Origin of the sequence: Rhodopirellula sp. UBA1907 (assembly GCF_002337565.1) — a bacterium.
Classification (GTDB): domain Bacteria; phylum Planctomycetota; class Planctomycetia; order Pirellulales; family Pirellulaceae; genus Rhodopirellula; species Rhodopirellula europaea.
The window spans coordinates 161,813-219,483 of the sequence record NZ_DDGH01000048.1; the positions used below are offsets into that span (position 1 = coordinate 161,813).

Annotated in this window: 44 protein-coding genes and 1 tRNA gene (1 of these 45 cut by a window edge); 26 read left to right on the top strand and 19 right to left on the bottom strand. The window is 55.4% G+C overall.

Annotated elements, in window-relative coordinates:
* Both sthA and B2R17_RS10525 read left to right on the top strand, forming a co-directional pair.
* On the top strand, positions 1 to 1,098 hold a 1,098-nt coding region (gene sthA / locus B2R17_RS10520), incomplete at its 5' end, for a Si-specific NAD(P)(+) transhydrogenase (protein WP_286763942.1).
* A 2-nt stretch (positions 1,099 to 1,100) separates the two neighbouring features.
* A complete protein-coding gene (locus tag B2R17_RS10525; protein WP_286763943.1) occupies positions 1,101 to 1,397 on the top strand; it encodes a DUF202 domain-containing protein in 297 nt (98 codons plus the stop codon).
* Positions 1,398 to 1,403: 6 nt separating this feature from the next.
* Here the strand turns inward: B2R17_RS10525 and B2R17_RS10530 are convergent, their stop codons facing one another.
* Entirely contained in the window at positions 1,404 to 2,036 is a 633-nt protein-coding gene (locus B2R17_RS10530; RefSeq protein ID WP_286763944.1) for a zinc ribbon domain-containing protein, read from the bottom strand.
* A gap of 170 nt (positions 2,037 to 2,206) precedes the next feature.
* Between B2R17_RS10530 and B2R17_RS10535 the strand changes: the two genes are divergently transcribed.
* The 3 genes from B2R17_RS10535 (at position 2,207) to csrA (ending at position 5,528) form a co-directional block, all read left to right on the top strand.
* Positions 2,207 to 4,162: a flagellin hook IN motif-containing protein gene (locus tag B2R17_RS10535; RefSeq protein WP_286763945.1), complete on the top strand. Its 1,956-nt coding sequence runs from the start codon at positions 2,207 to 2,209 to the stop codon at positions 4,160 to 4,162.
* A gap of 207 nt (positions 4,163 to 4,369) precedes the next feature.
* Entirely contained in the window at positions 4,370 to 4,834 is a 465-nt protein-coding gene (gene fliW / locus B2R17_RS10540; RefSeq protein ID WP_037250468.1) for a flagellar assembly protein FliW, read from the top strand.
* A 469-nt stretch (positions 4,835 to 5,303) separates the two neighbouring features.
* Positions 5,304 to 5,528 carry a carbon storage regulator CsrA gene (gene csrA, locus B2R17_RS10545; protein ID WP_007325270.1) on the top strand — a complete coding sequence of 75 codons (225 nt, stop codon included), beginning with the start codon at positions 5,304 to 5,306 and terminating at the stop codon, positions 5,526 to 5,528.
* Between the two features lie 55 nt (positions 5,529 to 5,583).
* Here the strand turns inward: csrA and B2R17_RS10550 are convergent, their stop codons facing one another.
* The 5 genes from B2R17_RS10550 to B2R17_RS10570 are packed head-to-tail and all read right to left on the bottom strand — an operon-like array spanning position 5,584 to position 11,635.
* The gene (locus tag B2R17_RS10550; protein WP_286763946.1) at positions 5,584 to 6,090 is read right to left on the bottom strand and encodes a molybdopterin synthase catalytic subunit; all 507 of its coding nucleotides are present in this window, start codon (positions 6,088 to 6,090) and stop codon (positions 5,584 to 5,586) included.
* 2 nt (positions 6,091 to 6,092) lie between these two features.
* Complete coding sequence (locus B2R17_RS10555) at positions 6,093 to 6,353, bottom strand: MoaD/ThiS family protein (protein ID WP_286763947.1); 261 nt, start codon at positions 6,351 to 6,353, stop codon at positions 6,093 to 6,095.
* Positions 6,350 to 9,583 (bottom strand): FAD-binding and (Fe-S)-binding domain-containing protein, encoded by a 3,234-nt coding sequence (locus B2R17_RS10560; RefSeq protein WP_286763948.1) that lies wholly within the window; start codon positions 9,581 to 9,583, stop codon positions 6,350 to 6,352. The genes B2R17_RS10555 and B2R17_RS10560 overlap by 4 nt, the downstream gene beginning before the upstream one ends.
* Positions 9,584 to 9,629: 46 nt before the next feature.
* Positions 9,630 to 10,268: a DUF2238 domain-containing protein gene (locus B2R17_RS10565; RefSeq protein ID WP_286763949.1), complete on the bottom strand. Its 639-nt coding sequence runs from the start codon at positions 10,266 to 10,268 to the stop codon at positions 9,630 to 9,632.
* Between the two features lie 8 nt (positions 10,269 to 10,276).
* Positions 10,277 to 11,635, bottom strand: coding sequence for a redoxin domain-containing protein (locus B2R17_RS10570; protein ID WP_286763950.1), 1,359 nt, complete (start codon positions 11,633 to 11,635; stop codon positions 10,277 to 10,279).
* Between the two features lie 100 nt (positions 11,636 to 11,735).
* On the opposite strand from B2R17_RS10570, the gene B2R17_RS10575 reads away from it, so the two are divergent.
* Positions 11,736 to 12,563, top strand: a complete 828-nt coding sequence (locus B2R17_RS10575; RefSeq protein WP_286763951.1) for an inositol monophosphatase family protein — start codon at positions 11,736 to 11,738, stop codon at positions 12,561 to 12,563.
* A gap of 47 nt (positions 12,564 to 12,610) precedes the next feature.
* On the opposite strand, the gene B2R17_RS10580 is transcribed toward B2R17_RS10575, so the two are convergent.
* Positions 12,611 to 13,477, bottom strand: coding sequence for a carbon-nitrogen hydrolase (locus B2R17_RS10580; RefSeq protein ID WP_286763952.1), 867 nt, complete (start codon positions 13,475 to 13,477; stop codon positions 12,611 to 12,613).
* On the opposite strand from B2R17_RS10580, the gene bioD reads away from it, so the two are divergent.
* Positions 13,476 to 14,246, top strand: coding sequence for a dethiobiotin synthase (gene bioD / locus B2R17_RS10585; RefSeq protein WP_286763953.1), 771 nt, complete (start codon positions 13,476 to 13,478; stop codon positions 14,244 to 14,246). The genes B2R17_RS10580 and bioD overlap by 2 nt on opposite strands.
* A gap of 288 nt (positions 14,247 to 14,534) precedes the next feature.
* Positions 14,535 to 15,647: an adenylate cyclase gene (locus B2R17_RS10590; RefSeq protein ID WP_286763954.1), complete on the top strand. Its 1,113-nt coding sequence runs from the start codon at positions 14,535 to 14,537 to the stop codon at positions 15,645 to 15,647.
* A gap of 40 nt (positions 15,648 to 15,687) precedes the next feature.
* Here B2R17_RS10590 and B2R17_RS10595 read toward each other — a convergent pair whose 3' ends face one another.
* Positions 15,688 to 16,902, bottom strand: a complete 1,215-nt coding sequence (locus B2R17_RS10595) for a ribonuclease D (RefSeq protein WP_008661199.1) — start codon at positions 16,900 to 16,902, stop codon at positions 15,688 to 15,690.
* Between the two features lie 251 nt (positions 16,903 to 17,153).
* Here B2R17_RS10595 and B2R17_RS10600 point away from each other — a divergent pair, with 251 nt between their 5' ends.
* Positions 17,154 to 17,951, top strand: coding sequence for a (5-formylfuran-3-yl)methyl phosphate synthase (locus tag B2R17_RS10600; protein WP_286763955.1), 798 nt, complete (start codon positions 17,154 to 17,156; stop codon positions 17,949 to 17,951).
* 89 nt (positions 17,952 to 18,040) lie between these two features.
* On the opposite strand, the gene tig is transcribed toward B2R17_RS10600, so the two are convergent.
* Positions 18,041 to 19,561, bottom strand: coding sequence for a trigger factor (gene tig / locus B2R17_RS10605; RefSeq protein ID WP_286763956.1), 1,521 nt, complete (start codon positions 19,559 to 19,561; stop codon positions 18,041 to 18,043).
* A gap of 254 nt (positions 19,562 to 19,815) precedes the next feature.
* On the opposite strand from tig, the gene B2R17_RS10610 reads away from it, so the two are divergent.
* From B2R17_RS10610 to B2R17_RS10645, 8 genes are all read left to right on the top strand, one after another.
* Positions 19,816 to 19,888: transfer RNA gene (locus B2R17_RS10610), tRNA-Gly, on the top strand.
* Between the two features lie 159 nt (positions 19,889 to 20,047).
* Positions 20,048 to 21,058: a ketoacyl-ACP synthase III gene (locus B2R17_RS10615; RefSeq protein ID WP_286763957.1), complete on the top strand. Its 1,011-nt coding sequence runs from the start codon at positions 20,048 to 20,050 to the stop codon at positions 21,056 to 21,058.
* A gap of 143 nt (positions 21,059 to 21,201) precedes the next feature.
* Positions 21,202 to 21,981 (top strand): YqgE/AlgH family protein, encoded by a 780-nt coding sequence (locus tag B2R17_RS10620; RefSeq protein WP_286763958.1) that lies wholly within the window; start codon positions 21,202 to 21,204, stop codon positions 21,979 to 21,981.
* A complete protein-coding gene (locus tag B2R17_RS10625; protein WP_286763959.1) occupies positions 21,982 to 22,695 on the top strand; it encodes a metallophosphoesterase family protein in 714 nt (237 codons plus the stop codon).
* A 202-nt stretch (positions 22,696 to 22,897) separates the two neighbouring features.
* Entirely contained in the window at positions 22,898 to 24,994 is a 2,097-nt protein-coding gene (locus B2R17_RS10630) for an NAD(+) synthase (RefSeq protein WP_286763960.1), read from the top strand.
* Between the two features lie 113 nt (positions 24,995 to 25,107).
* Positions 25,108 to 25,452, top strand: a complete 345-nt coding sequence (locus tag B2R17_RS10635; RefSeq protein ID WP_286763961.1) for a rhodanese-like domain-containing protein — start codon at positions 25,108 to 25,110, stop codon at positions 25,450 to 25,452.
* A 153-nt stretch (positions 25,453 to 25,605) separates the two neighbouring features.
* Entirely contained in the window at positions 25,606 to 26,724 is a 1,119-nt protein-coding gene (locus B2R17_RS10640) for a crotonobetainyl-CoA--carnitine CoA-transferase (protein WP_286763962.1), read from the top strand.
* A gap of 167 nt (positions 26,725 to 26,891) precedes the next feature.
* On the top strand, positions 26,892 to 28,040 hold the full coding sequence (locus B2R17_RS10645) for a DUF1570 domain-containing protein (RefSeq protein ID WP_414707292.1): 1,149 nt from the start codon (positions 26,892 to 26,894) through the stop codon (positions 28,038 to 28,040).
* A 93-nt stretch (positions 28,041 to 28,133) separates the two neighbouring features.
* Here B2R17_RS10645 and B2R17_RS10650 read toward each other — a convergent pair whose 3' ends face one another.
* Positions 28,134 to 29,375: a DUF1559 domain-containing protein gene (locus B2R17_RS10650; RefSeq protein ID WP_286763964.1), complete on the bottom strand. Its 1,242-nt coding sequence runs from the start codon at positions 29,373 to 29,375 to the stop codon at positions 28,134 to 28,136.
* 219 nt (positions 29,376 to 29,594) lie between these two features.
* Between B2R17_RS10650 and B2R17_RS10655 the strand changes: the two genes are divergently transcribed.
* The 4 genes from B2R17_RS10655 (at position 29,595) to B2R17_RS10670 (ending at position 37,520) form a co-directional block, all read left to right on the top strand.
* Positions 29,595 to 29,990, top strand: a complete 396-nt coding sequence (locus B2R17_RS10655; protein ID WP_008665221.1) for a Dabb family protein — start codon at positions 29,595 to 29,597, stop codon at positions 29,988 to 29,990.
* Between the two features lie 278 nt (positions 29,991 to 30,268).
* A complete protein-coding gene (locus tag B2R17_RS10660; RefSeq protein ID WP_037198259.1) occupies positions 30,269 to 31,240 on the top strand; it encodes a LysR family transcriptional regulator in 972 nt (323 codons plus the stop codon).
* Positions 31,241 to 31,307: 67 nt separating this feature from the next.
* Positions 31,308 to 35,873 (top strand): glutamate synthase large subunit, encoded by a 4,566-nt coding sequence (gene gltB / locus B2R17_RS10665; RefSeq protein WP_286763965.1) that lies wholly within the window; start codon positions 31,308 to 31,310, stop codon positions 35,871 to 35,873.
* Between the two features lie 144 nt (positions 35,874 to 36,017).
* The gene (locus B2R17_RS10670; RefSeq protein WP_008661229.1) at positions 36,018 to 37,520 is read left to right on the top strand and encodes a glutamate synthase subunit beta; all 1,503 of its coding nucleotides are present in this window, start codon (positions 36,018 to 36,020) and stop codon (positions 37,518 to 37,520) included.
* 170 nt (positions 37,521 to 37,690) lie between these two features.
* Here the strand turns inward: B2R17_RS10670 and B2R17_RS10675 are convergent, their stop codons facing one another.
* From B2R17_RS10675 to B2R17_RS10685, 3 genes are all read right to left on the bottom strand, one after another.
* The gene (locus B2R17_RS10675) at positions 37,691 to 38,854 is read right to left on the bottom strand and encodes a DUF1559 domain-containing protein (protein WP_286763966.1); all 1,164 of its coding nucleotides are present in this window, start codon (positions 38,852 to 38,854) and stop codon (positions 37,691 to 37,693) included.
* On the bottom strand, positions 38,851 to 42,777 hold the full coding sequence (locus tag B2R17_RS10680) for a S1C family serine protease (protein ID WP_286763967.1): 3,927 nt from the start codon (positions 42,775 to 42,777) through the stop codon (positions 38,851 to 38,853). Before B2R17_RS10680 ends, B2R17_RS10675 begins: the two co-directional genes overlap by 4 nt.
* An 893-nt stretch (positions 42,778 to 43,670) precedes the next feature.
* Positions 43,671 to 44,060, bottom strand: a complete 390-nt coding sequence (locus B2R17_RS10685) for a hypothetical protein (protein ID WP_286763968.1) — start codon at positions 44,058 to 44,060, stop codon at positions 43,671 to 43,673.
* 193 nt (positions 44,061 to 44,253) lie between these two features.
* Here B2R17_RS10685 and B2R17_RS10690 point away from each other — a divergent pair, with 193 nt between their 5' ends.
* The 3 genes from B2R17_RS10690 (at position 44,254) to B2R17_RS10700 (ending at position 48,422) form a co-directional block, all read left to right on the top strand.
* Positions 44,254 to 45,957 carry a B12-binding domain-containing radical SAM protein gene (locus B2R17_RS10690; protein ID WP_286763969.1) on the top strand — a complete coding sequence of 568 codons (1,704 nt, stop codon included), beginning with the start codon at positions 44,254 to 44,256 and terminating at the stop codon, positions 45,955 to 45,957.
* Positions 45,958 to 46,106: 149 nt separating this feature from the next.
* Positions 46,107 to 47,636: a PA14 domain-containing protein gene (locus B2R17_RS10695; RefSeq protein ID WP_286763970.1), complete on the top strand. Its 1,530-nt coding sequence runs from the start codon at positions 46,107 to 46,109 to the stop codon at positions 47,634 to 47,636.
* 87 nt (positions 47,637 to 47,723) lie between these two features.
* Positions 47,724 to 48,422, top strand: a complete 699-nt coding sequence (locus B2R17_RS10700) for a 3-keto-disaccharide hydrolase (RefSeq protein WP_286763971.1) — start codon at positions 47,724 to 47,726, stop codon at positions 48,420 to 48,422.
* A 348-nt stretch (positions 48,423 to 48,770) separates the two neighbouring features.
* Here B2R17_RS10700 and fliG read toward each other — a convergent pair whose 3' ends face one another.
* From fliG to B2R17_RS10720, 4 genes are all read right to left on the bottom strand, one after another.
* Positions 48,771 to 49,778: a flagellar motor switch protein FliG gene (gene fliG, locus B2R17_RS10705; protein WP_008665207.1), complete on the bottom strand. Its 1,008-nt coding sequence runs from the start codon at positions 49,776 to 49,778 to the stop codon at positions 48,771 to 48,773.
* A gap of 180 nt (positions 49,779 to 49,958) precedes the next feature.
* Complete coding sequence (locus B2R17_RS10710; protein WP_286763972.1) at positions 49,959 to 51,587, bottom strand: Na+/H+ antiporter NhaC family protein; 1,629 nt, start codon at positions 51,585 to 51,587, stop codon at positions 49,959 to 49,961.
* A 38-nt stretch (positions 51,588 to 51,625) separates the two neighbouring features.
* Positions 51,626 to 53,917 (bottom strand): hypothetical protein, encoded by a 2,292-nt coding sequence (locus B2R17_RS10715; RefSeq protein WP_286763973.1) that lies wholly within the window; start codon positions 53,915 to 53,917, stop codon positions 51,626 to 51,628.
* A 56-nt stretch (positions 53,918 to 53,973) separates the two neighbouring features.
* The gene (locus B2R17_RS10720) at positions 53,974 to 54,858 is read right to left on the bottom strand and encodes a TIM barrel protein (protein ID WP_286763974.1); all 885 of its coding nucleotides are present in this window, start codon (positions 54,856 to 54,858) and stop codon (positions 53,974 to 53,976) included.
* A gap of 352 nt (positions 54,859 to 55,210) precedes the next feature.
* Between B2R17_RS10720 and B2R17_RS10725 the strand changes: the two genes are divergently transcribed.
* Both B2R17_RS10725 and B2R17_RS10730 read left to right on the top strand, forming a co-directional pair.
* Positions 55,211 to 55,486, top strand: coding sequence for a hypothetical protein (locus B2R17_RS10725; protein ID WP_007330042.1), 276 nt, complete (start codon positions 55,211 to 55,213; stop codon positions 55,484 to 55,486).
* 74 nt (positions 55,487 to 55,560) lie between these two features.
* On the top strand, positions 55,561 to 56,409 hold the full coding sequence (locus tag B2R17_RS10730) for a ParA family protein (RefSeq protein ID WP_286763975.1): 849 nt from the start codon (positions 55,561 to 55,563) through the stop codon (positions 56,407 to 56,409).
* Positions 56,410 to 56,462: 53 nt separating this feature from the next.
* Here the strand turns inward: B2R17_RS10730 and B2R17_RS10735 are convergent, their stop codons facing one another.
* Positions 56,463 to 57,056 carry a DUF6702 family protein gene (locus B2R17_RS10735; RefSeq protein WP_286763976.1) on the bottom strand — a complete coding sequence of 198 codons (594 nt, stop codon included), beginning with the start codon at positions 57,054 to 57,056 and terminating at the stop codon, positions 56,463 to 56,465.
* On the bottom strand, positions 57,053 to 57,671 hold the 3' end of the coding sequence (locus B2R17_RS10740; RefSeq protein ID WP_286763977.1) for a M1 family metallopeptidase. The gene runs 2,024 nt beyond the window's last position; the window shows 619 of its 2,643 coding nt (coding positions 2,025–2,643); its start codon lies beyond the right edge, outside the window — the gene reads right to left on this strand; it ends in the stop codon at positions 57,053 to 57,055. The genes B2R17_RS10735 and B2R17_RS10740 overlap by 4 nt, the downstream gene beginning before the upstream one ends.

Below are 57,671 nucleotides of genomic sequence, written 5' to 3' on the forward strand. Positions count from 1 at the left end.
GTCACGATGCGACAATCGTTCTACGATCGCAATGCGGTTCCGATTTCTCGCGGACAAGCCCGCTTTGTCGACGAGCACACAATCACGATCGACAACGGCGAATTGATCACGGCGGGCGCGTTTGTGATCTCGACCGGATCACGTCCTTACCGTCCCAAAGGCGTCGACTTTTCACATCCGAGAATCTTCGACAGCGACACGATTCTGGAAATGAAAGACAAGCCATCGTCAATCACGGTGTATGGCGCTGGGGTGATCGGAACCGAATACGCTTCGATGTTTCGTAACCTCGGCATCAAAGTTAATTTGATCAACACGCGAGACAAGCTGTTGGAGTTCTTGGATGACGAGATCATTGACGCGTTGTCGTATCACCTGCGCGATCAAGGCGTCATCATTCGTCACAACGAGACGATGGAGAGCATCGAAGGACTGGATGACGGCGTGATCTTGCGTCTCAAAAGCGGCAAGGTGCTCAAGACCGATGTGTTCTTGTGGGCCAACGGTCGACAAGGCAACACAGATGACTTGGGCCTGAACAACCTTCCAATCGAAGCCAACAGTCGCGGTCAAATCGTCGTTGACGAGCATTTCCAAACCTGTTTGCCTCACATCTATGCCGTCGGCGATGTGATTGGAATTCCTTCGCTGGCCAGCGCTGCTTACACACAGGGGCGTGCTGCGGGGATGCATTTGCTGGGACGAGTTGATGGCAATTTGCGACTCAACGACATTCCAACGGGGATCTACACCAGTCCCGAAATCAGCTCGGTCGGTTCGACTGAACGTGAATTGACTGAACGATGCGTTCCGTATGAAGTCGGCCAAGCTCAATTCCGATCGCTGGCTCGTGCTCAGATCACCGGTGAAACCACCGGCATGTTGAAACTGTTGTTTCATCGTGAAACCAAGGAGATCCTCGGCGTGCACTGTTTCGGTGCCAATGCGTCGGAGATCATTCACATTGGCCAAGCGATCATGAATCAACCGGGAAGGCAGAACACGATCGATTACTTCATCGAAACGACGTTCAACTACCCAACGATGGCCGAAGCGTATCGAGTCGCGGCATTGAATGGGCTCAACCGGCTTTTTTGATCATGAGCGAACCTGGCACGGAATCCATACCCGAATCGACTGGCGATCAGCTCGCCCGCAAACGAAATGACTTGGCGGTGATCCGGACGGATCTTGCTAACGAGCGAACGTTGCTGGCGTATCTGCGAACGTCATTGATGATGGTGGGAACCGGGGGAACTCTGATCAAATTCTTCGGCGAGTCTCGCGAATTATTGATTGCCGGTTACGGCGCGATCGGTATCGGCGCGGTCGTGCTGTTGGCAGGGTTCGTTCGTTTTTTCCAAACAATGCGTCGTGTGCGATCGGATTGCCAGTGATCGCGGTCAAACGCCCGCGAACATCAGCGAGTCTTCGATGACCGCTTCGAACTCGGTTTCGGTCAGCTCAAGTAAATCCTTGAGCCGACCGAGCTGTCGGATCTTGGCATCTGAGACATCTTCTTCGCACGACGAGGCCGCCAGGAACATCGCTTGTAGAGCAAGCAAACGCTGTTGCATGTTCCAACGTTTGGAAACGGTCATGACATAGTTGTGCGTTTCGATGCCCGAATGCATGGCGACTGAGCACAGCCGTCCCAATTCTTCTCGAGAGATTGGATTTTCCAGGATCACTCCGCTGATTCGAAGCAGTGACTGGATCTCGGCCTCGGAGATTTCTTCGTCTTCCAGCGTCATCAAAACGCAGGACCGGATCGCTTCGTTGCGAAACTGGTTTTCGCGAACTTGTTCGTGCGTGCGTTGGTCGATGTGCAGAACGCTGAGATCCCAAGGCGATTTGCAGTTGTCGCACTGAATGAACGGTTCGGGGGCACTGATTGGAATGACCGGGATGAAATACAGCGTCAAAAACGTGCGTTTGGAACGCTGGCGGTAACCCTGGATGGATTCGCAGGTGGGACAGTAGAACTCCCCCCGTTCCAGGGTCCGAGTCAACTGCATGGTGCTGATGAAAATCATGTTCTTTCTCGGTCCGTTGTCATCGATGCCGGCTCTTTGGCACTCCTGGCGACAATCGCGAATGGATTGATCTACAGTCGAGATGTCGATCGTGCCGATTACAACGATACCGAAAATACTTTCCTCGTGCTTTCGGACGGTGTCTTCGAACCATATCGCATCGTTGAAACATGTCACTACTTCCCGTCGCAACCAATCGTACGAGCACGCCGCTGCAGAACCAGCGGTTGATGTTCCAGCTCAACAGCGACCAATTGGCGATCCAACGTCAGTACGATCAGCTTAGCACTGGTCGTCGTGTGTTGAGCATTAGCGATGATCCGGCAGCGGCATCGCGAGCGATTGGTCTGCAGCGAGGAGTTTCACGCACCGATCAGTTGGTTCGCAACGCGAGTGCCGCCGAGGCATTTTACCAATCCGCGGACGTGACGCTCAGCAAAGTCGACACCGCGATTATCGAAGCACGTGGTGCTGCGGTGGAGGCCGCGCAAAGCGTTTTGTCCGAGGACCAGCGTGAAGCGTTGGCGATGACGATTCGCCAGCAAATGGAACAAATCGTGAGTGCCGGAAACGGCATGTTCACCGACCACCAACTGCTCGGGGGCGTTCTACAAACCGAGTCGGCGTTGGAACACATCAGCGGCACGGTTCGTTTCAACGGCAACCAAGCCATTGGACAAACCAAGCTCGGCGATGGAACTCGTACAGAGTTCACGGTCACCGCCGCGTCCGCGATCGGGCTTGGTGAACCGTTTATCGAAGGAAGTTCGTTGGGGGCGGCTCTCAACGCGGACACTCGTTTGATCGACATGAAACAGGGCGAAGGCGTGCAAGCCGGCGTGTTGACTGTTTCGGACGGCGACAACTTCGTGGAACTCGATCTGCGACAGGCGGCAACGATTGGTGACGTCGCCGACATCTTGCGTTCCGCGGATCTGGACGGGCGATCGTTGTCAGTGACGTTGGGTGCGGATTCGATCACGGTTCAGTACGCGGACGGTTTGCCGGGAACTCTGGCAATCAAAGACGCCCCCGGCAGTCGTCTGGCATCGGATTTGTTGATTTCCAACCCCGACGGTTTTCGACCTCCTCCGTTGATTGGCGATCGTTTGTCGCCTCAAGTGACCGCGGGGACTCCATTGGCTGACCTCAACAACGGCGCGGGCCTGGATTTGTCCGACGGATTGGTCATCGATCGTGGAACAGAACGTTTCAACATCGATTTTTCGGATGCTGAAACGATTGGCGACGTCGTCATCGCAATCAACCGAAGCGATGCCGAAGTCAGAGCGGTGCTGAACGAAACGCAAGGCAGGATCGAGCTGCACGCGCTGCGTTCGGGAGTTGATTACAGCATTGGCGAGAACGGTGGGACGGCGGCGTCGGAGTTGGGCATTCGGACCGCAACCGAAGACACTTTGATCAGCGATTTGGCTCGCGGACGAGGATTGAACTTCAATCCAGCCGGTCCGGATTTGGTGATTACTCGACCGGATGGTGTCGAGTTGGAGCTGGAGCTGGAAGATGTTGCGACGGTGGGCGACGTCATCAATTTGGTTCGCAATCATCCAGACAATCAAGATACACTTCGCGTTCAAATCACGTTGAATGACGTTGGGAACGGTTTGCGACTGACGGCGCCTCCGGGGGCCGATCCGATTCGAGTCACCCAACCGGGGTTGAGTGATGCGGGTACCTATTTGGGATGGATCCCCGAGGCTGCCACGGCCGCCGAAGGCGAATTGGACGGGAGTTTTGCTGTCCTAAACGGTCGTGATTATCAGCCTCGTGATGCCGGCGGCGCGATCGACACGCTATTGCGGCTCGAGCAAGCGGTTCGTGACGGGGATATCTCGGAGATCGGCCGACTTCAGGCTCGCTTGGATTTAGATCTCGACGACAGCACGCGAACACGCGGACGGGTTGGGGTTTGGCATTCCGCTCTGCAGGACTCACGCACCGCGGTGGAGAACGAAAACGTTTTACTGCAATCGCAATTGTCTGACGCAATGGATGCTGATTTGGCGGTCGTGATCAGTGAACTGCAGGCGCGTCAGGTCGCGTTGGAAGCTTCCATGCGATTCGTTGGGCAAACGTCGGGCATCACTGTTCTGAACTACCTGTAGTCAACTGGCTCCGTTGGAGAGCGGTCGGGGGGTTGATGTCAGGAAATTCCGGTTGTGACGGCTGGAGCGAATTTCCGCTTTTTTTCGATTGTTCAGTGAACTGGCATCGTCAGGTGGTCGATGAAACTATCGACGGAGAACCCGATGGAACCGTTTGGGACAGGACCGGTCCCGAATACCAAAAAATTCGACGAGTGGAATCAAGTCATGCGGATCGACAGTCATCGCTTCGGCACGTTGGAACTCAACGCCGATCAGTTGTTTTTGTTCCCGCAGGGTTTGATCGGAATGGAATCGCTTCATCAGTGGGCGCTCATTCCCGATCCTGACAATGCATCAGTTGCGTGGCTGCAAAGTGCCGCCCGTGGTGATCGGGCATTGGCCGTGATCAGCCCACGGGCGTTCTTCCCTGATTACCGCGTTCACATTGGTCGCCGTGATTTGTCGAGCTTGCACCTGACGTCCGGCTCGGAAGTCTATGTGATGACCACCGTCGCCGGACATGTCGGGAAACTGACGACCAACCTGCGTGCTCCTTTGATGTTGAACTTGGATCGCCGCTTGGGTTGCCAGGTCATCACAAACGACGATCGTCCTATGCGACAGGCATTGCCAACCGTGGCGGCTGAATCGGCCAAGCCACTGCCGACGTCGCAGGTTCGAGCCGCCTGAGCCGACTCGACGCATCACAATATAAAAGCAAATGGCGAGCACTCACTGTGCTCGCCATTTTTCGTTGTCATGCAGTACAGCGATGACCAGGCGGCAAAAGAGTCCGCTCGGGTCGCCCGGGCCGTCTGGAGAGCTCGGAGAACGCGTGGAGTGAACCTGCACCAGTGAATCGGTGTCCGGATCCGGTGTTGGGGATCGGTGGGCGTTGCAAACGGGGTACCAAGTCGAATCGGCACGACCGGCACGTGCCGACCTTCTGACCGATGCGTGAACTATTCCATGCGGTGGGTCGATGAGTGGTGTACGCGAGGCGAAACAACGGGTGTTGTTTCATCAGGTGAACCTCGTCCGAAACTTTGCGATGGAATGCAACAACTCTCGGCAATGGACTGCCGCCGTGAACACATTGAAATTCCTGACGAATTGATTCGAAAGCTCTCCCACTCCGACAACTTAAGCCGAGGACACCATGCTCGTCCTTTCCCGACACCGCGACGAAAGCATCATGATTGGTGACGATGTGGTCGTAACCATCGTTGATATCCGAGGCGACAAAGTGCGTCTGGGGATTGAAGCTCCACAAGCGATTCCAGTGCACCGCCAGGAAGTCTACGACGCGATTCAGCGAGAAAATCGCCGCGCGTCGCAAACAGGTGCAGGAGCCACGAAAGACGTTCGTCCACCTCGCGACTGAACGCCATCAGAAGCGATGTTTCGCGAAAATGCCCGGTGGGTGTTTTCGTCGAACATCAACGAGTCGTTGGATCGTCCGTCGTGGGTGACGGATGAATCCATTGGCGGTCGCCTGATTCAAATCGTTCCTGTTTCCAAATCGGAACGTCTTTTTTCAAGCGATCCATGATGGTGGCAACCGCATCGAGTGAGGCGACTCGGTGAGAACTGCTGCATCCGACGATCACGCTGGCTTGTCCAATCGGGACAACGCCCAGGCGGTGCAAAATCACGACCCGGTGCAAGGTGAAATCCTGCACGGCGTTGTGAGCAAGCTCTTTGAGTTGCTTGACCGCCATTTCGCGATGGGCCGTGTACGAAAGTTCTTTCGTGACGGTCACGCGATCGCCCTGAACCGTTTTGCGGCGAGTCACTCCATGGAACCAAAGCATCGCACCCGCGTCGGGGTGTGCTAGCCATGGTTCTTCGGAGGACGTCGCGGCAACCATGGGTTCCAACGGTTCGTCCGTCAAACAGACGTGAACGGAATCGAATTCTTCGTCGGTGGTGGATTGGGCAGGCACGATCAACCGCCACTGACCGGTGGAATCAAAGCGACTTCCGCACCTGACGGAATCACGTGGTCGGACGACACATATCGCTGGTCGATGGCCAAGCGTGATCTTCGAGCCAATGGTGCCAAAGCCGCATGCTGGTCGGCCAGCTGTTTCATCAACTCGCTGGCAGTGATGTGATCGTGCGATTGGACGATCACGCGATCTGCGCCGTCGGCAGCCTCGCTGGCACCGGCGAACAGCAACACTTCGATCATTCGCGGCTCATTCATGCTTGGACGCTTCCTGGGGTTGAAGTTTTGCCCCGCAAGTTCAACGCTGGCAATCGACCATAGGAATGCGCCAACAGCTTCAGCGGGTGAATGGCTTCGTAATCACCGCCGTGCTCCATCTGCAATTTGCACGCACTGCATTCGGTCGTCGGAGCGCTGGTGGTGGCTTTGCGAACGGTAGAGACCATCGGCCATCCAATCCGCAAACTGTTGCGATAGTTCTTCCGCTGCAGCCCCCAAGTCCCCGCCATTCCGCTGCAACCTTTCGCGACAACGTCCACTTCCAGTTCCGGAATCAAACGCATCAAGTTGGCTGCCGCGGTGTCACTGTGCAGAACCCGACTGTGGCACGGTTGGTGATACAACATTCGATGTCGAACGGGTTCGAACTCCAACGTCAGACGCTTTTCTTGGTGCAATGACCATAGGTAGTGGCAAGCTTCGAAACTGTGTTCGGCGACCAGGTGAGCGTCTTCTGTGTCGAGCAGGTTTGGGTATTCGTGTTTCAAACACAAGGCAGCAGCCGGTTCGGTTGCCAGGACCGTGTAACCTTGCCTGACCGCATCGGCCAACAAGCGAACGTTACGCTTGGCCACTCTGCGTGCGCCCTTCAGGTCGCCCGCGGTGATGCGTCCCATTCCGCTCAAACTTTGTCCAGTCGGAACATAGAACCCAATGCGATTGTGCTGAAGGATTTCGGCCAAAGCACGACCAATTTCCGGATCGTGATAATTCGCGAAATGGTCGACGAAGTAGACGACTTTCAATCCGCCGGCCGGGGAGGCTCGGTCCCATCGTCGCCGTACCGCGTATCGGACGAATGATTCACTGGCCAGCAACGGGATTTCGCGAGAAGCGGACAAGCCGAGGGCTCGTTCGGCAAACCATCGAAGCGATCGTCGTCGAAGCATCCAATTCGAAAGCCAAGCAACACGTGATCCGAGTGCGGCCAACATGTCGATTCGGCCGATCAACCAATCCGACAAAGTCAATCCGTTGGTGGCGACGTACTGAGCTTTGATTTCGCCGACGACTTTTGGAATGTTGACCGAGGCAGGACACTCCACGCGACACGAGTGACAATTGAAGCACAGGTCGGCGACAGCTTTGGCTCTTTCTCCAGTGAGCTCTGAAACGGGCAGTTGTCCGCTCAGGACTCCTCTCAACAAGTTGGCCTTCGCTCGCGGAGAGGCTTCTTCGACGGAAGTGATACGGAACATCGGACACTGCCGTTCATCCGACGCGTCGGCGCGGCAGCGAGCACATCCGTTGCAGGCACGCGTGGTCGTCGTGATTGGGGCTCCGCCCGGCCAATGTTGCAACACTTCCAACTGAGGCGCCGGTTGGTGCGGCATCATGGAAGCGACCCATTTGGTCGGCTGTTGATCGTCCGGCGATTGGTCTTCCGACGAAGCCGCATCCTGAGCTGGCTCCGTTTTGGGCTCATCTGGTGCGATCCCTTTTGCCGCCTTGGCGGGCTGAGAAGCGTTGGGTTCACTGCTTGTGTTTTCCGTTGTCATCGGCAGCGACGACGGGATCACGCTGCGTCCGGAGGCGACGATTTCGATCGTTTGATCCAGCGGTCTCAGATTCTCATCCGGCTTTTGCAGCACGGCACCAAATAGCTTGCCGGGATTGAAACGGTGATAGGGGTCAAACAATCGTTTGACTTGCCCCATCGCTTGCCAAAGTTCGCCCGATTGTTTTGGCATCAAGTAAGAACGGCTGAGCCCGGCGGCGTGTTCCACCCCGATTTGGCCGCCGCGGTCCCACACGACGCTGGCAATTTCTTCGCTGAGTGGACGGATCTTTCGACGGTCGTCTTCCTTCTGCAAATCCAGCATTGGACGAACATGCAATTGACCGTGACCGGCGTGGGCAAAAATGGTCGCGGTGGTTTGATGTCGCTTGAGAACGTTCTGAACGGCGACCACCATTTCGGGCAATTGGTCAGGCGGCGAATGAATGTCTTCGACAAACGGCAAAGGCATCTGTGTGCCACGCACTCGATATTGCCGCGGAATCACTCGTCGAAACAACGTCCAATAAAGATCGCGAATTTCATCCCGAATGGTGTCTTCGGATTGGAACGCGGCATCGTGACCACTGGAAATCGATTGTCGCAAAATCGCAAGTCGATCATAAAGGTCCCCAAGTGATTCCCCTTGGATCTCAACGAGCATTGCTGCTTCAGCTTCGCGAGGCACCAAATCCGCAAAACGCTTTTCGCCTTCGCGTGCGATTTGAAGGAGGCGGCGGTCCATCACATCACATGCGATTGGGCCGTGCTCGAGCGCCGACACGGCGGCACGCGTGGCCGAATCGAGTCGGTGGAAGAAGAACAACACCACGCCGCGGTGCGCCGGGGTCGCTTCGGTGCGAACCGTGGCATCCACCATCAGGCCCAAGGTGCCTTGAGAGCCACTGAAGAATTTCGCCAGGTCGACTCTGTTGTTGGAATCGTAAAGATCGTCGAGTCGATATCCACCGCTGGCGGGCGATGCAAATGCCGTTGAGTCGATGTGGTAGTTGAATCGGTTGCGGATCTCGACCAGACCACGGGAGACTCGATTGACGAATCCCGCTTCACCGGATCGATCCAGCAGTGACGCGTTTGGGTCTCGAATCGGATCGTGATTTCCACCCTCGGTAAGCGTTTCATCATCGCTCGCCGGAACCGGGGCGTGCTGCGAAAGTTCGACCAACCGTCCATCCGCGGCGATCATCCGCAATGACAAAACGGTGTCGCGAGCCGAGCCGCTGCGCAGGTAGTGACTGCCCGAGGCATTGGTTGCGATGACGCCGCCCATCGTGGTGATCGATCGCGTGGCGGGATCAGGACCGAACCATCGCCGATGCCCTTTGAGGAATCGATTGACGCTCGACAGCGTCGCACCACTTTGAACGGTCACCTGCATCCCATCGTCCGACGGAGAGATCCGCTTCATGTGAGCGGACATGTCGACAACGATTCCGGGACCGACCGATTCTCCGGAGACGCCGCTACCGCTGCCGCGTGGATGAATCGGCAAGTCGTTTTCGCAAGCGTACTGAACCGTTGCGGAGACGTCGGCGACCGAGCGGGGACGCACGACAGCAAGCGGCCGAATTTGGTAGATGCTGGCGTCGGATGCGTACAGTTGCGTCGACACTGCGTCGCACAATACGTCGCCGGATACCAATCCGCGGAGGTCGTCGTGAAGTCGCTGGCTGTCAATGTCTCGTTGCATTGTCCCATTACGACGCCCCGTGACCGGTTCCGTCAAGATGACAGATTCAGTCGCGGCGCATTTCCGACCAGATCCAGTGGATTCCGATGGCCGCCAGTCCACCGATTCCGGCTAGGCATAGATCCTTTTGAGCGTCCCAAAGGTCGCCCTGTTGGCCGTTGTAGGCCTCCGCTTGATCAGGCGAGAACAGCATCGCGATCTGCCATTCCAAGACTTCGTAGGCGGCTCCCACGGCCATCACAACGCACAGTGACAAAAACCAACCCCAGCGTTTGGGCAGTGAAACTTTGGGATGCGATGCATCCCAGGTTTGCTTCAGCCAATCAAATGCAACCGGGACGCCAAAGCATCCCGACGCAAAATGGACCAGCCGATCGTAGTGGTTGCGTTGCCAATCGAATTGCTTCGACAAAGAGGACCCGGTCAGGGATTCCCACCAAGCGTCATAGGGCACGTTGGAGTAGATCCAACGGGCACCGATGATGTGCAGGGCGATGAACGAGATCGCACAACTGAACGCGATTGGCGACAATCGGGCGTTGCCGGTCGACCACAGCAAACCCAAAAGCATCAACACCGTCGGAGTGTGCTGTAGCCACTGCTCTGCTGGATAGAGCGCATTGCGAAGCGACAAAACCATCAGCAGGAAGGTTGTAAGCAGAACGATCTTCTGGCGGTCAACCAATGGAGCGATCAGTCTTCATTGGTTTCTTCATCCGCTGCTTTCAATTCCTCGTCAGCGTCGGAAGCTTCGCCGGTCAGTTCTCGCAAGTACGCTTTGAGGTTGTCCTTCTCGCCATCTGGCGCTGTTTCGATTGCGCGACGTTGCCACTCGATTGCGGCGTCTTTGTCATTCGCTAATGCTTTCAAATGAGCAACCGTGTCATAAGCCGGCCACAACGCTTCGTTTGACTCGTTTTCTTCCGAAGCCAATGCGGACTCCAGAGCATTCGTCGTGGTCACCAGGATCTCGTCGCTGTTGTCCCATCCCGACTCGATGGCTTCGTAGACTTCCCAAGCCCAGCGATTGATGGCAACAACATCATCTGGATTGGATTCGATCTTCTCTTCGATCAATTCCAATGCGATCTCGTTTTGTTGGGTTGCAAGTGCCGTTGGGAACCAAATCGACTTGAGTGCCGTTTCGTACCGGGTGCCTTGAAACAGGTCAGAGTGTTCTTGCAGCAGTCGCAACGTGGTTTCGTGATGTTTCGTGCGATACGCCAGGAGGATTTCACGCAGCGCCAGATCAACTTTTTGCTTGCGTTCGAATTCCTCTTTGGCCGGGCCTCGATCCCATTCGTCGTTGACCACCGCTTCCAAAGGTTCGTCCATCGACATTGGGTGTCCAATCCACTCCACGTATCCGTCCTTGCCGACGATGAACGCGGTGGGGATGCCGTTCTGAGCGGCGGCCCTCATGTAGTCTTCGTAGACCGATTCGTCCGGATCGGTGGTCAGGCTGTAAGCCGAGGTCAATTCGCCGAAGGTGATCGGCTTGGCTTCTTCTTGCACTTCTTCGTCAGTCGACGCTTCTTCATCAGATTCACCCACCTCTTCGTCAGCTTCTTCTTTGGGTTCTGGATGGCCGAGAATTTTTGGGCTGACGGGGCGTTCAAGAAAACTGGTGACGGTTTCTAAATCTTCATTGCTGATGCTCACCACACGAACACCTTCGTCTTCGTATTTGCTTTGCAGTTCGGCCAGGTGAGGCATGCTGTAGAGGCACGGTCCGCACCATGTTGCCCAAAATTCAACCACATAGACCTTGCCTGGTTCGAATTTTGACATTGGCGAAGGCGAGTCACCAACCCAGTGTTCAATATCGAGGGAAGGAGCCAACGAACCAATGGAAAGCACTTTTGCTTTCTCATCTTCAGCGGGTTCGGCGTCGGGGGCCGCCGTTTCGTCCGCTTCCGGACTGGTCTTTGCGGCAGTGATTTTCTTGGCCTCGACGGACGGCGAAGTTGTCCGATCGTCCCCCTTGGCAATCCCACCGGTACCAATCACAAAACAGCAAACAAACACACGAGCGGTCGAAAAGATTTTCACGACGAACTTCCTCGTTGGGCAAATCGAATGGAGAGTCACGGGATGACTCCTTCACGATAACAAACTGCCGCCTTCCTCATTCGCTCAAAGATTCGAAAAAATGTCCGATAACAATCTGAGGCGGTCTGATCTACTAGAGACCGCGGTCAAAGCTGCTAAGACCGGCGGCGAAATTTTGCGTCGCTATTTCGAGAATGGCGTGACTATGCGGGACAAATCCACCGATGGTGGGAAAACCTACGACCTGGTCAGCGACGCTGATTTGGAAAGTGAACAGGCGGTCGCTGCGATCATCCGAGAGTCCTACCCCGAGCACGAACTATTGGGCGAAGAGGATCTCAAAGGCGGCGATGCCAAAGCCAAACACTTGTGGGTGATCGACCCGCTCGATGGCACCAACAACTTTGCACATCACCTGCCGCACTTCGCGGTTTCGATCGCGTATTACGAATCAGGCGTTCCAATCGTCGGTGCGGTCTACAACCCAATTCGCGAAGATTTGTTTACCGCGGTTCAAGGGCAAGGTGCCTTTGAAAATGGAAACCAAGTTCGCGTGAGCGAATCAAGTTCGCTCAATCAGTCCATGATCGGCTGCGGTTTCTATTACGACCGTGGCGACATGATGCGAGCCACATTGGGGGCGATCGCGGAATGCTTCGAGAATGATATTCACGGTATCCGCCGGTTCGGCACCGCGTCACTGGATCTATGCCAGGTTGGCTGCGGCGGTTTCGATGCATTCTTCGAATACAAACTGTCGCCGTGGGACTTTGCCGCTGGTGCACTCTTCATCACCGAAGCCGGTGGAAAGATCACCACCGCAACCGGCGACACGCTGCCGTTGGAAACAACCAGCGTGTTGGCCAGCAACGGAAAAATTCACGCAGCGGTGCAAGATATCACCACCCGACATGCGTTGCCAAAGTGACTTGGTCTGGTCGGCTGCAACGTCGACATTCTTGATGTCTTGGTCGCTCAGTCGATCCAGCGTTTCATGAGATCGCCGTACGCATCGATGCGGCGGTCTCGCAGGAATGGCCAGTGCGTGCGAACGACATCGATGTCCGCAAACTGGCAATCGGCGGAAACGATTTGATCGCTTGAGCAATCGCCTTGCGAGAGAATTTCTCCCCGCGGGGAAGCGATGAAGGATGATCCCCAAAACTCGACGCGGCCTTCGATTCCGACTCGGTTGGGGGCTCCCAAATAAATTCCGTTGGCAATCGCATGGGCCCGCATTGCTGTCATCCACGCATCACGCTGGCCTTCGCCGAACTCCTCTTTCTCTTCATCGATCCAGCCAATCGCGGTTGGGTAGAGCAAGATTTCGGCGCCCGCGAGGGCAAACAGGCGAGCCGCTTCTGGAAACCACTGATCCCAGCAGATTCCCACGCCCAATTTGGCGAAGCGGGTCGGAATGACTTTGAATCCCAAGTCGCCGGGTATGAAATAGAACTTCTCGTAGTACAACGGGTCGTCAGGAATGTGCATCTTTCGATACACGCCCGCGATGCTTCCATCCGCGTCGATGACCACGGCACTGTTGTGATACACGCCTGGTGCTCTGCGTTCGAACAATGGGGCAACGATCACCACGCCCAATCGTTCCGCCACCGGTTGCAGGGCTTCGGTTGTCGGTCCCGGAATTGATTCAGCCAAATCAAAGTTGTCGTGGTCTTCGCTTTGGCACGGGTAACATGTGGCAAACAGTTCTTGCAAGCAGATGACCTGGGCACCTTCGGCGGCAGCCTTTTCAATCCATCCAATTGATGCATCGATCGACTTGTCTTTCGACCCCGCATCACGCATTTGAATCAACGACAATTTGACCGAAGAACTCATGGCAAGTCTCTATTTCGTTACGGGAACCGATACCGAGGTTGGCAAAACGTACTGCACCGCGAAAACGGTTGAGCGGTTGCGGGAATGCGGGCAACGCGTCGGGGTTTACAAACCGGTGGCCAGCGGTTGCGAGTTGCGCGCCGATGGCCAGCGGTATAGTGTCGATGCGACAACGCTATGGCAAGCGGCAGGACGCCCCAAAAACATTGATGCGGTTTGCCCGCAGCGTTTCATCGCTGCCGTGTCGCCGCCGCGTTCGGCCGCGAAAGAAGGAGCTCAGGTTGATACGCGGCGATTGCGAGATGGTTTGGCGGTTTGGTGCGACGGCGAATTCGACGTTGTCATGATTGAGGGCGCCGGCGGCTTGTTCAGTCCCATCAGCGACGATTGGTTGAACGTTGATTTGGCAACCGAGATGAAGCGGTGGAGCGATCAGAACGGTCATTCGTTTGAGCTGCTATTAGTGGCACCGGACCGACTGGGAGTCTTGCATCACGTGATCTCGACCTCGCGAGCGGCAGAAGCCGCTGGGATACCGATCACCGGATTGATTCTGAATCGAATGGATGACTCCGCGGACGATTCCACGCAAACAAATGCGGATGATTTGCGCCGATGGTGCGGGATACCGATGATCGCATCGGTGCAGCAAGCGGATGGCCCGTTGGTCGTTATTTCCGGGGCGAACGATGGAAAATCGCCCGAGGAAACGTCTCGTGAAACAGCGGGTGGTGTGAATTTTTTGAATCAAACGACAATTCGGCGTTGACACTCATTTGTCGTCGGTGGTACCCCACTTCCAACGGCAAAGACATTCCCACCGCCGTCCCACCTTCGCCCATCCAAAAGATGAGCTTTACCATCCAGACATAAGTTTCGTTGACAAGGAATCGTTTGCGGGAATGATTTCTTCGTCCGATCACTCGGGCGGAAGCATTTTTACTCGCTGCGACGGTTACTGGGTCAATCGTCTCAGCGTTTTGCTTCTCGACGAAACTTAGCTGCGCACCGGAGCGTCGTTCATCGACGCTCCGGTGCCAGGATACAAATCTTCCTCATGTCATCGAACGAACTGCCAGACGACGACCGAGAGGAAGAAAAAGATTCGCCGGAAGAAGAATCCGCCTCCGCCTCTGCCGCGGACCCGGACGAATCCAACGCTGAATCGCAGCCTGATAGCGATGAAGATGAATTGGGCGATGTCGTCGAGACGGACGACGAAGAACAACCGCCCGTGCGAGTCAGCCTGAAGGAAAGGCTGATCGCACTCTGCACGCCCACAAAACTCGGGGTGAGTATCGCGGTCGTTGCAATCATTGGGCTAGCGTGGTGGGCCACTCGGCCAATCGAACCGGTCAAACCTCCGGAAAAGCCACCCGAGCCGGAAGAACTCTACGCCCAGCAAATCGAGCAGGTTCTTAGCGGTGCGTCGACTCAGTTGCACACGACCACCTATGAAATCGACAATGAAAAGCTGCTGTTGATTCCGTTGGAAGAACTGGAAAAAGCAGCTGAACAGCGGCGGCTGAACTTGCTCGCCGATGAACAAGCCTCGGATGACGATTCGGCGACGGATGAGTCTTCCTCCGACTCGGCTCCATTGCCGCCCGGCAGTTCGCTTTCTTCCTCGGAAGAGGAGTCTGACGAACCTCAGGTGTCGGAACTTCCCAAGCTGGACACGGTGTTGATTGATGAAGGCGTGATCACAGACGAAGGCATGGCCACGATTGCGAAAATTCCGGAGCTCCGGCACTTGCGATTGCGACTTTCGCCGATCACCGACGAAGGTTTGAAACCATTGCTCGAGCGAAAATCAATTTGGTTCTTGAACCTGCCGCACAGCAGATTGACCGAAAAAGGAATTCGTTCGCTCTCGGCACTGCCAAAGCTGCGCCAGCTTCGAGTCGGATCGACCTTGTTGGGAAACGATATTGGTCGCGCGTTGCTGGAAGTGAAATCGTTGCGAGGGTTGCACCTGATTGGTGTGCCGCTTTCAGATGAAGGTCTGAAGGTGATCGTCCAGCTTCCGCACTTGGAATCTTTGTATTTGGACGACGCCGCGATTACAGAGTCGGGTTGGGATTGGTTGTTTCAAAACCATCCTCAACTACACGTGCACATCAACCAACGTCACCACGACCGCGACCCGCAGCATCACAAGCACGAGTAGGGACCAAAGTCCACCATTTCGGTACGCGTCGTACCGAAGTTCACTCGTCAGGCTGGTTGGAGCCTTCGCACTCAACAAATTCGAGTGGTTGTTGCTCGGTGGTGTCCGCGACGCGAATCGCTAGTTCACCGCGAAGGATCTTTCTAAATGCGGTGCCTACGATGTCACCACGCCATCCCTTTAGCAGCGATGGTGTGGGTGTCCCGCGACGAGGATCCAATTCGTAGGACAACAGTTCTTTGACGTCATCGGAGTTGCCAACAATCGCGGGTGCGAGTTTTTGCTGGCGGCTGATGCAAGCGATCGAGGTCGAGAGGAATTGGCTCAGCATTGGCGAAGCACTTCGTGAGCGTCCACGCGTTCGTCGCGGCAGGTGTTCGTCGGGGACATCCAAAGCAGCCGCGATGGCGGCCCCGATTTCGTCGTACTGATCGTTGTACCCACGACGTTCCATGCCACGAATGTTGCGGATCTTCTTGGTGTCGGGGGAACCCTTTTTCGCGAGTTCCACCATCAAGTCATCTCGCATCACCCGGCGAGGCAAGCGGTTCTTCGTGCGAGCGATTTCTTCGCGCCAACGCCAAAGGTGTCGGATGATCTCAAGTTGACGTGGTTTCAAACCGGAGCTGCCGCTGACACGCTGCCAGTTCTCACTTTCTTCAGCGTCGATGACTTTCTTTTGCAGCCGATCGGTTTCTTCGTTCAACCACGAAACGCGATCGAGACCTTTGACATCCGCAATTAGCTTGGAGTGCATTTCCGCAAGCGTTGTCACGTCGTGCAATGCGTAAGTCAGCTGGTCCTTTGTCAGCGGCCGATGTCGCCAATTGGTTCGCGTTTCGCCTTTGGGAAGGGTTTGCCCCACCAATTTTTGAACCAGTGTCGCCAGCGAGGCGGGGTATTCGATCCCGACAAATCCGGCGGCCAACTGAGTGTCGAACAGTCCGGCGATCGGTCGGCCCGAATAACGGTACGCGAATCGAATTTCTTCGCGAGCCGCATGAGCGATCACGACTCGGCTGCCGGGTTCGATCTGGTCGTCCGTCAGGATGTCCCAGAATGGCTTTGTGTCGCCAACGGTGTAAGGATCGATCACCGCCAAATGTTTGCCCGCAGCGACCTGGACCAAGCACAATTCGGGGCGGTAGCAGTCCTCAGAAACGAATTCTGTGTCAAAACCGATCACGGGTTCGTCCGCAATGGCATCGCAAAATTCAGCGAACTGCGAAGGCGTCTCGATGGAGTCGTAATTCACCGCGGCAAATCCGGTGTCTTGTTGGGCGACATTGATTTCACGTAAGTTGCGTTCCTGAAACGGTGTTTAGGAACATTTGAGAAACAAGTGTCGGGCATCTTTTTCCGGAGCGGCCTGCTGCGTGCTTCGCACAAAAGGTACCTGACACTTGTTTCTTGCTCATTGCTTAGACGAAGACTGTAGCTTGCCAGCCGCTTCGGGTCGATCGGATGTAGTGGTAGCTCGGATCAGAATGCCCCGAAGGAACCGAAGTGGAATCGACTTCCCCCCGCCAACGATTGGTGCTCGCAACAAGCGAAACTCGTCCTTCTTCTTTGCGGGAGGCAAGCGGGGACGCCGCTGAATTGCTAGTCAGTGTTCGGGATCTGGGGGAGGCCCGGGTGGCCGTCTCCGGGGGCGTCAATATTCTCGACTTCAAAGAGCCTTCGCGTGGAGCTTTGGCCGCATGCGATCCAAGTGTATGGAAGTCAGCCGTCAGTGAATTTGTCGGTGAAGCACCAGCGGATCGCACTGTCCGTTTGTCAGCGGCGCTGGGTGAGTCCGACACGGGAGCCAAATTGTCCGCACACGTTCCATCCGAGTTCTCTTTTGCAAAGGTCGGTCCGAGCGGTTGCTCAACCGCACCGAAACTGACTGGGCTTTGGGAGTCGATCCGACTGCCACAACCAGTCGAATTGGTGCCGGTCGCGTACGCGGATCACATTGCCGCTGGGGCGATGTCCGCCGAAGGAGTGCTCAACGCCGTGATCCAAACAGGGCGTCATCGATTGTTGATCGATACGTTCGGAAAAGACGGGCGAACGCTAACGGATCATATGTCGATTGATCGGCTGAGATCACTTCTTTGCGTAGCGATTGAGCACAGCGTTTGGATCGCTCTGGCGGGATCATTGCGGTTGCGAGAGATGCGTTCGCTCGGGACTGCCGGCGTGCGTCCGAATTGCTGGGGCGTTCGTGGGGATGTCTGCGACCAGCGCGATCGGACCGGGCAGATGGACTTGCGCAAGGTCACCGCATGGAGAAGGGCGATCGGATCTCCGGCGAACTGAGGTCGTTTGTATTTGCCAGTGGCGCATGAAAAAACGCCCAGTCGCGAATGACGACCAGGCGTTGATGCGATTGGAAAAGGGATTTGGAATCAGTCCTTGTCTTTTTCCTGCTTTTCTTCCGTTTCAGCGCCCTTCGGCGTGTTGTCATCGTACTTGGCCGCTGGGATCGCGTCGTGATCCTTGGTTGGCAGCACTTCGTGATCGATGGCGAACTCTTCGTTCTTTTCTTCGGCTTCTTTTTCGACAGGTTCTTCGGTAACCGTTGCCGCTTCGGAGATCAGTTCAATGACCTTGCGTTCGACGATTTGGTTGCGAAGAGCGTCCATTTGACCGGTCTTTTCCAGACGAGCACGCACGCGACGTGGTGACGAATCGCTTTGCTCAGCGATCAACTGGATTTCAGTTTCGTATTCTTGAGGTTCCGCGTCGATTTTCTCTTCGTCGGCGATTTGCTCAAGGATGAAGTGTTCACGCAGCGAAGACTCGGTGCCTTGTTGCATGTTCTGCTTGCTGGCGTTGACGAAGCGACGAATCATGTCGTCGTCGAAGCCACTGCGACGGAACTCGAGAACCTTGCGGTCGAGTTCTCGTTTCATTTGGCGGCGAACCAAGGTTGGTGGCAATTCGAAATCTGCTGAAGCCAGCAGTTTTTCGATGATGCTGCCACGCATCGCTTGCTCGGTGCGGAAGTTGGCTTGTCGTTCCAATGAACCACGAACGAATTCGCGGAGTTCATCTTCGGTTTCGAACTCACCCAATTCGTCGAGGAATTCGGAGGTCAGTTCAGGAAGTTGCTCTTTCAAGACTTCGACGACCGTGAAGGTGGCGTCGATTTCTTTGCCTTGCATTTCTTCGTTGGCGTGACCTTCACCAAGTTTGACCTTGCCGGTCACAACGTCGCCTTCTTTGCAATCCTTCATCAGTTCGCCGAAGTTTTCGCAAACTGCATCGGAGAGGCTGAGGCGATTGGCCAACGTGACGCGTTCTTCATCCATCTCGGAGATGGTTTTGTCGCCGTCGACGAATTTCGCGGTGATCAACAAGCGATCGCCGAGTTCGGCTGGGGCGTCGCTGGCTTCCAAGGAAGCGTAACGCGAGAGGACTCGTTGAAGAGCTGCGTCGACGTCTTCTTCGGAAGTCGTTTCGACGGGCTTCTTCAGTTCCAGCTTCTTCCAGTCTGGAGTTTCGAATTCAGGTCGCACTTCGATGCTGAACTGATATTTGAATTCACCTTTTTCAGGCAATTCGATCGACTCGTAATCGAAGTCGGGTTCACCGATCGCTGAGAACTCAGCGTCTTCGGTGACTTTGGCCAAGCTGTCCATCAACAGCGAGCCTTTGACTCGATCTTCGATGCGATCTTTGAATTGTTTTTCAACCAACTTGCGTGGCGCGCGGCCGGCACGGAACCCGGGAACCTGAGCTTCCGGAACGAGTTCGTCGTACGCGTCCTTCATGTAGCGATCCACTTCGCCACGAGGGATGGTGACAACAACCTCCCGCAAACAGGCATGAGGTTTTGAAACCTCCATGTTCAACTGCAGCGGGTCTTTGACGGGAGCAGCCGCGTCTTCGGCGGGCGTTGAATCGGTGTCGAAAGACGTGGACATCCTGATTTTGAACCTTGTGTTAGAAAAACGAATCGATCGAACCGGAACTGGCTCTCGATTACTTCGGGAAGCGAAATCGAATAGGCCGGGGTGATCGGACGCTTCGACCGGGGGGCCACCTGCTTCAGGGGCCATTTCATGCAGCGGCAAAGTGTAGTGTTTTCCGGCGATGATCGACAAGCGGTTAAAAAACCTTTCAAGTCGACTTGCGACAAATCCGATGGTTCCTATACTGTGCCCCACACAACTGAAACGCGGCTGTAGCTCAGTTGGCAGAGCATCACGTTGCCAACGTGATTGTCGTCGGTTCGAATCCGATCAGCCGCTCTTCAAGACCACGCCCGGACATCACGGGCGTGGTTTTTTTATGCCCATTGGGGCGGATCCTCGTTTGCGAGTTGCCGTTGATGCGGAATGGCTGGTACGCTTCCGCGTTCATTCGAATGACCCACGTCAGTTTTCTTTAGCCTCTTCGCCGAGACGAACGTGCCCCACGCCCAGATTGGTCCCATCTCGGTGCATCTTCCGGAACATGTGGAAGACAATGCGACGCTGAAGGAACAGTTCCCCTCGTGGGATCTCGACTTGATCTCGGAGAAAACGGGGATCCACCAGCGGCACATTGCAAAGCCCGACGAGACGGCGGCGGATCTGGCCGTCCAGGCGTGCGAGCAATTGTTCGAACGCGAAAATTTGGATCGGTCGTCGATTGATTTCGTGTTGCTGTGCACCCAGACGCCGGATTATCCGCTGCCGACGACTGCGTGCCTGCTGCAGGATCGGCTGGGCCTGCGAACCCAGTGTGGCGCGATCGATTTCAATCTCGGCTGCAGCGGGTTTGTGTACGGCACCGCCATGGCCGACGGATTGATCCGAACCGGCGTTGCCAAAAAAGTGCTGCTGGTGACGGCGGAAACGTACAGCAAATACATCGATGAGAATGATCGCAGCCTGCGGACCATTTTTGGGGACGCCGCCGCGGCGACTTTGATTACCTCCGCCGACCAGCCCTCTTTGTGGGGATATCAGTTCGGCAGCGACGGCAGTGGCGCGGACATGTTGATCGTGGGCAACGGCGGAAGCCGACCAGCCGAAGACGCGATTCCGCCCCGTCACCGAAAGCGTTGGAAGAGTCGTCTGTATATGGATGGCCCCAGCCTGATCAACTTCACGGTCGAAGCGATCCCAAGGTTGGTGGACGAGATTCTGACGGAAAACGGATTGTCGGACGACGAAATCGGCCACTACTTGTTCCATCAGGCCACCTGGAAAATGTTGGACCAACTTCGCAAGCGAATGGACATCTCGCCAGAGAGACTGCCGGTCGATTTGGCGGATGTTGGGAATACGGTATCTTGCACGTTGCCAATTCTGATCGACCGAATGCGACAACGTGACGAGCTGGTTCGAGATGCAACCAATGTCCTGGTTGGTTTTGGCGTCGGGCTGTCTTGGGGCGGATGTCTTTGGCGGGATCAGTACCGAGACCAGTCCTGAAATTAGCAATCAGCGGGAGTAGAAGAATCAGGTACCTTTTGTGCGAAGCACCCAGTGGGCCGTTCCGGCCGAAGGCACATGCATCTTCTTTTATTCAACCGTTCCTTATCCACGCAGTTGCCGGTCCTTGATCCGGGCTTGAGATGAAAACGTCCCAGAATTGCACCGGTTGTTTCCTGATCGCTTCGCCGTATTTGCATGACGGCAATTTTTTCCGGTCCGTCGTGCTGATCATTCGGCACACCGACGAAGGTGCTTTTGGCGTGGTGATCAACCGCGCCGGACCTCAGCGTTTTGGTGATGTCATCGCGATGAGCGATCCGTCGTGGCAGGCGTCCAGCGGTCCGGACATGAGTGCATTGCTGGCTTCCCAGGCTGATTCGGCATCCGGGAGTGACCCCAGCGATCCGGACAAAACAAACGAGTCTCTGCAGATTCACCCCGACCAAATTTATCTCGGCGGTCCGGTCAACGGACCCGTTTTGGCTCTTCACAACATCGCGGGTATCGGCGATCCCTGTGGGACGGACGTCGGCGAGGGGGCCGAAAATGATCCCGCAGGATCCAAGACCCAACTGCACGATCATCCAGCCGAACCGTGGGGTTCGATGTCGATCCAATGGGCCGACGTTCCCGCTTGGGTGACCTCGGATGAAGACCACCTGCGATTGCTGGCTCGACGAGACGACGCCAAATTGCGTTACGTCGTTGGCTATTCCGGATGGGGGCCAATGCAATTGGAGAGCGAATTGGAAGACGGTGGTTGGCTGGTCACTCCCGCCGACACGGAATCGATCTTTGGTCCTTGCGAAGAAGTGTGGGAAAAATTGGTGCGTCGTTGTGGTCAAGCGATCATGAAAGATTTGACGCCGGACGTTCCTTTCCCTTCTGAGCAACAGGGTTTCGACCCGGGTGTGAATTGAATGGCTCGGCATGTGATCGGCGACGTCCACGGTTGCGCCAAAGCACTCCGGTCCATGATCCAGGAGCTCGCGCCGACCGCCGATGATGAGCTGATTTTTCTGGGCGACTACATCGACCGAGGCCCCGATTCTCGCGATGTCATCGATCAATTGATCCAGTTGCAGTCGAAGTGCAAAGTGATTCCCCTGCGCGGTAACCATGAATGGATGCTGCAAAGCGTGGTTTCCCGAGGGTTGGACGATGCGATGTGGCTTCGCAGCGGCGGCAAGGCAACGGTGACCAGCTACGGTGGTTCTGCCCAAAAGATTCCCAAGGATCACCTAGCGTTTTTCGAGTCGCTGCTTCCCAGTTATGAGACGGAACAAGAGATTTTCGTGCACGCGATGTACGACCCGAGTTGCGACGTCGAGTCACAGAGCGATGAGTTGACCTACTGGACGCATTTGCCAGCGAGTCTGCCCGCACCGCATCACAGCGGGAAACGCGTTTTCGTCGGGCATACGCCCCAGCCGACCGGTGAAGTTTTGCGGCACACGCACCTGGTTTGCATGGACACGTATTGTTTCGGCGGCGGGTTTCTTTCCGCGATGGACCTGGAATCTGAGACTGTCCTGCAAGTCGATCGACACGGGCACATTCGTCGAGTCCCCGTCGAGCGATTCGCGATGTTGATGAAAGGCTGCGTCCAGTGGTTCCGATCGCGGAAATCCTGATTCACGGCTTGTTATACTGATTCGACAGCACCATTTTGAACGAGCCCGATGCAGATGGCCGCTTGTTCGGGTCTCGGATGAGGGGCGTTTTCGATGGTGTCGTATCGCCCCGACGAGCATGTGTCCGTCAGATGGTCATGCTTTTCGTTGTTGCCACGTCCCCGGAATACGAGACTAACCCGCTTTGACTTCATCGAACGAAATGACGATCCCAAAGCAGCGGCGGCAGCATGGTTTTTACCGAATCGCGGCGGTATCGCCGAAAGTCGTTGTGGCCGATCCCGCGGCAAATGCGGCGGAGACCATCGCCACGATGGACGCTGTTGTTCAGCAATCCAATCCTGACTTGATACTGTTCCCGGAACTTGGGCTGTCCGCTTACACGTGCGGCGATTTGTTCGCGACGCAAACGCTGTTGGACGCGAGTCTGGGTGCACTTCGGGCGATCGCGACGCATTCCTATTCTTGCGACGCCGCGATCGTCGTTGGTTTGCCGCTGCGTGTGGGAACCAGCGTCATGAATGTTGCCGCTTTGGTTCGCGGTGGGTTTATTCGCGGATTGGTGCCCAAAACGTTCTTGCCAAACTATCGCGAATTTTATGAGGCGAGGCATTTCCAAGCGGCTTCGGCCAACGATCCCGCGACCGTTCGGATTGATGGAAATGACGTTCCCTTTGGCACTGATTTGCTGTTTCAAGACGATGCGGCGACGCTTGGGGTGGAAATCTGCGAAGACCTTTGGGTGCCAGTTCCACCAAGTAGTTATGCGGCACTCGCTGGTGCAAACGTGATCGCCAATTTGTCGGCCAGTAACGAATTGATTGGTAAGGCTCAGTGGCGTCGAGATTTGGTTGTCAGTCAATCGGGGCGATTGATCTCAGCCTACGCCTACTCTTCGGCGGGTGGTGGTGAATCGACGAGTGACCTGGTCTTTGGTGGACATTGTTTGATCGCCGAAAACGGTGCTTTGATCGGGGAGTCTCGACGGATCGGCGATACCGATGACGAAGACTTGCCAGTTCAGACACAGTTGATTCGGGACGTCGATTTGCAACGGCTTGATCACGATCGACGCGTGGTTGGCTCGTTCGATGATTTTCAATCTTCGTTGCCTCGACCCTATCGAACGGTGGATGTTGCCTGGTCTGGTTCGGGTAAGAAGCAGGGACCGTCAGTGACTTCATCGCAAAGCGGAAAGGGTAACGAACGAGGTGATAAGGAGCACGACCAGGCAGATGCGAATCGGCTGCTCCGACGAGTGGATCCGCATCCTTTTGTGCCGGACGATTTGTCCAAACGAGAGGAACGGTGTGGAGAAATTTTGGCGATTCAAACCGCTGGGTTGGTCAAACGGTTGCAGCAATTGCCCGCGGATCTACCGTTGACGATTGGAATCTCCGGTGGGCTCGATAGCACATTGGCGTTGCTGGTTGCCGTTTCGGCGGTGGATCAACTGAAGCGAGATCGAAAGGTGATCGATGCGATCATCATGCCTGGATTCGGCACGACCCAGCACACCAATGACAGCGCGACGCAATTGGTCGAAGGGCTGGGCGTGACGTCGGAAAGCATCGATATCCGCCCGCTCGCATTGCGAACGTTTCTGGATATTGGGCATTCGCCTTTGGGGTTGGAGATCGATGCATCGACCGAAATTGACGACCTGCAATCGCGACTTCAGAAAGTCGATGCCAACGCGACCGACTTGAAATTCGAGAACGTCCAGGCGCGTCTGCGAACGATGTTGCTGATGAGTCGCGGGTTTGTGCTTGGAACGGGGGACCTGTCCGAGCAGGCTTTGGGATGGAGCACTTACAACGGCGATCACATGTCCATGTACAACGTGAACGCTTCGGTTCCGAAGACGTTGGTTCGTTACTTGGTGCAGTACGCCGCCGACCATCGGTATCGTTCGACCTTGCACGAAACGTTGCATCGAATCGCCGACACGCCGATCTCGCCCGAGCTTTTGCCGCCCACCGAAGATGGTGAGATTCGGCAGAACACTGAGGCCTCGATCGGCCCGTACGAACTGCACGATTTCTTTCTCTATCACTTCGTTCGCGGTGGCTGTGACGTTGCGAAAATGTGTTTTTTGGCGGGGCAGACGGAATTCGATTTGCCGCATTCCGCCGAGGTGATCGAGACGACGGCCAAAACGTTTGTTCGGCGATTCTTCCAAAATCAATTCAAACGCAATTGTGTCCCGGACGGCCCGAAGATCGGATCGGTCAGCTTGTCGCCTCGCGGTGATTGGCGGATGCCGGCCGATGCGTCGAGCGCCGCGTTTCGTGATTGAACTTCGTTGCCACCCATTCGCGTCGAAGCGATGGCGTGCACAATATGGGCCACCGGTTTGGCAGCAAGTTGCCATGCCAGCGAATCCATTTCTGTTCCTTGAGACCATGATCCATGTCAAACGATTCTGCCTTGCCACTTGAAATCACGGTTGCTGATTTGGACGCGATGCGAACCCGCGGCGACGAGTTCGTTTTGTTGGATGTGCGCGAAACTGCCGAGTATGAAACGGCTCGTATCGAGGGTTCGAAACTGTTGCCGATGAGCGAGATTCAGCAACGTTTGTCAGAACTCGACGAACATCGCGAAGATCACATTGTTGTTCAGTGTCACCACGGTGGACGCAGCATGCAGGTGACTCAGTTCTTGCAATCGCAGGGATTTGAGAAGGTTCAGAACTTGGCTGGTGGAATCGATCAATGGTCCCAGCGAATCGATTCGTCGGTTCCTCGCTATTGAGTTTCCCGGTCCGGTGAAGTGAAACTTTAGCGCGTTGGTAAGGTGCGCGGTTTGAGGTGCTTTTGCCTGTCGTTTGGATAGTTTTAGTCCTAACGATCATTCCTCGTCGATAAGCGATGTCAGTCATCCAAAGTTCGACGGAGAAAGTAGCTGATGTCTTGGACCTTTACGAAGAATCGACGTGCGTCTGATTTGTGTGTCACATCCCGTTTGCAGCCGGGACGGCGAATCACGGCGGTTCGCTTCTTGGCCGCGTGGGCAATGGTTGCTGCCATGGCGTGCGTTGCTGTCAGCGACGTCGCGGCGCAGTCTTGCAGTTGCGGCGAACCAGTCTGTGGTTTGGATTCGCCCTCCTGCGGCAGTGAGCCAACATGCGGGCTCGAACCCGTCTGCGGATGCGAAGCTCCCCTGGCGTTCCCCGCTTTGCGTGCACATCTGAGTGCTTCCTGCGGTTGTGAAACCGAGTGCTCGTGCAGTGTGGAACCAGAGTGCGGGGCGGAGCCTCTTCGCGGCGTCGCTCCGTTTTTCGCTAGCGATCCCAGCTGCGGATTCGATGCGACCTGTGGTTGCGAGTCCGCAGGATGCTCCAGTTGCAGCAAACCGGATAGCGGCGGATTCCTCGGACGACACAAAGTTCAGAAGTGCAATCCGATCTATCAAACGTTGGACCTTGCTGCTTGTGGCGTGGAACGCGTTTTCGAAGTCGGTGCCTTCTTGGTGCACGGAAAACGTTGTCACCGCGGATGCGAATCAGGGTGTCAAACCTGCAGTCACTGTGAAGCGTCAGCCGGGGCAGTGCATGGTCACGAAGTCCATTCCTACGGCCATCATCACGTGATTGAAGCTCCCGTTGTGATGGAGTCCCGCGGGATGCCACACATGTCGAGCCCGACCGTGAACGAAGTGACGCCTTACGCTCAGCGAAACCCAAGCATGCAAGGAATTCCAACCCCCGCACCGCAACCGCTCACTGATAGTCCGAAGACAACGATTCGCAAAACGAATCCTGGCTTGCCCGCGGTTCCAAAACCGGTCCCTGCTGAGGCGGCTCCAGGTCGCAATTCAAACGGACGAGCGGGATCGCTATTCGACGAGATGCGAAATCCGTTCGAGGACGATTCGGCCAGTGTTAGCAAGCGTCGAGTCAAGGTTCGCCAAACTTCGTACGACGGCGAAGAGCCAGAAGGCTTGCGTCGAATCCCACGTCCGGTTCGCAAAGCGGCGACGCAGCCAACCGAAGCAGATGACTTTGCCGACTACTTCCGAAAGTAGTCACGGTCGACCGGGCTTGGTTTTGAACCAGGATTGACGGGCCCGGTGGCTGGCGGCCTGCGTCTCACGATCGAATGAGGCGAGGCGGATTCATTGACATGATTTGGATGGTCTACAATGGTGACGGGTGAACAACCCGTCGCCATTTTTTTGTGGATTCGCCTGCGATGTCTCGGCATGTGGATCCGCTTCGGTCATCGTTCTCGTTGGATTTGTTTGTCGTGGCAAGACGCACCGTATTGATCCTATTCGCCGTGCTGACATTCTGGATTGGCTCCGCCGGTTCTCGCGCGCACGCGGATATCATCACTTTCAACGGTGGTGCGGATGATTCGGCCGAACAAGAGCAGACCATCGATGCTGAAATTCTGGTCGAGGCTGCCGATGGCGGGGTTTTGGCTCGTTGCGACGCTGGGCGACTTTGGACGATCCAGCCGGACATGATCGTTCAACGAACGAAGCAGCCCGCGGGTCCGCCGATCGATCAAGAGACCATGGCTCGTCGGATGTTGGACGAGCTGCCAAAGGGTTTCCAGGTTTACCGGACTGCAAATTACTTGCTGCTTCATCAAGGCAACGAAGCCTACGCGAGAGACTGCGGCGTTTTGTTCGAACAGCTGCACCGTGGTTTTTTCACGTACTGGAAAAACCAGCACGTTGATCTTGAAGAACCACGTTATCCCTTGGTCGCGCTAGTGCTCGCCAACCACAACGAGTTCTTGAAGTACGCGAGCCAAGAAATTGGTGACACGGCGAAGAGCGTCATTGGCTACTATCACCTGGAAAGCAATCGAATGACGACGTTCCGAGTGCCAAACTTGGAGCGAAACATTGCCACGATCATTCACGAGGCGACGCACCAACTGGCCTACAACTGCGGGTTGCAGACTCGGTTCGCTGACAATCCGATGTGGGTTAGCGAAGGGTTGGCGATGTTTTTTGAATCGCCAGACTTCAGCAACCCGCGTGGTTGGCGAGGGATCGGGCGAGTCAACGCGGTCAACCTGGGCCGCTTTCGACGTTATCTTTCTTCGCGCCCCGATGATTCGCTGGCGACACTTTTGTCGGACGATTCGCGATTCCGTTCCGTTTCGACGGCGGAAGACGCGTACGGTGAATCTTGGGCGTTGACGTACTTCTTGTTGAAGACACAACGGAAAGAGTTTGTGTCGTATCTGCAGAAGCTCAGCGAGTCCAAGCCTCTCGACGAAAGAACGCCTCGAGAACGAATCGAAGATTTCGAAAGCTCGATGGACATGACCCTGGAACAGCTCGATCGCAAATTCATCACCTACATGCGACGCGTTCGCAACTGAAGTGATGGACGAGGCAACGAGTTCTGGAGTCCGGGACTCGTGGCCCCCGCCATTACCGATTCAGCGTCTGTTTTTCAGGCGGTCATTGGCACTTTAGAACTCGCCGTTAATGACTTCGCGAGCGGCGCGTGTTCCCAGTGAACCCCACAAGCCATAGGGGCTTTCCGATCCAGCAGCCGTTGGGCTGTCGGTTTGTCCGGACAACGCCTTGCAATACACGCATGGGACACGCGAATTGCCGGCTTCGATTGAGTCGGTGATGAACTTCACCGCGCCATCGGACATGACGACATGTACTCCGCCCATGTGATAGCTGCTAGGAGGTGCAATGCCGTAGGTGTCCGAGTGCCCAACAAGGCAGACTTCTGAGTTGGGTCCGAGAATGGTGTTGAATTGCGACTGAAGCGTATGGAAGTCCGCCCACCGCAAGCCTCGCTGTGACACTGGTGCGTAAACGCGGGCGTCTTCGGTCCAGAAATTGGGACGTTCGGGATCGATGAACCCGAGATCAAAGCAACGTTTCGGATTGTTGGCGATTTGAAAGAAGCCACCCTTCGCATTGGTGAATCCGATCGTGCGGTTGTCGCGATCGTCCAAGCCTGTCGCGATTTCACCGACCGCGATGGTGTTGCTGAGTCCGTCGGTGAAGTCACGAAAACGCATCGACTTGCGAGGCACAAAGGCACCGCGGAGTCCACATTGAGCGCGTTGCATCGCCAAGCGTTCATTGTATTCCCAGCGGTTTGCACTCGAGTTCCAAACCGTCACCCCATGTTCGGCTTCATAAAATCCGTCGCCGGTGCAGGCTGCGTAGTTCGTGCGGCCGAGTCCCGGCAATCCAAATCCGGGATCGCTTGGGCAACGATAGGTTGGGATCTCGGTTGCCCAGGGCGGGTATTGGATCGTCCAAGGTCGTGGGCCAAACGCGGGCCAGATGTCACCATCCGGTTCGATCAACGGGTTGCTGACCATCGACCAAATGGATTGTTGTTCGACATACGGCAGCAAGCCAACCAGATAGGTCAGCTCCATTCGCGTGAACCCGGTGCCATCGTTCGCACTTCCACGACCGGCGGTGTTGTCGTTTTCATCGGTGGGGCCGACACCGTGAATCGGCAACTGATTGAAGGCGGAGTGATAGTTGTGCAGACCCAGTCCGATCTGCTTCATGTTGTTGCCGCAACTCATTCGTCGAGCGGCTTCGCGAGCGGACTGAACCGCCGGTAGAAGCAACGCGACCAAGACGCCGATGATGGCGATCACCACCAACAGTTCGACGAGAGTGAACGCCGAGCGTTCCGAGTTGCAGCGTCGAGAGAAACGAGAAAGAAGCATGACGGATCCACAAGAAAACGTGGGATGTGATGTCAATGCTTCCATGCATGTGCCGAGGTCGTTGTACGCATGACGCCAGAGGTGAACAAGTAAAAATTTGCAACCCAGCAGTGGAAGCACGATCAAGCGAGCCCGCGAGGGCTTGCACGACTAGCTGACCGTCATCGAACACGCGACAATGGGGCTTTCGTCCGTTACCGCTACCATCGAGAGAGAGCCATGCGTTTGTTGTTAGGTTTAGGAATTTGTTTTGTCGCCGCCGCGGTCATGCAGTTGTCAGCCACAGGAGCTGAGGAAGAAGTGTCCAAGAAAACGCTCCGCCACGTCGTGATGTTTGGTTTTAAAGAGGCCAGTTCGGACGCAGACGTCCAAAAGGTCGTCGACGCGTTTCGCAATTTGCCCAACGAAATTCCTGAGATTGCGGACTTCGAATTCGGCACCAACAATTCGCCCGAGGGGCTCAATGACGGGCTGACTCATTGTTTCCTGGTGACCTTCAACAGTGAGAAGGATCGCGAGACGTACCTGCCGCACCCAGCACACAAGGCGTTCGTCGAGGTGCTGAAGCCTCACCTCGAAAAAGTGGTCGTCATCGATTATTGGGCCGATAAGTAGTCCGGTTGATGACGTTCCAGGCCGGTCAATGAGGTTCCATCCGCCCACCTTGGCGGAATCTGAGCTGCCCTTGATCGGCTTTGGTTGCAGCCCGAAAAATTCAGAAAAGCCCGGCAATTGCGGTCCAAAACAGCTGCCGGGCTTTTTCGTTGACCTATCGAATCGGGGCCGAGCGGCTGAACGCTTGACCAAATTTGCATCCGTGGCTATTCTCCGTCATCAATCCGGCTAAGAGTGGCCGGGCGCATCATAAGGAATTTTAATACAGCAGGTTGTCATTGCAGTTTCGTACGCTTGAATTGTTCTGTCGTGTCGCAGATCACCGTAGCTTTTCCAAGGCCGCGGTTGATTGCGGATTGACCCAGAGCGCGGTCAGTCAAGCCATCAGTGGATTGGAAGAATCCGTTGGGGCGTGTCTGATTGATCGCTCGAGTCGACCATTGGGGCTGACCGAAGCGGGCGAGATTTACCTGTGCGGCGTCCGCGACGTGATCCGCCAATACAACGAACTGGAGCAGCGTGTCCGGTTCCGAGGCGAGCGATTGACGGGCAGCGTCACCGTTGGCGCGATCTATTCGGTCGGTCTGAGCTACATGCCCGAAGCCACCAAGGTCTTCGAGACTCAGCATCCTGATGTCAAAGTTCGAACCGAGTTCGGAAGCAGCCAACGCGTCGTGCAAATGGTGCTCGATGGTGGCGTCGAATTCGGTCTGGTGAGTTTTCCGCGCAGCACAAAAGCTTTGGGCACCATTCCTTGGCAATCCGAGCCGATGCGTTTGGTTTGTTCCGACGACCACCCCTTCGCCAAGCGAACAGAAGTCTCCGCGTCGGAACTCAGTGGCATGGAGATGGTTGGTTTTGAGCGAGGGTTGGTGCTGCGTCAGGCCATCGATCAGTGTTTGAAACGAGCCGGAATCTCGGTTGTGACTCAGATGGAGTTCGACAACGCGGATTCGATGGTGCGTGCCATTCAAGCGAACCGAGGTTTGGGAATTGTTCCCGAGGCGGCGGTCCGACGCGAAACGGCCAACGGGACCTTACGCGTGGTCGCTTGTCCCGAAATTCAGATGGTCCGACCACTTGGGATCATCTTTCGCCGCAGCAGCAAACTCAGTCGCGCGGCAATTGAATTGGGATCACTTCTTCTGGGGCGGGAGATGGAACCTGAACTGAGAACCAAATCAGAAGCTGCGAAAGCAGATCGAAAGAAAAATCAAACCAAAGACCGGGCGGTCTCGGTCGTCGCATGATCCGCGACTCAGACTCAAACGCCCCTTCATAGTCCACAGATTCCCTCATCCCCAAGTTGTTTCAGTTATGACCAAGCAACCTTTATTTCACCTGCCGCCGGCCCAAGGACTGTACAACCCTGAGCACGAAAAGGATGCGTGTGGCGTTGGATTTGTTGCCCATATCAAAGGGGCACCCAGTCATCAAATCGTGATCGATGCCGATACGATTTTGCAAAACATGGACCACCGTGGTGCCTGCGGCTGCGAGCCCAACACCGGCGACGGTTCAGGAATCATGTGTGGCTTGCCCCACAAGTTTTTGCAAAAGGTTGCCAAAGCAGATCTCGGTGTCGAATTGCCCGAAGAAGGCAAGTTCTCGGCTGGTTTGATTTTCTTGCCAACCGACGAAGCCGAACGAAAGATCTGCAAAGACACCATCGCTCGTTTGATCGAAGAAACCGGTCAGAAATTGATCGGCTGGCGCGATGTGCCACAAGAAACGGACGCCGCCGACGTTGGCCCAACGGCTCGTCAGAGCGAACCTGTCATCGAACAGTTGTTCGTCGGTGCGGCAGACGGTCTGAGCAATCTGGAGTTCGAGCGTCAGCTTTACTTGATCCGGAAGCAAGCCAGTCACGAACTGCGCGGCGGTACGAAGATCAAGCAAGCCTTGATGTTCTACGTCTGTTCGTTGTCGACCAAAGTCATCATTTACAAGGGCATGCTCACGCCGGCCCAAGTGATGCCTTACTTCCCCGATCTTCGTGACGAAGATTTCGAGACGCACTTGGCGATGGTCCACAGTCGTTTCTCGACCAACACGTTCCCAAGTTGGGACCGTGCTCAGCCGCTTCGTTTCATGAGCCACAACGGCGAAATCAACACGCTTCGCGGCAACGCGAACTGGATGCGTGCTCGTGAAGGCACGGCCGCCAGCGAAATCTATGGCGACGAACTGAAGAAGTTGTTCCCCGTTGTCGAGCCTCACTTGAGCGACTCGGGAACGTTCGACAACGTGCTTGAGTTCTTGCTAATGAACGGCCGCACGCTGCAAGAAGCCATCATGATGATGGTTCCCGAAGCGTGGCAAAAGCACGAAACGATGCCTGAAGAAAAGCGTGCTTTCTACGAGTACTTCAGCTGCATGATGGAGCCTTGGGACGGCCCGGCTTCAATCGCCTTCACCGATGGCAAGTGCATTGGTGCGACGCTCGACCGCAACGGCCTGCGTCCCAGTCGTTACTACATCACCCACGACGATCGCGTGATCATGGCCAGCGAAGTCGGTGTGTTGCCAGTCGACCCATCCATCGTTCGCGAAAAAGGTCGTTTGCAGCCGGGTAAGATGTTCTTGATCGACTTCGAAGCGGGGCGTTTGATCCCCGATGAAGAACTCAAGAGCGATTTCGCGAGCAAAAAGCCATACGGAAAATGGCTCAAGCAGCAACGCATTCGTTTGGCTGATTTGCACCCCGAAGCCGAAGGTCACGGGTTTGACGGCGACACTTTGCTGCCTCGCATGCAAGCGTTTGGCTACACCGCCGAAACGATGAACTTCATGCTGCGTCCGTTGGTCGAGCAACTGCGTGACCCGGTCGGCTCCATGGGCAATGACTCGGCGCTAGCTTGTTTGTCCGACAAGCCGCGGATGATCTATGACTATTTCAAGCAACTGTTTGCCCAGGTGACCAACCCCGCGATCGATTCGATTCGCGAAGAAGTCATCATGTCGCTGGAGTGCTACATCGGTCCCGAGCAAAACCTGCTGGCCGCGACTCCAGAGCACTGTCACCGGTTGTTGATCGATCATCCGATTTTGACCAACGAAGAAGTCGCCGCTCTCAAGCATGTCGACCACGAGCGTTGGCACAGCCGCGTAATCGACACGACGTTCGATCGTTCCGAAGGCAAGGCTGGTCTGACGAAGACTTTGGATCGGATTTGTGCTGAAGCAGAAGCGGCCGTCGACGAAGGTCTGCAAATCATCGTCCTGAGCGATCGCGACGTTTCGCACGACCGTGTGCCTGTCAGCATGCTGCTGGCCACCGGTGCGGTTCACCATCACTTGGTTGCCAAAGCCAAGCGGACTCGCGTGGGGATTGCCGTCGAAACCGGTGAAGCTCGCGAAGTGCATCATCACTGCTTGCTGATTGGTTACGGTGCCGATGCGATCAACCCGTACCTCGCATTCGAAGCGTTGTGGCAAGCTCACCGCGACGGCTTGATGTCGCCCACATTGGACGACGACAAGATCGTTGCCGCGTACCGAAAGGGTGTCGCCAAAGGCATGCTGAAGGTCATGGCCAAGATGGGCATCAGTACCCTGCAAAGCTACAAGGGTGCTCAGATTTTCGAGGCGTTGGGACTCCGCGATGAAGTCATCAAGCGTTGCTTCGTTGGCACCGCCAGCCGCATCCAAGGGGTGACGTTCGACGTCATCGCGGAAGAAACACTGCGTCGTCACGAGCTTGGTTTCCCAGAAAAGGAAGCTGACCGTTTGACTCAATTGCCAAACCTCGGTGAATTCCACTGGCGTGCCGAAGGCGAAAAGCACGCTTGGAGCCCTCAAGCGATCAGCTCGCTGCAAATCGCGGCTCGCAACAACAACGAAGACGCGTACTGGAAGTTCTCGCACGAAATCAACGAGGACAACCGAACGCGTTGCACACTGCGTGGATTGCTTGACTTCAAGGAAGGCGTTGGCGGACCCGCGTTGCCTTTGGACGAAGTTCAATCGGCCAAAGACATTGTCAAACGATTCTGCACCGGGGCGATGAGCCTCGGCAGCATCAGCGCCGAATCGCACGAAACTCTCGCCATCGCAATGAACCGTTTGGGCGGCAAGAGCAACACCGGTGAAGGCGGCGAAGATCCACAACGATTCCAGCCGCTTCCCAATGGCGACACCAAGCGTTCTGCCATCAAGCAAATCGCGTCGGGACGCTTCGGTGTCACGATCGAATACTTGACCAACGCAGACGAACTGCAGATCAAAGTCTCGCAAGGTGCCAAGCCTGGCGAAGGCGGTGAGTTGCCCGGCAAGAAAGTCGACAACTACATTGCCAACATCCGTTACAGCACACCGGGTGTGGGACTGATCAGTCCTCCGCCTCACCACGACATCTATTCGATCGAGGATTTGGCTCAGCTGATCCACGATTTGAAAAACAGCAACCCATCGGCACGCGTCAGCGTGAAGCTGGTTAGCGAAGTGGGCGTCGGTGTGATTGCATCGGGTGTTGCCAAGGCTCACGCCGACCACATCCTGATCTCCGGTGACACCGGTGGAACGGGTGCGTCGCCGTTGACCAGCATCAAGCATGCTGGGTTGCCGTGGGAACTCGGGATTGCCGAAACTCACCAAGTCCTAGTGCTCAACGATCTCCGCAGCCGCGTTGTGTTGCAAACGGACGGCGGTTTGAAAACCGGACGTGACGTTGTCATCGCAGCATTGCTCGGAGCCGAAGAGTTTGGTTTCTCAACCGCACCGTTGATCACGCTCGGCTGCATCATGATGCGGAAGTGTCACTTGAACACTTGCCCGGTCGGCATCGCGACTCAGGACCCTGAACTCCGCAAGATGTTCTCGGGCAAACCCGAGCACGTGGTGAACTACTTGTTCATGGTCGCCGAGGAAGCTCGCCGTATCATGGCACGACTTGGTTTCCGAACGATCGACGAAATGGTTGGTCGCAGCGATGTGTTGTCGACCGACGACGCGATCAAACACTGGAAGAGCGATGGGTTGGATTTGACCTCCGTCCTAAGCCCCGCGCAGCGTCCTCACGATAAGGTCGAAGTGATCTGCACGCGTGGCCAAGATCACGGTTTGGAAAAATCACTCGACATGACCAAGTTGGTCGCCGAAGCGATGCCCGCGATCGAAAACGGCGAATCTGTTCGCATCACGTCGCCGATCATCAACATCAACCGGACCGTCGGAACGATCTTGTCGCACGAGATCGCCAAACGACACGGACAAGCCGGCTTGCCCGACGACACCATCCACATCGATCTGACGGGTTCTGCGGGACAAAGCCTCGGTGCGTTCCTCGCTCATGGTGTCACGATTGAACTGGAAGGCGACGCGAATGATTACGTCGGCAAAGGTTTGTCCGGCGGACGCATCATGGTCTACCCGCCTCGCGAAAGCACATTTGATGCTGCCAACGAGATCATCGTCGGCAACGTTTGTCTGTACGGTGCGACCAGCGGCGAAGCCTACTTCAGTGGCCGGGCGGCAGAGCGTTTCTGCGTGCGAAACAGCGGTGCTCGCACCGTCGTCGAAGGCGTCGGGGACCACGGTTGTGAATACATGACCGGCGGACGCGTGGTGTGTCTCGGTGAAACCGGACGCAACTTCGCTGCGGGTATGTCGGGCGGGATCGCTTACATCTGGGATCGCAAGGGCGACTTCAACCTTCACTGCAACTTGGCCACCGTCGAGTTGGAAAAGATCGAAGGTGAAGCGGAACTCGCGGATGTCAAAGGCATGATCGAGAAGCACCACGAGTACACCAAGAGTGCGTTGGCTGCGGAAGCCTTGGCGGACTTTGACACGTTCGTGTCGCAGTGCGTCAAAGTCATGCCGACAGACTACAAACGCGTGCTGGCTGAAATGGCTGCCGAGAAAGACGCGGTCAGCGTCTGAAAATGACGGCGCACATCGCTTGCTTTGCAAAGCGATTGAAAACGATCGGGCGAAGCGAATCGCTTCGCCCGGCACGCGTGGCCATCGCCGCGAAAACCCACCCCACATCAACCGTACACATCACCCCATTTTGAGGACTCTGCCATGGGCAAGCCCACTGGATTCAAGGAATTCGATCGCGAAAAAGTTGCTTGGCGATTGCCAGTCATCCGGATCAATGACTACGACGAGATCTACACCGAACCCAAGACCGAGCATCTGCAACGTCAGGGCGCTCGCTGCATGGATTGCGGTGTTCCTTTTTGTCAGTCCGCGACCGGATGCCCGATCGACAACTTGATTCCCGAGTGGAACGACCTGGTCTACAACAATCGCTGGAAAGAAGCGATCGAGCGTCTGCACAAGACCAACAACTTCCCCGAGTTCACCGGCCGGGTTTGCCCCGCACCATGTGAAGGCTCGTGCGTGTTGGGAATCACCAATCCGCCTGTGACGATCAAGAACATCGAAAACGCGATCGTGGATCGTGCTTGGGAAGAAGGTTGGATCGTTGCTGAACCGCCGGAGCAACGCACTGGAAAGAAAGTCGCTGTCATCGGCAGTGGACCGGCTGGTTTGACCGCCGCTGATCAACTCAACAAAGCCGGCCACTTGGTCACCGTCTACGAACGCGCCGATCGGATCGGTGGTTTGTTGCAGTACGGCATTCCCAACATGAAGTTGTCGAAGAAAGCGGTTCAGCGTCGCGTCGACAAAATGACGGAAGAAGGCGTGACCTTCAAAACCGGAGTGAATGTCGGCAAAGACATCTCGCCGAAGGATTTGCAAAGCGAGTTCGATGCTGTGTTGTTGGCCTGTGGTGCCACCAAGCCACGCGACCTGCCGATCCCCGGTCGCGAAGCCAAGGGCGTTCATTTCGCGATGGACTTCCTCACGTCCAACACCCAACAACGTGTTCACGGTGATAACCTGGGGGCCGACTTCATCAGCGCCGAAGGCAAGGACGTGATCGTCATCGGCGGTGGTGACACCGGGACCGACTGCATCGGAACCAGCCTCCGTCATGGTTGCCGCAGCATGGTCAACTTTGAGTTGTTGCCTCAGCCACCAGCCGAACGTGCCGACGACAACCCATGGCCGGAATGGCCGCGTATCTTCCGTGTCGATTACGGTCACGAAGAAGCCGAAGCGAAGTTCGGAAAAGACCCTCGCGAATATCAGATCCTCAGCAAAGAGTATTTGGTCGACGACGAAGGCAAGCTGAAAGGCATCAAGACCGTCAACGTCGAATGGACGAAGAACGATGAAGGCGGCTGGCAAATGGCCGAAGTCGAAGGCAGCGAAAAAGAATGGCCTGCCCAACTGATCTTGTTGGCGATGGGCTTCTTGGGCCCCGAGCAAACCGTTGCGGAATCGTTGGGTCTCGAGACTGACGCTCGCAGCAACTTCCAAGCTGAACACGGCAAGTACGCAACCAACATCGACGGCGTCTTCGCCGCGGGTGACTGCCGCCGTGGACAAAGCCTGGTCGTCTGGGCGATCAACGAAGGCCGCGGCGCCGCTCGTGCGATCGACATCTTCCTGGAAGGTTCCAGCAACCTACCAGCCCCAGGCCAAACGATGGGCACATCAATGGCCGCCGTTTGAGCCTAGCCAGTTCCAAACAAGACTCCACAAAAGCGACCTTCAATCATTGAGGGTCGCTTTTCGTGTGCGATTCATCCCGCTAGATCGAGCCCGCGATCCACATGCCGCCATCACAACACAAGAGCTGTCCAAATCGCATGAAGTGAGCACGTCAGGACGATTGGGGACGGTTAGCGAATGGTCTGGAATTTCGCTTCTCGCTCCGAAGGAATGATTTCCTTTTCCGCTCGTGTACCCATGGCTCCCCAAACTCCGTAGGGGCTCGGGCAATGTTTCTCTGTGTTGTCAGGTGAGATGCAAGGTGCGGTGCTGTCACCGGTGTCGATGAAACGGGACACAAACCGAATTGCACCGTCCGCCATTGCCAAGTTCACACCATCGATGTGGTAAGACGAGGCTGAGACGACGCCGCTTTCGGGGTCACCCGCCATCGTCGCGGAAGGACCACCGGGCGGTAGCACGGTTGTAAAGCCGTTGAGCAAGTAAAATCCTTCTGCCCAACGCGAGCCTTTACCAACTCCCCAAAGCGTCTGTTCGGACCGGTAGGTCTTGTCTTGTTCGTTGACAGTCTTCATTGCCAGATCGGGGGACTTCGACAAGCCTGGGATACTGCGGGCGATTCGAGCGGTGTATGCGTTCATTTTCGCAACCCCAATCATTGACTCTCCGATCATGGCTGTATTGGACATCCCATCGACAATGTCTCGGAACTTGATGGTCGTATGAGCAGCGAAGGTTCCCCGCCCGACACGTCGTGCGAGTCGTCGATCATCCACACCGTCATCAAACATCCGACCAACCGATTCGATCCCATCCCCGTAGTTGAACATGTAGCTGCGAAGGCCATAGTCGACTCGCATGGCGGGGTCCGCTGGGCAAAGGAAGAGATCGATTTGCACTGCCCAAAGTGGGTATTCATCTGCGCTGATCGAAGGGGATGGCCCCATCTTGGAAAACTCATCGTCATCCGGTCCGACTCGATTGGTCAACCGTTCCCAAACTGATTGTTGCTCCATGAACGGCGTGAGGCCAGCAAAGCCTGACAATCTTCCTTGGTTGGAAGATCGTTCATCCGTCGGCGCGATCGGCGGGTAGCCTTTGTGTCCCGAGGTGCCGCCTGCCCCCAATGGAAGTTGCCCGTAGGCGGAATGGTAATTGTGAAGCGCTAGAGCAAGTTCCTTGAGGTTGTTTTGACAGTAGTGTTTTCTCGCCTCATCACGAGCTTGAGCGACGAACACGGACAGCAGAGAGAATGAAATCAGGATCAGAGCCAAGGTTCCTGCAGCTGAATTGCATCGGATCGAGGGACTCGACGCACGTAATTGAGGGATCATTCGGATGGAGCTCCAAGCATGGCTTGTCGGACGAGATCGGCGATCGGAAAATCAACCAAAACAAAATACTGCAGCTCAGCAACGCCGCCCTCCCTGTCGCTAGCTTTGATGTGGATTGGCACGGCTACCGGGAACCCTTGAGGTTTACGGTTTGTGAGTCGCTTGAACTCTCCCATCATGTCAATGGATTTCGATTTGAGTTGATGCGAAATGTCGGAAGCGCTGGTAGGCGACCTGGAAGCGTAGAATTGTCTGAGCTGTGGTGATTGAATGAGCAGACTGCGGTCGATCGTGACGTTACCGGTCTTCTCATCCATTGAGATCCCGTCCAATCGCGTCATCAAGAAATAGTCAAACGGCGCCGTGCCACCTGCGAGTTCGTGATTCAGAGTTTCTTTCTGACGAACGGAAACCAAAGTGGATTGAGAAGGTTTGAAATGAAGCTTGATTGGGTCGCTTGAACCAAGAGAACCATCTGTTCCCAGATTCGGTGGGATCCACCGATAAACACGGTCGCCGCAGGCCACCCAAACTTTGCCGTCGGAAACTTGCATATGCGGGCGAGGAGCGTTTTGAGTGTCCAGTCGGACCCCTTGGAAAATTGGCACCCGTCGAGACAATGCGTTGTCACCATCGATGACCAGCAATGTGACCTGTTGTGTAAGCCGCCGTGTATGAACGCTACCCGGTACATTGACGTTGCTGACACGGTTTTCAAGCGATACCTGCTGATTGGTTTCGGCAACGGCCGTCGGTCCGGCAACAATGCTTGCCGAACCACCCGGACGTGTCGGGTTAGTGGACGGCGAGTCCGTCTGTTGTCGCAGAAACTGCCCCTGCAGCAATTGTGAGTTTGCACCGGGGAGGGAGGGGATTCGTCCAGGACTGACAATCAGTTTGACGGTGCCGGTTCGGACATCCTTCAGCACTCCACCCTCGAAAAGCCCATCCAGAAAAACGGTTTGGTTTTGCGCGTAGCGACCGTGACGCCGGGGTGTTGGAGTCTCCGGACCAGTCGAGCGAATAAGGCGAAGCGTTTTGATACTGTACACGTCATCGCTTTGCGTGCCTTCCAGATGCAGTTCGTTGCCATCGAGCCGGATCGTTTGCAGCGGCGATGTTGGCAACAAGAGCTTTTCTCGCTCCAGTGTGCGGAGGTCATATATCGGAACTTGCTGATTGTTGTTACTTGGCAGAATTGCCAGGCGAGCCCCCGCAATGATGACCTCCTTGATACTCCATGGAATACTAACCTTGATTGGATCGACGCCCCTTCGAAAGGGGATCACGCAGAGATCACACATTACTGGTTGTTCCGGGTTCCGAATATGCGTCCGACCGTACTGATCCACTGGTGGACCAGACCAAGCGACACAAAAACTCTCTGTGGGCGAGATCCGAAAACCTGCGACTTCGAGTGGGGCCTGTATTGAAGGTTGTTCAACTTCGAACGTGAAGTTGAGCACGCGCTGAATCTCTTTAAAAGACAGCGTGACCGGAACCTCATGCGAGCCGACCTGGTCTTCCGTTGGTGACCATTTCAACGTGACCTTGTTGGAAGTGGATTCTGCAGCCACCAACTCCGCCCCGTGGGGAAGACCCCCCAACTGAATCTTTACGTCGGGGTCAGTCGCCTCGATTGAAAACGTGTTCGCCGATCCAATCTTCGCGGTCGACTTTCTTTTCTCCAGCTTCATGAATGGTTCTTTGGCAATTCCAAACGCTGTTAATGGAATGGTGACAATTTTGTCGTTGGTGGCGTAGATCACTCGCTTATGAATCTCATCTGCGAGCAACCTCGTTTTTGATCCAACTTGCTTAAAGTCTGCTCGGCCGGCAACGCCGCGTGGAAGCGTCAATTGCGTCCCAACCAACTCTTTCGGCAGTTGAATAGCGTTGCCTGTGGTTTGAAAGTTGTTGTACGAGGCGGCGAACAACCTAAGACTGGTGGGCTTCGATGTGTAATTTTGCACCATCGGTGCAAACCCGATTGCAACAGGCTGGCTCCTGAAGAAGCAGCTTGGTGCAAACGGAAGGGAGGCATAGTGTTTTTCGAGACCGACCGTGTGGATCTTGCTGCCCACGGCGACGAACTGTCCAAACGGCCCTGGCACGTAACCAGTACAACTGCGGTGATCGTAGAACGAACGCTTGAATTCGGGGGTGTCTGCGGTGAAGTCATTGGCCAGCCGCAATGATTCAAAACCAGAAGGCGACCAAGGGCCTCGTCGATAGGCAAACTTCCCATCGGCGGAGATAGCACAGTCCATCGAATCGTCGAAGGCTTTTCCGCGATCTCTCATGACACGGAGATCAATGACACCGGCCTCTGAATCGTGGCCGCTGCCGTAGTTGTAGTACACGAACGGATCCGCGGGATTGGAGGAGCAGGTCACGTGAGACACACCCGCACCTTGGATTGGAATCTTTTTTGTTAGTTCAAACGACTTCGCGTCGATGGCGTACACATGAGAATCCTGTGAACACACCACTGTGTAGTACTCCTTGTCGCCGAACAACTTGTAGGTGATCCCAACCGGTGTAGTGCCAACCAAAACGCTAGGCAGTTCCTTCAAGTCGGCCCCACCACTAAGTTGGTTGGCTTTGACTAGAAAGGCCCGATGACTGACCGGATCGACGCACGCGACGTCTCCATTGTTTGCATTGATTGCAAAATCTGACATCTCATTCGGGAGCAAGACCATGCCGGTTCCCTGGATATCCGGTTCGACCTTCGGCAGAACCGATGGCCCCAATGAAGTCGTCGCAACGCTTTCACCGGACGATTGCTGATCCAGCTCTTTCACCTTCACTGGCTCGCTAAATTTCCGCGTTCCGTCGCCCGCTGTCCATGCGACCTGGCAAACTAAATTTGGTAACGATGTGTTGAAGGAAGCCTGCGCCTGGCTGTGCTTGAGTAGATACGTGACGTTTTTCTTTTCAACCAGTTCTTCCGCCACTTGGTCCCATTGCCCGTTCGATCCTGGTTTCGTCACCTTTTGGTTCTTGGCAGAAAACAGAAGAACCTCGACATCCCTTATCTTTTGCGTTGGATCCAGAAACTTCATCTTCATCACGAGTTGTCGCTCGCCATCCGCTCTTGAATTTTGCTGCACATGGATCGAAGCAATTCGACCATAGAGCAATTCCTGCAAGACTCGGCGAGGAATGGCAAAGCCAATGTTTGTATTTCGAACCTTTGCAACAGCGACGCCGATGAGCTCCCCGTTTTGCGTCAAAACTGGGCCTCCAGAATTGCCGGGATGGATGCCACCATCAACCTGCAGCAATGCAATTTGGTCGAAGTCATCGCGACGAATACTTGAGACGCTGCCTTTGCTGATGGTGATCGATGGGAAGCGTTTGTTTGTGCTCAGGATTTCGCCGAAAGGAAACCCTGCCGCCAAGACAGTGGACGTTTCACGCACGTCCGTGGCGTTGGTCCAGTTCACAATGTCAGGCAACTTTTTGTTGTTGGTAACACCCAACACAGCAAGGTCGTTGTCAGCGTCCCGGCTGCGAATATGCGCGACCAATGTCACTTGTTGGGGTGTTCCACTGTGAAGAACGCACTGGATCGAGATTGGAACTCCTTTGTCGGCAGTCACCACATGCGAGTTAGTAACGATGTAGCCGAGTCGTTCATCGACATCCACCAGAAATCCCGATCCGGTTTGCTCTCCTTCCCGCGTTTTCACCTTGATAAAAACAGTGTTCGCTTTGATCTGATCAATAACCTGCTCCAGACTCAGGGCATTGGCCGGTGTCGCTACCTTGGCGATGGTGGATGCCTCCTGCGAGACAGATTTCACTACCGGGGCGACCGATGCCGCAGGTTCAATCGGCTTGGGCACGGTCTCTACCGCGTCGTAGCCCAAACGTTTCGCTCGATTGGATTCCGCAACCGCCCATGGCATATCCATTATTTCCGTTGGAGACTCCCCAACCCGAGATTGCTCACTCGGTGTTTCGGTTGATTCTTTCGATCCAGGTTCAACAGCAACTGCCACGGATCCTTCCGGTTGGCTCACTACCGGGTTGCTCGGAGGAGAGCCATCAGAAACGAAGAACCAAAGTCCCAAGCCCGCCAGCATGATCACCAGAACAGTGCCTCCGACGCCAGCTACCCAAAAATGGGTCGGAACTCCGTTCCTCCGTCGTGCTGCATCGGAAGCATCATAGATCGGTTGCTCGGCTGCGACCGCAACAGGGCCACTAGTTGGCCCCGCTTGGAATGCGGCTACCTGCTGCCCGAAAGTTGGCGAGTCAAGTTCCGACGCGAATTCCGAAGCCTCGGAGGCGCCAGCATCGGAAGAATCAAGATTGGATAGAAAGTCTCCAAAATTATCAAAGTCGCCGTCGCCAGCATTTGTCTCGTCGAGATTCGGACGTCGAGGCTCCTCAACAACTTGAACCTCATCGAGAGCGATTTCCTCAGCTACTGGCACCAGAATAGATGCGGAGCATTTCGGGCACTTGACCCGTTTCCCAGAGACCTTTTCAGGTACCCTCAGTCTTGTACTGCATTGTCCGCATACTACCGATAAAGACATGTCGTAAGTGCCGCCGACCAAAAAGAAAGGAAAGGCGGGGGGGCATCAATTGGCTACCGCGCCAGGCGACTGAACATAACGCGACGGATCGACGAAAGCAAATTTTCAGTTGTGACAAGGCATCTCACGAACAGAAAAACTTGCGTGGAAAGATTGCAATCGCATCAGCAGCGGAAAGAGGAGAGCGTGCATTAATTTGGAATTAGCTATTTTCATTCGCGTATGCGTTATTTCACGTACCGGCCCCGCCAGCAGCGAGCCTCTCAGGTCCAATTCCACACGGTCCAGAAGTGCACCGCCATCGCGACGATCAACGCGATGATCGAGATCGCAGTCGGGTACTCGTAGTAGTACTGCAGTCGTTTGTGATTGCCCCAGTACCATCGGAAGTGAATGAACAGTCCGACGCAGATCAGCAGCATTCCAAACGTGATCGCGGGCGTGCCGTTGTATTCCTTCCAAAACTCGGGCGACATTTGCCCGCGGTGGGCAAGATTGATTGTCGTCGCTCGCTGGACGAGACAGCATCGCAGTCCATAAATGCAAACCACCGCCGCCGCACCGACGCCAACAATCCGCCTCGTGATGGGACCGCCGTCGGGACCATCGGACAGTCGGTCGGCCAAATCGAAGATCCAATCGTGCTGATACATGGTCGCGGCTGGGGAGCGAGGAATGCTCGGTGAGCGGGCATTCTGTGTCAGGTTGATTCCAACGACGTACGGGGCGCAAGTGAGTCCCCCGCACCAGCATTTTCGCAAGAAAGTGATTCGAACCCCCTGATGGTGGGTTCTGCGGTATGCTGGTGTTCGGTTGGCAACTCACGCAAAACTCACAGGTGCGACTATGTCACGGATCGCGATCATCAACCCCGCCTTTGAAGTTTCGTATTGGGGGCTGGAGTATTCGCAGCCTTTGTTTGGCAAAAAGGCCAACATGCCTGTCGCCAGCCTCCCGTTGCTGGCCGCTCTGACACCGCCGGAGCACGAGGTCGTTTTGTTCGACGAGAATGTCGAGTCGCTGGATTTTGACGAACTTCAAACGTTTGATATCGTCGCGATGACGGGGATGAGCGTTCAGCGTTTCCGGATGGATTCGATCGTCACTGAGTTGAAAGATCGAGGTTGCTTCGTTGTCATCGGTGGCCCATGGGTGACGGTCGAAGAGGACTACTTCGGCGATCGTGTGGACGTCGTCTTTATAGGTGAGGCCGAAGTCACGTGGCCGCGTTTCTTAGCGGAATGGCAAGAAGGTGAACACAGCCAGCGGTATGAACAGGTCGACAAGACGGACATGGCGACCGTCCCCACTCCGCGTCACGACCTTCTGAAAAGCAAGCACTACCTCGTTGGCAGCTTGCAGATTTCTCGCGGCTGCCCATTCCAGTGTGAGTTCTGCGACATCATCGTCACCTTTGGTCGTCGCCCACGCATCAAACAGTCGGCACAGGTAACCGCCGAACTGGACAGCTTGCTCGCTCAAGGAATGCACATCGTTTTCATTGTGGACGACAATCTCATCGGCAACAAAAAGGCGATCAAACCCGTTCTTCGCGAAGTCGCGGCGTGGCAACAGCGGCACGGATATCCGATCGTGTTCAGCACCGAGGCTTCCTTGGATTTGTGCGAAGACGATGAGCTGATGGAAATGATGGCGGAAGCCAATATCCAGTCCGTGTTCATCGGACTGGAAAGTCCTGATGAGGAATCACTCAAAGAGACCAAGAAGTATCAAAACGTCCGCAGTCGTGGTGGCACGATGCTGGAAAAAGTTCATCGCATTCAAGACTTCGGAATGGAAGTCTGGTGCGGATTGATTGTCGGTTTTGACAACGACACGTCGGAGATCTTCGCGACGCAGCAAAAGTTCTTGAAGGATTCGCGAATCGCCCATGCGATGGTGGGGCTACTGCACGCGATTCCAAAGACGCCACTGTATGCTCGGTTGTTGGAAGAGGGGCGTTTGGATCTGGCGGATGAGCATCACTATGGCACCAACGTTATTCCAAAAGGCATGACACGAGACGAGTTGCTTCGCGGGTACCTAGAAACAATGCGAAATGCATACGAACCTGACGTCTACTTCGATCGCTTGGACCAATTGTTTGTTCACGATCGATTTCAGTTTCGTGCCTTGAACACAGACTATTTCAGAAAGCATCGGTGGCAGCGCCGCAAGCAACGCACCATCTTCATGGTTGGTTTCGTCGCCATGTTCATCCGGTTGATGTGGAAGGTTCCGGATGCCGAGTTACGTCGGACGTACCGGCGTCAAATCTTGGCGGCGGTCCGCGGGCGGTTCAAGACTCCGGAAATCTATTTCTTCTACGTGCTCAAGTGCGCGATGCACTACCATCACCACCGCATGACAAGCGAGATGATCGACGATCCCTCGAAGTTTGTCTCGACCTATGGAAAGGCGATGCGTTCGGACCAATCCAGCGAGGAGCGTTCAGAGTGCCAGTCCGCGGCTGATCGGCAACAAACAGAGAAGCCAGTTGCTGTGACGTCACCCAGTTTGCCCGTGGTTGAGACGACAACGTCCACTTGAAGATGTTTGTGTCGGCGATTCAGGAATTTTACCGTTTCATTTTCACGACTCGGCAGTGAGTCGGAATCGGTGTTGGTGGATCGCGAGGCAGTGGAAATATAGGTAGGTTGTTGGCTTTTGATCTCCACCGACCTGCGCCGCGAAAACTCATGCGACTTTTTTCGATCGTTCTCTGTGCTTTCTTGACTTGGCAAACGTTTTCGCCATCGGTTTCAGCGGATGAACCAAAGAGGCTCGACCCAAGGTCTCCGCGCTGGTCACCGCTGGTGGACGTCATTGCAAAGGTGGAGCCCGCGGTAGTCGGTTTGTTTCTAAGGGATGAGGAGACCGGCGGATTCAACTCGGGTAGTGGGACGATCATTGAATCGTCCGGGTATGTGTTGACCAACGATCATGTGTTGTCGAGCAACAGCGGCTACGTGGTTCTGGGCAAAGTTGCAGGCAAATTTGAGGTCGTTGGCAGAATGCCCGAAAAGGACATGGCTATCGTTCGCCTATTGCACGTGAAGGGACGCTTGCCAACCGTTCCGCTGGGACGCAGCAACGATGTGCACAATGGCGAGGCGGTTGTCGTGGCGGGCAACCCTGGTGGACGCGGCATCACGATCACGTCCGGAATTGTCAGTTCCAAGAAGACTTACTTGGACATGCCCAACGCATTGATTGCGACGAACTACAACTTGCTCGCACGCGATGACTATTTGCGGTTCGATGCGGCGAGCAATCGCGGCAATTCGGGCGGCCCGTTGGTGAACATGGAAGGCAAGATCATTGGGATCGTTTCTCGCGTGAACCCAGAAGAGCAAAATGCTGGTTTTGCGATTCCAATCGATCGTGTTCGCAAATTGCTTGGTCGAATTGTTGAACCGGAACTGCGACACGATCGATGGGTTGGCATCTCACTCAATCCGCTTGCCGAAGCAGCCGTTGTCGCCACAGTCGAAGAAGGTTCACCAGCTGCAACAGCGGGGGTACTTGCCGGTGATGTAATTGAGATGGTGGCAGGTAGCCGTGTTCGCAATGCGGCTCAATACACGCTGGTGTTGGATCAAGTGCTCAGAGAATCCGAAGAGGTTGAGTTGCTGGCGAGCAGACGCGGATCAGCGATCCCGGTTTCGCTGCAGACCGTTGCGGTGCCTCGGCTTCAAGGCATCGAGCTGGACGAGCACGAACCTGGTCTGGACTATCGAATGTACCTGGGCAAGTTCAAAAAGTTGCCCGAGTTTGAAGAGATGGAAGTTGCAAGATCTGGGCAAGTGGATTCGCTGAACTTAGAGGAGATCCAGGCTGATCAGCGAGACGATTTTGCGTTGAGGATCGACGCGATGTTCCGCGTGCCGGAGGAGGGTTTGTATCGATTCCAAATCACATCCGACGATGGAAGTCGAGTTTTCTTGCATGACAAGTTGTTTTTGGACCACGACGGCAACCATCCGCCCATGACGGTCAGCCGATTGGTGCGTGCCGGGGCCGGTTTGCATCCGATCCGCATCGAGTATTTTGAAGGTGGAGGCGCACAAACGTTGACGGTGGGTCTGACGCGTTTAGATGTTCCAGCAGGCGACGACGGCGATGAATCGGATTCCGAAGCGGAACAAACTCCGGTCGAAGTGCAGTTCTTTCGTGTGTCAGCCTCAGACTCTGAATCGAAACCCACATCGGACGCTGTCAGCGAGTAAAATCTTCGCCAGCTGTTCTGTTTGGCAGCTTGGCGGTTGATCCCGCCTGTTTCCCCCCCACCCCACTTTCCCACCTGCGAATTGCTGATGAAAACGTATTTCTTTGCTGCTGTCACACTGTGTGTTTCGACACTTCTTGCCCATTCACCCGCCGCAATGGCGGAGGACGCCGCCAAGACCGGAAAGTGGGAAACACTTTTCGATGGCAGCAACTTGGATGCTTGGCGTGAATACAACCGCGACTCGGTGACGACCGGATGGAAAATCGAAGGCGATGCTTTGACCTGCATTTCACGCAAGGATCAGGGCGACGCCGCCCGCGGCGAAAACTTGATCACGAGAGAAAAGTTTGACGCCTTTGAATTGGAGCTCGATTTCAAGGTCACTCCTGCAGCCAACAGCGGCGTGATGTTTCATGTCGTCGAGACAAAGAAGCCGCCTTACTACACCGGACCCGAAATCCAGATCCAAGACCACAAGGGCGGGCACGATCCACAAAAGTGCGGATGGTTGTACCAGTTGTATTCCTCGGACACGGATGCCACGAAACCGGTTGGTGAGTGGAATCAGTTGCGAGTGCTAATCACCCCTGAGAAATGCGAGATCGCGGTTAACGGAGTTCTCTACTGCGAGTTCGTCAAAGGCAGCGACGACTGGAACGAGCGAGTTGCTAAATCAAAGTTCGGCAAATGGGAAGGTTTCGGTGAACCGACCAACGGACATATCTGTTTGCAAGATCACAACGACGAAGTTTCGTATCGCAACATTCGAATTCGTCGACTGTAGGTCGTTGTTCGAGGCGATTTTGCAACGCTACTATGTTGTGAAACGAATCGCGTGAAACTTGATGGGGCAAAGGGAAGGGCCATGGTGAAGCCCTCCCTGCCTCACCATGGCCCTATCATTGCTGGAACGATATGGCACCGATCGTTCCACCCTCCCAATCCATGGTACAAGGAGTATCGGACCGCACCGGTCAGATGCTTCAGCCGTTTTGGTGAGGTGAACCCGTTTTTTCTGACGGGGCGCAGTATCCCAAGGGAAAGCAACCGTTTTGTATCAAGGCAAAATGGGTTGGCCGCGAAGGAAAGCTCGGTTTTGAGCGAGCTTTCAGGCAGGGCTGAGCGAGAGTGATTAGGTGACGTACTCTTCTTCGGCTTCGCCGGTTGGACGTGAGATTTCGCCGGTGTCTTCGAGATGCCGGACAATATCGACGATCTTCTGTTGGACGGCTTCGACCTCGCTGATTCGAACGCTGCCCAGATAGCCCATTTCTTCCTGCAGGTTTTCGGCGGCCCGCGAACTCATGTTTCGCAGAACTTTTTGCTGCAAAGCTTCGCTGGCACCCTTCAGTGCCATCGCCCACTGAGCCGTTTCGACATTCTTCAGCAATGCTTGGATGTCGCGGTCGCCCAGTTTGGAAATGTCTTCGAAGACGAACATCAGTCGTCGAATGTCTTCGGACAACTCTGGATCTTCGCGACCCAGAGATTCCATGATGGTCCGTTCGATCGCACGTTCGACCACGTTGAGGATCTCAGCGACGCTTTCGACACCACCCGTGTTGCTGTGTTGTTGGTTGACCATGTTGCTGAGGCGAAGTTCCAATCCACGTTCCAGTTCGGAAACCGCTGCCGGGCTGGTGCGGCCAATCGATGCGATGCGCCGGATGACTTCCAGCTGTTTCACGGGATCCAGCCCCGCGAGCACTTCCGCCGCATAGGATGACGGGACGTGAGACAGCAACAATGCAATGGTTTGTGGGTGTTCTTCGCCGATGAATTGAAGCAGTGTTTGCGTGTCGACCTTTTTCACAAAGCCGAACGGCATCGCATCGATGGTTTGTTGCAGGTTGCCGATCAGTTCTCCGGCATCCCGCCCCAACGCTTCTTTGATCAGTTCCTTGGCTCGTTCCAGGCCACCTGGGCTGGCGTAGATCGAGCTCGCTTTGCTGGTCAGGAACTCAGCGATCACGACTTCTTGTTCGTCGCCACCAACCGAGTCGATCTGCGCGATTTTGATGCTGATCGTTTCGATCAATCGCGGCGGAAGTTGACCGAGGACCTTTGCCGCGACCTTCGTGGGAAGGCTCATCAGCAAGATTGCCGCTTTCGTCAATCCGCGATCGTCAGCGATACTCATGGTCGACGAACTATTCACTTCGTTGAGAAACCTGCCATGCAAATGAGAGGAAGCACTGTATGAGTGAGCACTTCACTTATCTTTCATCGGCAATCCAAAGAGCAGGCTCAACCGAACGCCGAAGAGGGAGGCGTCGTGCTGAATTAGGATCGGGATATCTGGCAGAACCAGCAAACTCGGCTAGGGTGCTGCGGTTTGGGGAGGTTTGCCGAGCACGCGAACGATCAACCAGAGCACCGCGGTGGAGATCAGCAGACTGATCCAAGGCGAAATGCCCCAGGATGCCGGCAGTGTCCCAAAAAGAATACACGTGACGCCAACCACCAACGCGTAAGGCATTTGCGTTCGCACGTGCAGCACGTGATCGCAGTCACAGGCACGGCTGGACAACACCGTTGTGTCGGATAGCGGCGAACAGTGGTCGCCGAAGATGGCTCCGGCGAGCACGCTGCTGAACGTGGCAAGACAAATTGGAGACATCGCGAGCGAAGCCGTTGCGGTCGATTGCAAACCGACCAGCACCGCCGTGTCCGATGCTGCCAACGCGGCTTGTTGCAGATTGATTGACAACGCGACGGACAGCGGAGTCAGGATCGCCATCGTGCCCCAGCTGGTTCCGGTGGAAAAGGCAATGAACGCCGCAAGCAGGAACACGCACGTGGGAAGCCATTCCACCGGAAGGCGTGTGTCCAGGATGGATGCAAGGTAGCCGCCGGTGTTGAGTTGGTCCGCACCCGTGAGCGAGGAGAGCCCCCATGCCAACCAAAGCACCGCCATCGCCGGCAGCATTTGGAACATGCCTTCCATTGTTCCCATCGCGACCAGTTCCCAAGACACTTTGCTTAGTAGCATTGCCAATGCCCCGGCGACAACCAGGCCCGCGGCACCTCCGGCAACAAGAGCCAAGTAGGAGTTGCCGTTTCCGATGACGTGGCCGAAGGTTTGCCATGTCGACATGTCGCCTTCGACAGGAGTTTGTAAACCGGTCCAGATGAGCACTCCGCTGATCACGATCAAGCAGATCACGATTGGCATGACCGCTGCGACCGTGTCTCGCCAGGAGGTCGAGGATGTCCAGCGGGAAGGATGAATTGGCTTGCGCGAGGCGGCGTTTTCTTCCTCCCACATCGGACCAAAATCTTTCCCTGATCGGGCGATGACAAAGACAAACCACAACGCCAACAGCGGATAGAAGCGATAGGGAAGGCTGTGCAAGAAAACCGAGAAAGTCATGTTCGTCGCGTCGATGCCCGCGTCGGTCAGTCCAGTCTGCAAGTAGCTCAGTTCCGTCGCGACCCAGGTGCTCACGAGGGTGAGGCCAGCAACCGGAGCGGCGGTTGAGTCAACTAAATAAGCAAGTTTGGCTCTCGATATGCCGTAGCGTTCCGCCGTGGTCCGCATGGTGCCACCAACCAGCAGCGTGTTGGCGTAGTCGTCGAAGAAGATCAACAACCCAGTGAAGCCGATCAATGTTTGACCGCCTCGGCGAGTTGACACACGGCGGGTCCACCCTGAGATCATCCGTGCCATGCTTCCCGCTGATTCCAAAACACCCACCATTCCGCCCAGAAGTAACGTGAAGGCGAGGACATGGAGATGGTCCCAATCGCGAACGGATTGATAGATCGTGAGAAAGAAATGTTTCGATGATTGGGCGAGTGTGTAAGCTGCGCCACCGTCTTCTTTGGAGGCTAACAGCCAAGTGCCAACGAAGATTCCAATCGCGAGAGGAAGCAGGACGCGGCGGGTGATCAGGGCCAGGATGATCGCGACGGCGGGCGGCAAGAGTGATTCGATGCCGTCGGTCATGGCGGTCTCCGTCGAAGGATTTCAGGGCGGCTGAGCGGCTATCGCAATCGAGACAGTCGAACCGGCGCGGACAGGCTTTGAGCGGCAGCGGCTTCCGATAGGCTGGCCGTCACATAACTCGGCAGTAACTCGCTGATTTCCGATCGATCGTTCGCAAACGATTCCAAACCGTCTAGCAATTCCAAGGCGTGCAAACGAATCGAAGCGGCGTCGCGACCATCGTAGCGGCTCGCGATTTTCGACCATCTCACACCGAGTTTTCCTCGAGCTTCCGCGGTCTCGTTGTCAGATAGGTCATCCGAATCTTCCCGCCACTGCATCTCGGCTTTCGCCAGCGATGCCAATCGAGAATCCGATGCTTTGCACATCAATGGGACACCGTCTTCCCAGCGTCGTAACTGCAAGCAAAGTGTTCGTCCCAAAACGCCGGCTGACGTTTCGGATTGTCTCATGCGTTCCAGTTCCAATTCGGTTGGCATCGTTTTGATCGACGCCAGCAAATCGCTCAGTTCGTTTTGCAATTGCTCGTCGGTTGCGAATGGCACCAGCTTCTCAACGTCGAAACCAAACGAAGCGCACCACTGGTTTTCGTTGTTCAGGATCAATTGATCCAGCAACGTGTTCGCTTGAAGTAGCAAATGATTGAGGTGATCGGTGGTGGATATGGTTTGTCGACAATCCCGCCAACTTTCGACGAGCCGACGCACAACCGAATCGGACCAAGGTTCCTGGGGTGTCTTGGGGACCGTTTCGGTCGACGGTGTCGTTGCGATCGCGGTGTGGGCGACCAAATCTTGAGCACGCAGGTGCGTTGTTTCGAAGGGCTCGACCAGCCAGCTGGCACGCAGACTCAAGTGCATCGCCGCGAGGTGTTCGAGAGAGCCGTTGCCCGCGAGTTCAGCAATCAATTCCCACTGGTCAATCAAGCCAGCCGCCTCGGTCAATCGAAACCGGCGTGTCGCCCGTTCGGTCTCGTCCCACAATTCCTGGGTCGCTTCGCTGATCTCGATTTCCGTGAATCGTGCCTTCTCAGGTTCGGGCGTCGGTGTCGCGGGAGTACGGTCGTCGTCCGGAATGTCATCTTTGTTGTTGGCGTCGGACGTTTCCGCCATTGCCATCTCGGCAACATCCGGTGTGTCCTCAACCGGCTCTGCTGCATCATCCGAGTCATCAGCCATCTCGGATGCAAGTTCAGCAACCGCGGGACCGCTGGGCGTCATCGATTCAACCGCGTCATCGAGAGTGGTTTCGTCCAGCTCCGTTTCGGCGTCTGGTTGTGGTTGAGTCTCAGTGCTTTCAACTGCGGGAGCAACCGCGATCATTTGCTCCGGTGATGCGGCGTCATCGGGAATCTCGTCCAACGCTTCGTCGTTGTTCGATTCGTCAGCGGTTGGTTCGTCCATCGGCGTCGTCGGAAGTTCGACTGGAACGGCACCGGTGTGTTCTGAGTACTGCGTGGCCAGTGTCGATTGATTGGCTTTCCGAGCCCCTAACCAGTACGCCAAGTAGAACGTGGCGGACAGGCAAAGAATCGAGAGCCCCACCAAGGTCCGGACTTCCGACATCCATCGTTTCCATCTGCCACGATGAGAACGCATCTCTTCGAGGACCAATTCGTTTTCGTTGCGCGGGGGCAAGTCTTCCAGCAACGAACGCTCGACGGATGGCTGAACCCAGTGCGATGTTTCGTCTGCCGTGATCGCGACGGTTTGTGCATCGCTGGCCTCAATCGCCACGTCAGCCAATCGGTTGACTGCCGCGGGAGGCAGACCAGGAATCAACACGTTGTTTTGAATCGGCGATGCTTGGTCGGTCGAAGCAAAGATCGTTTCTTGTGAAAACGATGTGTGCGACACGCTCTCCATTTCGAACGGAAGGATGCGGCCAAGTTGAACTTGTTGGTGTCGGTCGATTCGATAACGCGGATCCATCACTCGGTAGGCCGATGTGATGACTCGAGCTAGATGGCACTCGTTGACCGTTGACGGTTTGCTGACCTGGACCGACGCGAGAGCACCGGCGCTGCGTTTGGTCGCGGTGCGGATGATGTGCAACCGGCTTTCAAATGTCCGCAGACCCAACGTCGCGAAATGCAGGTCGTCTAGAAGATCGGTCGCTGCGATCGGATTCGGATGGCAATGACGGATTTGGTCAAAGATCGAATCGCTTGCTCGATCGTCCCCGTGGTCGTCTGAATCGTCCGATTCCGCCGTTGGCAAACCCGGGCGGGTCAATGCGTCACCCTCCGCCGCGTCGCGATCCGAATCCGGAATCGCGTCGTCGATCGAAGCATCGATCGGTCGGTCGTTGGGGGGAGTGTTTTCGGACATGTGCGAAAATGCTTGCCGAAGATCACATGGAACGTTCGGCGGCGGGAGTCCAAGAATCAGGTGTTACACAACGTGAAGGCTTGGCTGAGAGAGGCGATCGGGTCCGGGTGAGTGGGGATGAATTCTTGGGCGAGGTAGCCAGTATAACCGGTCTCGCGAATCGCCCTGATGATAGGTGGATAGTTGATTTCTTGGTTAAAATCCAGCTCTCCGCGGCCCGGATTGCCGGCGGTGTGATAATGCCCCACAAATTCGTGATAGCGGCGTAGATGGCGTATCACGTCTCCGTGCATGATTTGGACGTGGTAAATATCAAAAAGCAATTTCATCGCCGGTGAATCGACCGTTCGGATCAAATCGACGCACCGGTGGATGTCATCGCCCCAGTATCCGGGGTGTCCTTTCATCGGATGGGAATCGTCCACGCTGTTGAGATGTTCCAGCACAATTTGGACGTTGTGTTGCTCAGCGTAGGGAGTCACCCGCTTCCAGCAATCCACGCAATTTTGAAATGCGGTTTCTTCGGTGATGCCGGGCGCTTGCATGCCAGTGAACGTGATGACCGACGGCGCACCGAATTTCACCGCCAGATCGATTCCTTTGCGAAGCGACTCTTCGACGGCTTTGTGGTTAGCTCGATCGAGTGGGCCTTTTTGAAAACCGTGACTGCCGACCAGGGAGATTTCCAGTCCCATTTCTTTGATTGCCGGGTAGTGTTCGGCTCCAACGCCTTCCAATGCGACGTAGCCGATCTTTTTGGCTTCGGCGGCCAATGTCATCACGGGCATTGGTTTGAAACACCAACCCATGATTGATTGACGAAGGGGCTGGTTCGGTTGGCTACCAGCGATGGGACTGGATCCGTCCGCGGCGCTCAGTGTTTTCTGCGGTGACGTTTCGGATGGCTGCGTTTTTGAAGGCGGCGGGGGCTGGGCGGGCATCGCAGAAGTCCATCGATGGGGGATTCAGGGGGGAGCCACCATCATGATCGCTAACGACTGCTTCATTCAACTAGGAAAATGAATTGGCGAAGCGATCTAGTTGGACTGTTCGAGCGGTCGGCAGAGCAATTTCGTGACTGAAATCGAAGGTATTTCCAAGAGTTTTTGAGATCGGGTTCAAGCTCATCGTTTTGCCCGCAAAATTTTCTCAAGTTACCTAATCGGCACAGTCGATAGTTCTTTCACGCGACGCCCTGGCGTCGAACCCGCTCGGCTTGTTACATCCTGACCATCGGGTTGCCAATCTTCGCGGCCATGCCAACCGAAACTCTCGTCAATGGAATGACTCTCAGTGACATCCCTTACCGCTCGTCACCAATCGAAAACGGATTCCACCGACCTGAAACAAGCTCGCCGCGAAATGGAACTGGACCGAATGGCTGGATTAGGAACGTCCAAAACCGTTTCTCTTCCGCTTTCGCAAGTGGCTCGATTGCTGATTGATGCCGCCCAAAGCAACCGAACTTGGCTGATGGATTTCGCAGATGATGTGGTGCGAATCGACTCAGATTTGTATGAAGTCCTTCTGGCATACCAAGAACTGCGTAGCGATCTTCGCACCGCTTGATTGGTTGTCAGATTTGGATCGGATCCATCCACACGCACGACACTAACCATTTGTAACTCAGGAGCATTGCCATCATGCGATCAATCGCTGTCATCAACCAAAAAGGTGGTGTGGGCAAAACGACCAGCAGCGTCAATTTGGCCGCCGCTCTCGCTCGATCCGGTCGTCGCGTCTGTGTGATGGATTTGGATCCCCAAGCCCACGCGTCGTTGCACCTTGGGATCACCGCCATCGACGGAAGCGTTCCTTCGATGTACGAAGTTCTGTGCAGCGATATTTCGCTGACGGAAGCTCGTCAACAAGTCGGTGAAAACCTCTTCGTTGTCCCGTCAAACTTGGACTTGGCTGCCGCTGAAATGGAATTGGCCGGCGAAGTCGGCCGTGAAATGATTCTCAGCGACAAGCTCGCCGACGATGAAGAAGAATTCGATTACTTGGTTTTGGATTGCCCGCCAAGCTTGGGTGTGCTCACGCTCAACGCGCTGGTCGCGGTCGAAGAAGTGTTCTTGCCATTGCAACCACACTTCTTGGCGCTGCACGGTTTGTCCAAATTGCTGCGAACGATCGAAGTCGTTTCGCGCCGCATGAACAACAAGCTTCGCCTCAGCGGAGTCGTGTTGTGCATGTACGATGCGAACACACGTTTGGCCGCGGAAGTCAGCACCGACATTGATGAGTTCTTTGCCGCATCCAAAGACGGCCGCGAATTCTTTTCCGGTGCCAAGTTCTTTGACACTCGGATTCGCCGCAACATTCGTTTGGCAGAAGCTCCCAGCTTCGGACAATCGATCTTCGATTATTCCGGCGAGAGCAATGGAGCGATTGACTATCAATCGCTCGCGGAAGAAGTGTTGGCACAGGAAGTCGCCAACGCTCGAAAGACTTCCAGTGTGTCGACTCAGAATGCTCGCATGGCGGCCTGAGGCCACCTCGCGATTTTCATGTTGGGCCGGCGGATTCGCGTCGGCCCGAATGGTCAGTCAGGCCACTTCAATTCAGCGACCGGTTCCCGCGGCGTGATGACCGCGGAAACTGGAACCGGATGGCCCAAGATCACAAACGTGTTTTGAAAGGCGTCGTGAGGACCATGGCCACCAGGATGCACCGTTTTTCGAGCGGTGTCGACGAACAAGTCGCAACGCACATGGCTGGGCGGTTTGACCTCACCATCCTTCGGTTTTGAAACCTCGTACTCCGCGAACCACCAGACGTGGATGCCTTCTTCTCGGCGTCCAACCCAATGGTATTTCGCGGCGTTTTCAAGCTTCGCAGCAGGAATGCACGCGTCGTCATTTGCAAACGTCATGTGTCTCCCAAACGCTAGTTCTTGCGGCTTCAGATCAACGCTCGACTTCTCGCCGGTTGCTGGCTCGGACTCACGTTTGCCTGATTTCGAAAGCGTTGCATTGGCTTCCTTCATCAAACGCTCTTCATCGGCGAGCGACAAGCGAAACGCGATTTCGATTCGTTCGGACTCAGGATTCCACTGCAGTTCACAGAGTGTTTCCTGAGTGGGATGCAGTAGCAGCCCACTGAGAACCAGCCAGCAAGAAGTGACAAACGCAATCATTCGTCGGTGGCCTCGGATGATTTGCTGTCGTCGTCGCTTTCTTTCTTGCCTTCGTCGGCTGCTTTCTTCGGCTCAGGCTTGTCGGCTTCATCCTTCTTCTTGGTATCAGCCGGCTTCGCTTTTTCGCCTTCGTCCTTTGGCTTCTTGTCTTCGCCAGACTTTTTGGAAGCTTCGTCAGAGGCTTTGTCCTTGGAAGCGGCTTTCTTTTTTTCTTCCTCTTCTTTCTTCTTTTGGGCGGCCTTTTCTTTTTCGGCTGCTTTTCGCATTGGATTGCTGGATTTGCCTGATTGATAAAGCTTGAAGCGGCTTGGTTCCAACTTCGGTGGCCAATGGTTGTTGCCGCCATCGGTGTCCGCGATTTCTCGCTTTGGATCGATTTCTAAGCGAACGATTTCTTTTTCGCTCAGGAACAACCGCTTCACCTCCTTGCTGTTCACCCGCCAAATTTCGGCTGGCAATTGGATGTCCTCGGAGGTGTTGTCGGCGTAGTGAATTCGCAAAGGAACCGGCATCACCAATCCACCTTTGTTTGCCAAGTGCACCACGTAGAACCGCGTGGTCCGGCGAAGCATGGCACGTTGTTCGTCATCGAGTTTGTCCAAGAACTTTTGATAG

Coding starts and splice junctions, on each gene's coding strand:
- fliG (WP_008665207.1), bottom strand. CDS start 49,778: ATGAGTATCGCTGACGATCGCGGATTGACGAAAGCGGCAATCTTGCTG.
- B2R17_RS10620 (WP_286763958.1), top strand. CDS start 21,202: ATGAAAACGTCCCAGAATTGCACCGGTTGTTTCCTGATCGCTTCGCCG.
- B2R17_RS10720 (WP_286763974.1), bottom strand. CDS start 54,858: ATGCCCGCCCAGCCCCCGCCGCCTTCAAAAACGCAGCCATCCGAAACG.
- B2R17_RS10670 (WP_008661229.1), top strand. CDS start 36,018: ATGGGCAAGCCCACTGGATTCAAGGAATTCGATCGCGAAAAAGTTGCT.
- B2R17_RS10675 (WP_286763966.1), bottom strand. CDS start 38,854: ATGATCCCTCAATTACGTGCGTCGAGTCCCTCGATCCGATGCAATTCA.
- B2R17_RS10710 (WP_286763972.1), bottom strand. CDS start 51,587: ATGACCGACGGCATCGAATCACTCTTGCCGCCCGCCGTCGCGATCATC.
- gltB (WP_286763965.1), top strand. CDS start 31,308: ATGACCAAGCAACCTTTATTTCACCTGCCGCCGGCCCAAGGACTGTAC.
- B2R17_RS10695 (WP_286763970.1), top strand. CDS start 46,107: ATGCGACTTTTTTCGATCGTTCTCTGTGCTTTCTTGACTTGGCAAACG.
- B2R17_RS10575 (WP_286763951.1), top strand. CDS start 11,736: ATGTCCGATAACAATCTGAGGCGGTCTGATCTACTAGAGACCGCGGTC.
- B2R17_RS10535 (WP_286763945.1), top strand. CDS start 2,207: ATGTCACTACTTCCCGTCGCAACCAATCGTACGAGCACGCCGCTGCAG.
- B2R17_RS10655 (WP_008665221.1), top strand. CDS start 29,595: ATGCGTTTGTTGTTAGGTTTAGGAATTTGTTTTGTCGCCGCCGCGGTC.
- bioD (WP_286763953.1), top strand. CDS start 13,476: ATGGCAAGTCTCTATTTCGTTACGGGAACCGATACCGAGGTTGGCAAA.
- fliW (WP_037250468.1), top strand. CDS start 4,370: ATGCGGATCGACAGTCATCGCTTCGGCACGTTGGAACTCAACGCCGAT.
- B2R17_RS10630 (WP_286763960.1), top strand. CDS start 22,898: ATGACGATCCCAAAGCAGCGGCGGCAGCATGGTTTTTACCGAATCGCG.
- B2R17_RS10715 (WP_286763973.1), bottom strand. CDS start 53,917: ATGTCCGAAAACACTCCCCCCAACGACCGACCGATCGATGCTTCGATC.
- B2R17_RS10525 (WP_286763943.1), top strand. CDS start 1,101: ATGAGCGAACCTGGCACGGAATCCATACCCGAATCGACTGGCGATCAG.
- B2R17_RS10680 (WP_286763967.1), bottom strand. CDS start 42,777: ATGGATATGCCATGGGCGGTTGCGGAATCCAATCGAGCGAAACGTTTG.
- B2R17_RS10730 (WP_286763975.1), top strand. CDS start 55,561: ATGCGATCAATCGCTGTCATCAACCAAAAAGGTGGTGTGGGCAAAACG.
- B2R17_RS10580 (WP_286763952.1), bottom strand. CDS start 13,477: ATGAGTTCTTCGGTCAAATTGTCGTTGATTCAAATGCGTGATGCGGGG.
- B2R17_RS10690 (WP_286763969.1), top strand. CDS start 44,254: ATGTCACGGATCGCGATCATCAACCCCGCCTTTGAAGTTTCGTATTGG.
- B2R17_RS10685 (WP_286763968.1), bottom strand. CDS start 44,060: ATGTATCAGCACGATTGGATCTTCGATTTGGCCGACCGACTGTCCGAT.
- B2R17_RS10700 (WP_286763971.1), top strand. CDS start 47,724: ATGAAAACGTATTTCTTTGCTGCTGTCACACTGTGTGTTTCGACACTT.
- B2R17_RS10530 (WP_286763944.1), bottom strand. CDS start 2,036: ATGATTTTCATCAGCACCATGCAGTTGACTCGGACCCTGGAACGGGGG.
- B2R17_RS10590 (WP_286763954.1), top strand. CDS start 14,535: ATGTCATCGAACGAACTGCCAGACGACGACCGAGAGGAAGAAAAAGAT.
- B2R17_RS10560 (WP_286763948.1), bottom strand. CDS start 9,583: ATGCAACGAGACATTGACAGCCAGCGACTTCACGACGACCTCCGCGGA.
- B2R17_RS10635 (WP_286763961.1), top strand. CDS start 25,108: ATGTCAAACGATTCTGCCTTGCCACTTGAAATCACGGTTGCTGATTTG.
- tig (WP_286763956.1), bottom strand. CDS start 19,561: ATGTCCACGTCTTTCGACACCGATTCAACGCCCGCCGAAGACGCGGCT.
- B2R17_RS10640 (WP_286763962.1), top strand. CDS start 25,606: ATGTCTTGGACCTTTACGAAGAATCGACGTGCGTCTGATTTGTGTGTC.
- B2R17_RS10645 (WP_414707292.1), top strand. CDS start 26,892: ATGTCTCGGCATGTGGATCCGCTTCGGTCATCGTTCTCGTTGGATTTG.
- B2R17_RS10555 (WP_286763947.1), bottom strand. CDS start 6,353: ATGAATGAGCCGCGAATGATCGAAGTGTTGCTGTTCGCCGGTGCCAGC.
- B2R17_RS10735 (WP_286763976.1), bottom strand. CDS start 57,056: ATGATTGCGTTTGTCACTTCTTGCTGGCTGGTTCTCAGTGGGCTGCTA.
- csrA (WP_007325270.1), top strand. CDS start 5,304: ATGCTCGTCCTTTCCCGACACCGCGACGAAAGCATCATGATTGGTGAC.
- B2R17_RS10625 (WP_286763959.1), top strand. CDS start 21,982: ATGGCTCGGCATGTGATCGGCGACGTCCACGGTTGCGCCAAAGCACTC.
- B2R17_RS10650 (WP_286763964.1), bottom strand. CDS start 29,375: ATGCTTCTTTCTCGTTTCTCTCGACGCTGCAACTCGGAACGCTCGGCG.